Source organism: Streptomyces sp. WAC00040 (assembly GCF_056835925.1).
Window position 1 is genome coordinate 1 of sequence record NZ_JAKQZE010000006.1, and the last position, 56028, is coordinate 56028.

52 protein-coding genes and 3 pseudogenes (1 of these 55 only partly in view) are annotated in these 56028 nt (G+C 70.6%); 22 read left to right on the top strand and 33 right to left on the bottom strand.

What is annotated here, in order from left to right; all coding sequences use genetic code 11:
* Positions 1–77: 77 nt before the first annotated feature.
* A pseudogene (locus MDN94_RS37455) lies at positions 78–728 on the bottom strand (aldehyde dehydrogenase family protein); the annotation flags it as partial.
* A 130-nt stretch (positions 729–858) separates the two neighbouring features.
* Here MDN94_RS37455 and MDN94_RS37460 point away from each other — a divergent pair.
* The 7 genes from MDN94_RS37460 (at position 859) to MDN94_RS37490 (ending at position 7203) form a co-directional block, all read left to right on the top strand.
* Positions 859–1629: an IclR family transcriptional regulator gene (locus tag MDN94_RS37460; protein WP_264242663.1), complete on the top strand. Its 771-nt coding sequence runs from the start codon at positions 859–861 to the stop codon at positions 1627–1629.
* 2 nt (positions 1630–1631) lie between these two features.
* Positions 1632–2099 (top strand): GNAT family N-acetyltransferase, encoded by a 468-nt coding sequence (locus MDN94_RS37465; protein ID WP_482730247.1) that lies wholly within the window; start codon positions 1632–1634, stop codon positions 2097–2099.
* 118 nt (positions 2100–2217) lie between these two features.
* Positions 2218–3195 carry a hypothetical protein gene (locus MDN94_RS37470; RefSeq protein ID WP_482730248.1) on the top strand — a complete coding sequence of 326 codons (978 nt, stop codon included), beginning with the start codon at positions 2218–2220 and terminating at the stop codon, positions 3193–3195.
* Positions 3192–4457, top strand: a complete 1266-nt coding sequence (locus MDN94_RS37475; RefSeq protein WP_482730249.1) for a sensor histidine kinase — start codon at positions 3192–3194, stop codon at positions 4455–4457. The genes MDN94_RS37470 and MDN94_RS37475 overlap by 4 nt, the downstream gene beginning before the upstream one ends.
* Positions 4454–5110 (top strand): response regulator, encoded by a 657-nt coding sequence (locus MDN94_RS37480; RefSeq protein ID WP_482730250.1) that lies wholly within the window; start codon positions 4454–4456, stop codon positions 5108–5110. Before MDN94_RS37475 ends, MDN94_RS37480 begins: the two co-directional genes overlap by 4 nt.
* Positions 5111–5202: 92 nt before the next feature.
* On the top strand, positions 5203–6651 hold the full coding sequence (locus tag MDN94_RS37485) for a peptidoglycan D,D-transpeptidase FtsI family protein (RefSeq protein WP_482730481.1): 1449 nt from the start codon (positions 5203–5205) through the stop codon (positions 6649–6651).
* Between the two features lie 138 nt (positions 6652–6789).
* Entirely contained in the window at positions 6790–7203 is a 414-nt protein-coding gene (locus MDN94_RS37490) for a hypothetical protein (RefSeq protein ID WP_482730482.1), read from the top strand.
* Between the two features lie 21 nt (positions 7204–7224).
* Here MDN94_RS37490 and MDN94_RS37495 read toward each other — a convergent pair whose 3' ends face one another.
* Positions 7225–8361, bottom strand: coding sequence for a hypothetical protein (locus tag MDN94_RS37495; RefSeq protein WP_482730251.1), 1137 nt, complete (start codon positions 8359–8361; stop codon positions 7225–7227).
* Complete coding sequence (locus MDN94_RS37500) at positions 8358–9305, bottom strand: 5-dehydro-4-deoxyglucarate dehydratase (RefSeq protein WP_482730252.1); 948 nt, start codon at positions 9303–9305, stop codon at positions 8358–8360. The genes MDN94_RS37495 and MDN94_RS37500 overlap by 4 nt, the downstream gene beginning before the upstream one ends.
* A gap of 238 nt (positions 9306–9543) precedes the next feature.
* Between MDN94_RS37500 and MDN94_RS37505 the strand changes: the two genes are divergently transcribed.
* The 3 genes from MDN94_RS37505 to MDN94_RS37515 are packed head-to-tail and all read left to right on the top strand — an operon-like array spanning position 9544 to position 11888.
* On the top strand, positions 9544–10368 hold the full coding sequence (locus MDN94_RS37505; protein WP_482730253.1) for an NAD-dependent epimerase/dehydratase family protein: 825 nt from the start codon (positions 9544–9546) through the stop codon (positions 10366–10368).
* Between the two features lie 53 nt (positions 10369–10421).
* A complete protein-coding gene (locus MDN94_RS37510) occupies positions 10422–10640 on the top strand; it encodes a hypothetical protein (protein WP_482730254.1) in 219 nt (72 codons plus the stop codon).
* A 45-nt stretch (positions 10641–10685) separates the two neighbouring features.
* Entirely contained in the window at positions 10686–11888 is a 1203-nt protein-coding gene (locus MDN94_RS37515) for a TerD family protein (RefSeq protein WP_482730255.1), read from the top strand.
* A gap of 69 nt (positions 11889–11957) precedes the next feature.
* On the opposite strand, the gene MDN94_RS37520 is transcribed toward MDN94_RS37515, so the two are convergent.
* From MDN94_RS37520 to MDN94_RS37530, 3 genes and pseudogenes are all read right to left on the bottom strand, one after another.
* Positions 11958–12188 (bottom strand): hypothetical protein, encoded by a 231-nt coding sequence (locus MDN94_RS37520; RefSeq protein WP_037775011.1) that lies wholly within the window; start codon positions 12186–12188, stop codon positions 11958–11960.
* Positions 12189–12355: 167 nt separating this feature from the next.
* Positions 12356–12673 (bottom strand): annotated as a pseudogene (locus MDN94_RS37525) (alkaline phosphatase PhoX); the annotation flags it as partial.
* Between the two features lie 594 nt (positions 12674–13267).
* The gene (locus tag MDN94_RS37530) at positions 13268–14716 is read right to left on the bottom strand and encodes a hypothetical protein (RefSeq protein ID WP_482730483.1); all 1449 of its coding nucleotides are present in this window, start codon (positions 14714–14716) and stop codon (positions 13268–13270) included.
* A gap of 286 nt (positions 14717–15002) precedes the next feature.
* On the opposite strand from MDN94_RS37530, the gene MDN94_RS37535 reads away from it, so the two are divergent.
* Positions 15003–16853 carry an endonuclease/exonuclease/phosphatase family protein gene (locus tag MDN94_RS37535; protein ID WP_482730256.1) on the top strand — a complete coding sequence of 617 codons (1851 nt, stop codon included), beginning with the start codon at positions 15003–15005 and terminating at the stop codon, positions 16851–16853.
* A 27-nt stretch (positions 16854–16880) separates the two neighbouring features.
* On the opposite strand, the gene MDN94_RS37540 is transcribed toward MDN94_RS37535, so the two are convergent.
* Both MDN94_RS37540 and MDN94_RS37545 read right to left on the bottom strand, forming a co-directional pair.
* Positions 16881–17075 carry a DUF4232 domain-containing protein gene (locus tag MDN94_RS37540; protein WP_482730257.1) on the bottom strand — a complete coding sequence of 65 codons (195 nt, stop codon included), beginning with the start codon at positions 17073–17075 and terminating at the stop codon, positions 16881–16883.
* A 5-nt stretch (positions 17076–17080) separates the two neighbouring features.
* Positions 17081–17515 (bottom strand): DUF4232 domain-containing protein, encoded by a 435-nt coding sequence (locus MDN94_RS37545; RefSeq protein ID WP_482730258.1) that lies wholly within the window; start codon positions 17513–17515, stop codon positions 17081–17083.
* 131 nt (positions 17516–17646) lie between these two features.
* On the opposite strand from MDN94_RS37545, the gene dapA reads away from it, so the two are divergent.
* Positions 17647–18567 (top strand): 4-hydroxy-tetrahydrodipicolinate synthase, encoded by a 921-nt coding sequence (dapA, locus tag MDN94_RS37550; protein ID WP_482730259.1) that lies wholly within the window; start codon positions 17647–17649, stop codon positions 18565–18567.
* Here the strand turns inward: dapA and MDN94_RS37555 are convergent.
* Both MDN94_RS37555 and dapD read right to left on the bottom strand, forming a co-directional pair.
* Entirely contained in the window at positions 18552–18755 is a 204-nt protein-coding gene (locus MDN94_RS37555; protein WP_482730260.1) for a hypothetical protein, read from the bottom strand. The genes dapA and MDN94_RS37555 overlap by 16 nt on opposite strands.
* A gap of 976 nt (positions 18756–19731) precedes the next feature.
* On the bottom strand, positions 19732–20724 hold the full coding sequence (dapD, locus tag MDN94_RS37560) for a 2,3,4,5-tetrahydropyridine-2,6-dicarboxylate N-succinyltransferase (protein WP_482730261.1): 993 nt from the start codon (positions 20722–20724) through the stop codon (positions 19732–19734).
* 139 nt (positions 20725–20863) lie between these two features.
* On the opposite strand from dapD, the gene MDN94_RS37565 reads away from it, so the two are divergent.
* On the top strand, positions 20864–21946 hold the full coding sequence (locus MDN94_RS37565) for a DUF7847 domain-containing protein (protein WP_482730262.1): 1083 nt from the start codon (positions 20864–20866) through the stop codon (positions 21944–21946).
* On the opposite strand, the gene MDN94_RS37570 is transcribed toward MDN94_RS37565, so the two are convergent.
* From MDN94_RS37570 to MDN94_RS37610, 9 genes are all read right to left on the bottom strand, one after another.
* Positions 21943–22308, bottom strand: coding sequence for a VOC family protein (locus MDN94_RS37570; RefSeq protein WP_482730263.1), 366 nt, complete (start codon positions 22306–22308; stop codon positions 21943–21945). The genes MDN94_RS37565 and MDN94_RS37570 overlap by 4 nt on opposite strands.
* Before the next feature lie 52 nt (positions 22309–22360).
* Entirely contained in the window at positions 22361–22699 is a 339-nt protein-coding gene (locus MDN94_RS37575) for a metal-sulfur cluster assembly factor (RefSeq protein ID WP_441264439.1), read from the bottom strand.
* Positions 22696–23169, bottom strand: a complete 474-nt coding sequence (sufU, locus tag MDN94_RS37580) for a Fe-S cluster assembly sulfur transfer protein SufU (RefSeq protein WP_005319012.1) — start codon at positions 23167–23169, stop codon at positions 22696–22698. The genes MDN94_RS37575 and sufU overlap by 4 nt, the downstream gene beginning before the upstream one ends.
* A gap of 12 nt (positions 23170–23181) precedes the next feature.
* A complete protein-coding gene (locus MDN94_RS37585; RefSeq protein ID WP_482730264.1) occupies positions 23182–24438 on the bottom strand; it encodes a cysteine desulfurase in 1257 nt (418 codons plus the stop codon).
* The gene (gene sufC, locus MDN94_RS37590; RefSeq protein ID WP_482730265.1) at positions 24435–25202 is read right to left on the bottom strand and encodes a Fe-S cluster assembly ATPase SufC; all 768 of its coding nucleotides are present in this window, start codon (positions 25200–25202) and stop codon (positions 24435–24437) included. The genes MDN94_RS37585 and sufC overlap by 4 nt, the downstream gene beginning before the upstream one ends.
* A gap of 7 nt (positions 25203–25209) precedes the next feature.
* Positions 25210–25527 carry a non-heme iron oxygenase ferredoxin subunit gene (locus MDN94_RS37595; protein ID WP_005319006.1) on the bottom strand — a complete coding sequence of 106 codons (318 nt, stop codon included), beginning with the start codon at positions 25525–25527 and terminating at the stop codon, positions 25210–25212.
* Positions 25527–26723, bottom strand: coding sequence for a Fe-S cluster assembly protein SufD (sufD, locus tag MDN94_RS37600; protein ID WP_482730266.1), 1197 nt, complete (start codon positions 26721–26723; stop codon positions 25527–25529). Before sufD ends, MDN94_RS37595 begins: the two co-directional genes overlap by 1 nt.
* Before the next feature lie 62 nt (positions 26724–26785).
* Positions 26786–28207 carry a Fe-S cluster assembly protein SufB gene (sufB, locus tag MDN94_RS37605; RefSeq protein ID WP_005319002.1) on the bottom strand — a complete coding sequence of 474 codons (1422 nt, stop codon included), beginning with the start codon at positions 28205–28207 and terminating at the stop codon, positions 26786–26788.
* Positions 28204–28986: a helix-turn-helix transcriptional regulator gene (locus MDN94_RS37610; protein WP_482730267.1), complete on the bottom strand. Its 783-nt coding sequence runs from the start codon at positions 28984–28986 to the stop codon at positions 28204–28206. The genes sufB and MDN94_RS37610 overlap by 4 nt, the downstream gene beginning before the upstream one ends.
* A gap of 215 nt (positions 28987–29201) precedes the next feature.
* Here MDN94_RS37610 and MDN94_RS37615 point away from each other — a divergent pair, with 215 nt between their 5' ends.
* The 4 genes from MDN94_RS37615 to MDN94_RS37630 are packed head-to-tail and all read left to right on the top strand — an operon-like array spanning position 29202 to position 33144.
* A complete protein-coding gene (locus tag MDN94_RS37615; RefSeq protein WP_482730268.1) occupies positions 29202–30128 on the top strand; it encodes an ABC transporter ATP-binding protein in 927 nt (308 codons plus the stop codon).
* On the top strand, positions 30125–30910 hold the full coding sequence (locus tag MDN94_RS37620) for an ABC transporter permease (protein ID WP_482730269.1): 786 nt from the start codon (positions 30125–30127) through the stop codon (positions 30908–30910). The genes MDN94_RS37615 and MDN94_RS37620 overlap by 4 nt, the downstream gene beginning before the upstream one ends.
* 58 nt (positions 30911–30968) lie before the next feature.
* Positions 30969–32147, top strand: a complete 1179-nt coding sequence (locus tag MDN94_RS37625) for a hypothetical protein (protein WP_482730270.1) — start codon at positions 30969–30971, stop codon at positions 32145–32147.
* Positions 32148–32172: 25 nt separating this feature from the next.
* Positions 32173–33144 carry a COX15/CtaA family protein gene (locus tag MDN94_RS37630; RefSeq protein WP_482730484.1) on the top strand — a complete coding sequence of 324 codons (972 nt, stop codon included), beginning with the start codon at positions 32173–32175 and terminating at the stop codon, positions 33142–33144.
* Positions 33145–33439: 295 nt separating this feature from the next.
* Here MDN94_RS37630 and MDN94_RS37635 read toward each other — a convergent pair.
* From MDN94_RS37635 to MDN94_RS37645, 3 genes and pseudogenes are all read right to left on the bottom strand, one after another.
* Positions 33440–34289, bottom strand: a pseudogene (locus tag MDN94_RS37635) (amidohydrolase); the annotation flags it as partial.
* A 66-nt stretch (positions 34290–34355) separates the two neighbouring features.
* Entirely contained in the window at positions 34356–34712 is a 357-nt protein-coding gene (locus tag MDN94_RS37640; RefSeq protein WP_482730271.1) for a hypothetical protein, read from the bottom strand.
* A gap of 82 nt (positions 34713–34794) precedes the next feature.
* The gene (locus MDN94_RS37645; RefSeq protein WP_373465267.1) at positions 34795–35748 is read right to left on the bottom strand and encodes a heme o synthase; all 954 of its coding nucleotides are present in this window, start codon (positions 35746–35748) and stop codon (positions 34795–34797) included.
* A 340-nt stretch (positions 35749–36088) separates the two neighbouring features.
* Between MDN94_RS37645 and tkt the strand changes: the two genes are divergently transcribed.
* From tkt to pgl, 5 genes are read left to right on the top strand one after another with little or no spacing between them, the layout of a single operon-like run.
* Positions 36089–38176, top strand: a complete 2088-nt coding sequence (gene tkt, locus MDN94_RS37650; protein WP_482730272.1) for a transketolase — start codon at positions 36089–36091, stop codon at positions 38174–38176.
* Positions 38177–38210: 34 nt separating this feature from the next.
* A complete protein-coding gene (gene tal, locus MDN94_RS37655) occupies positions 38211–39329 on the top strand; it encodes a transaldolase (protein WP_482730273.1) in 1119 nt (372 codons plus the stop codon).
* A gap of 14 nt (positions 39330–39343) precedes the next feature.
* Positions 39344–40867, top strand: a complete 1524-nt coding sequence (gene zwf / locus MDN94_RS37660) for a glucose-6-phosphate dehydrogenase (protein WP_482730485.1) — start codon at positions 39344–39346, stop codon at positions 40865–40867.
* Positions 40864–41895, top strand: a complete 1032-nt coding sequence (opcA, locus tag MDN94_RS37665; protein ID WP_482730274.1) for a glucose-6-phosphate dehydrogenase assembly protein OpcA — start codon at positions 40864–40866, stop codon at positions 41893–41895. Before zwf ends, opcA begins: the two co-directional genes overlap by 4 nt.
* On the top strand, positions 41892–42677 hold the full coding sequence (gene pgl, locus MDN94_RS37670; RefSeq protein WP_482730275.1) for a 6-phosphogluconolactonase: 786 nt from the start codon (positions 41892–41894) through the stop codon (positions 42675–42677). The genes opcA and pgl overlap by 4 nt, the downstream gene beginning before the upstream one ends.
* Before the next feature lie 594 nt (positions 42678–43271).
* Here pgl and MDN94_RS37675 read toward each other — a convergent pair.
* The 11 genes from MDN94_RS37675 to MDN94_RS37725 all read right to left on the bottom strand — a co-directional run.
* Positions 43272–44795: a PH domain-containing protein gene (locus tag MDN94_RS37675; protein ID WP_482730276.1), complete on the bottom strand. Its 1524-nt coding sequence runs from the start codon at positions 44793–44795 to the stop codon at positions 43272–43274.
* Entirely contained in the window at positions 44792–45292 is a 501-nt protein-coding gene (locus MDN94_RS37680) for a PH domain-containing protein (protein WP_482730277.1), read from the bottom strand. The genes MDN94_RS37675 and MDN94_RS37680 overlap by 4 nt, the downstream gene beginning before the upstream one ends.
* A 4-nt stretch (positions 45293–45296) precedes the next feature.
* Positions 45297–46946 (bottom strand): glucose-6-phosphate isomerase, encoded by a 1650-nt coding sequence (pgi, locus tag MDN94_RS37685; RefSeq protein ID WP_482730486.1) that lies wholly within the window; start codon positions 46944–46946, stop codon positions 45297–45299.
* A gap of 168 nt (positions 46947–47114) precedes the next feature.
* The gene (locus MDN94_RS37690) at positions 47115–47450 is read right to left on the bottom strand and encodes an RNA polymerase-binding protein RbpA (RefSeq protein WP_003957010.1); all 336 of its coding nucleotides are present in this window, start codon (positions 47448–47450) and stop codon (positions 47115–47117) included.
* A gap of 135 nt (positions 47451–47585) precedes the next feature.
* Positions 47586–47816: a preprotein translocase subunit SecG gene (gene secG / locus MDN94_RS37695; protein WP_005318972.1), complete on the bottom strand. Its 231-nt coding sequence runs from the start codon at positions 47814–47816 to the stop codon at positions 47586–47588.
* A 123-nt stretch (positions 47817–47939) separates the two neighbouring features.
* On the bottom strand, positions 47940–48728 hold the full coding sequence (gene tpiA / locus MDN94_RS37700) for a triose-phosphate isomerase (protein WP_482730278.1): 789 nt from the start codon (positions 48726–48728) through the stop codon (positions 47940–47942).
* Positions 48729–48734: 6 nt separating this feature from the next.
* Positions 48735–49946, bottom strand: a complete 1212-nt coding sequence (locus tag MDN94_RS37705; protein ID WP_482730279.1) for a phosphoglycerate kinase — start codon at positions 49944–49946, stop codon at positions 48735–48737.
* Between the two features lie 133 nt (positions 49947–50079).
* Positions 50080–51090, bottom strand: a complete 1011-nt coding sequence (gene gap, locus MDN94_RS37710; RefSeq protein ID WP_482730280.1) for a type I glyceraldehyde-3-phosphate dehydrogenase — start codon at positions 51088–51090, stop codon at positions 50080–50082.
* 223 nt (positions 51091–51313) lie between these two features.
* Positions 51314–54262, bottom strand: a complete 2949-nt coding sequence (locus tag MDN94_RS37715; protein WP_482730281.1) for a M14 family metallopeptidase — start codon at positions 54260–54262, stop codon at positions 51314–51316.
* Between the two features lie 187 nt (positions 54263–54449).
* Positions 54450–55439 carry a DNA-binding protein WhiA gene (gene whiA / locus MDN94_RS37720; protein WP_005318962.1) on the bottom strand — a complete coding sequence of 330 codons (990 nt, stop codon included), beginning with the start codon at positions 55437–55439 and terminating at the stop codon, positions 54450–54452.
* Positions 55430–56028, bottom strand: partial view of a gluconeogenesis factor YvcK family protein gene (locus MDN94_RS37725; RefSeq protein ID WP_441264416.1) — the 3' portion only. Its footprint extends 436 nt past the window's final position; 599 of the gene's 1035 nt are visible here — the last part of the coding sequence; its start codon lies off the right edge, out of view — the gene reads right to left on this strand; it ends in the stop codon at positions 55430–55432. Before MDN94_RS37725 ends, whiA begins: the two co-directional genes overlap by 10 nt.

A 56028-nucleotide genomic window follows, 5' to 3' on the forward strand; every position in this document is an offset into this window, starting at 1 on the left:
CCCCCCCAGCCCCCCCCCCCCCCCCCCCCCCAACCCCCCCCCCCCCCCCCCGCCCCCCCCCCGGCCCCGCCCCCCCCCCCCCCCCGCCCCCCCCCCCACCCCCCCCCCCCCCCCCCCCCCCCAACCCCCCCCCCCACCCCCCCCCCCCCCCCCCGCAGACCCTCCCCCCCCCCCCCCCGCCGCAGCACCCCCGCCACCCGCTCCGACAACCCCGGATGATCCGGATGCGCCTTCACCACCACCGGACACCCCGCCGCCAGCGCACTGGCCGTGTCCCCTCCCGCCACCGAGAACGCGAACGGAAAGTTCGACGCCGCATACACCGCCACCACACCCAACGGCACCTTGAACCGCCGCAGATCCGGCACCGGCGGCGTCGCCCCCGCATCAGGATGATCAATGATCACCCCCAGGAACGACCCCTCCTCCACCACCTCCGCGAACGCCCGCAACTGATAACACGTCCGCGCCAGCTCACCACGCAACCGCACCCCACCCAGCGCCGTCTCCGCATCCGCCACCTCCACCAAGGAGTCCCCCGACCCCTCCAGCAGATCCGCAGCCCCCCGCAAGAACCCCACCCGCACACCACGATCCGCCAGCGAACCCCGCGCCTCCCACGCGGCCCGCACCACAACGTCCACCTCCCCCACCGACGCCTCCACCCCCACCCGCTCCCGCCGCTTCCCGCTACGGGGGTCGACACTCCAGACTGGTGCTGCTGCCACGGCGGCTTCCTTCCGGCCGGTCTCTGCCACGCACCGGGGTTGTTCGGTATTCTGAACAACGTTCCTGGTGGTGAATTTGCTGGGGACTCTATTTCCGGGCGTTCCGCACGGTCAAGAAGGGGCGTACAGCATGTCAGTTGCCGATTCCGGTGGGGCACAGGTCAAGTCCGCAGTGCGGACGGTGGAGTTGCTCGAGTACTTCGCCGGGCGGCCCGGCATGCACTCGCTCGCCGCGGTCCAGGAAGCCGTCGGCTATCCCAAGTCCAGCCTGTACATGCTGCTGCGCACCCTCGTGGAGCTCGGCTGGGTGGAGACGGACGCGACGGGCACCCGGTACGGCATCGGGGTGCGCGCCCTGCTGGTCGGGACGTCGTACATCGACGGCGACGAGGTCGTGGCCGCCGCCAGGCCGACCTTGGACCGGCTCTCCGACGACACCACGGAGACCATCCACCTCGCACGCCTCGACGGCACGAACGTGGTCTACCTGGCGACCCGGCAGTCCCAGCACTATCTGCGCCCCTTCACGCGCGTGGGGCGGCGGCTGCCCGCGCACTCCACCTCGCTAGGTAAGGCGCTGCTGGCCACCTACAGCGACGAGCAGGTGCGCAAGATGCTGCCGGAGACGCTCGCGCCGCTGACCGAGCACACCATCACCGACCGCGAGAAGCTCATCGAGGAGCTCCACCTCGTCCGCGAGCAGGGCTACGCAGTGGACCGCGAGGAGAACACACTCGGGCTGCGGTGCTTCGGCATCGCCATCCCGTACCGCACTCCGGCGCGCGACGCGATCAGCTGCTCGGTGCCGGTGGCGAGGCTCACGCCGGCGCACGAGCAGATGATCAAGGACGCGTTGTTCGACGCCCGCGACCGACTCACCCTGGCGACCCGGAGGCTCTGACCGTGGACGTGATCCTGCGTGAGGTCCAGGACAGTGATCTCCCGGTGTTCTTCCGGCACATGAGTGACCCTGAGTCCAACCGGATGGCCGCCTTCACCAGCGAGGACCCGACGGACCGGGCAGCGTTCGACGCCCATTGGGCGCGGATCCGGGCGTCGGACGCGGTGATACGGACGGTCGTCGCCGACGGCGAGGTGGTCGGCCACACCGCCGTGTACGGGCCGCCGGAGGAGCGGGAGGTCACCTACGTCATCGACCGCGCGCACTGGGGGCGCGGCATCGCCACGCTCGCGCTGCGCGCGCTGCTGGAGGTCGTACCGACCCGTCCGCTGCACGCGCGTGCGGCGGCGGACAACGCGGGTTCCGTCCGTGTGCTGCGCAAGTGCGGCTTCCAGGTCACCGGCCACGACCGGGGGTTCGCCAACGCGCGGGGCGAGGAAACGGACGAGCTGGTCCTGACACTGGTGTGACGCCCCGCCGCCGCGGCCGGGGCAAGCCTGCACGGCGGCGCCGCTCCCCCGCGCGGGGGAGGCGGATCGTCACGGAGCAGGAGGTGGAGGGGCCGGCGGCCACGGGAGCGTTGGGGGCATGACAACGACCTCGGCCGGGACCGGCCTCTCCCTGCGACACCGCCCCCTCACGGCCGCGCTGCGTGCCGTCGCGATCGTGGCCTGCCTGCCGTACCTCGGGCTCAAGATCGCCTGGATCGCGGGCAGCCGTGTCGGCATTCCCGAGGGCAGCGCCCTTCTGGACCACCGTCTGGTGATTGCCGTCGCCAACAGCGTGACCGTGCTGATGGACGCGTCCGTCGTGGTGCTGGCGCTGCTGCTCACCCGGCCGTGGGGACAGCGGGTGCCCGCGTGGTTGCTGGCGGTGCCGATGTGGGCCGCCACCGGCCTGCTTGCGCCGATCATGGTCGGGTTCCCGGTGCAGCTGGCCGGCACGGCCATCGGCGGCAGCGAGGCACCGGCCGCCGCGGAGGAGCCGTTCCTGCACGACTGGGTGTTCGGCGTCGTGTACGGCGGCTTCATCCTCCAAGGACTGGCCCTGGGCACGCTGTTCGTGCTCTACGCCGGCAAGCGCTGGGGTCACCTGTGGCGCGGCAGGGTGTGGGAGCTGCCGACCGGTGCGACGGGCACCTTCATGCGGGTGACCGCCGTCGCCGGCTCACTGCTCGCCCTGTTCCCCGCGGTCATGCACGCGCTGTGGGCCGTCGGCGGGACCCTCGCGCTCCCCGCCGACCGAGTGCTGCAACGCACGACGCCCTTCTACCTGTTGGAGGGTGTCCGCGTCTGCTTCACGGTGCTGGCGGTCGCCGGTGTGCTGCTGCTCGCCTTCCGGCTGCGTCCCGCCCTGTCGGTGCGCGGGCCGTTGGCCGCGGCCTGGGTCGGGGCGAGCGCACTGGGTGCCTGGGCGGGCTGGATGATCATCGGCGCGCTCATGCCGGAGTCGGACGAGGGAAAGCAGACCCCCGCGCTGCTGATGCTCACCTACGCTGGGGAGATGATCTCCGGTCTGCTGCTCACCTGCGCCGTCGCCTCCCTGCTGCGCAGGCGCGGCGCATGACCCGACCGGGCCCGGTGCTGCGGTCCGCCGCTCGGGCGCTGTTCGGCAGCCGGGCACGGCTGCGTTGGGTCCATCTGGTGCTCGGCGGTGCGTTGCTGATGCCGTTCTGGCTGGTCGGCACGGCGGTCGTGGGCCCTCTGACGGACGCGTCGAACTTCTTCGCGGGCTCCCTGGCCCTCCAGTTCGGCGCGTACGCCGTGGCGTTGCCGCTCGCCGCTGTCGCCGGGCTGTTCCCCATGGCCAGGCCTCTGTCGGTGGTCGTCGCCCGCACGCTGTGCGGCGTTCCCGGCGAGCGGCTCGCGGACGGGCAGGCACGCAGCCGGGCCGCCCGGGTTCGCACCGCGGGCTGGTTCACCCTGCACCTCGGGGTGGGGGCGCTGATCAGCGGGGCGTCGCTCGCGCTGCCGCCCTTCGCCGTCGGACTGATCGTCTCCCCGGTGTTCCCGGCCGTCCGGGACTACCTGCGCGTGCCGCACGGCGCCTGGTGGTCGCTGCTGCTGGTGATCGCCGGAACCGGGATGCTGCTGGCGCTCGCGGCCGTGTCCGCGGCCACCGGGGCGCTGCTGGCCCGCCAGGCGCCGGTGCTGCTCGGTCCGACCCCCGCCGACCGGCTGGCCGCGGCCGAGCGGCGGGCGACCGAGCTCGCGGAGCGCAACCGCCTCGCCCGTGAACTGCACGACTCCGTGGGCCACGCACTGTCCGCCGTCACCCTCCAGGCGGGAGCGGCCCGCAAGGTGCTGGACAGCGGCCGGGCCGCCGACGTGGAGTTCGTACGGGAGGCGCTGGCCGCGATCGAGGAGACCACCCGCCGCACGGTGGGCGAGCTGGACGCCGTGCTCGGCCTGCTGCGCCAGGACGGCGACGGCGGCGGCCGGCTCGGCGGACCGACGCTGGCGGCCCTGGAGGGGCTCCTGTCCCGCAGCGGTGTGGCCGTCACGCTCCACACGGGGGGCGCGCTCACGGCCGTGGCGGAGCCGGTCTCCCGCGAGGCGTACCGGATCGTCCAGGAGGGCCTGAGCAACGCACTTCGCCATGCCGGGGCTTCACCGGTGACGCTGTGGATCGCCGCAGGAGACGAGGAGTTGGAGATAAGGATGGAGAATGCCGTGCCCGAGCGGGCCCCGGTGCAGCGCCCCGGCGGTGGCCGCGGGCTGCGCGGAGTCGCCGAACGGGCCGCACTGCTCGGCGGGCAGGCGGCGGCCGGGCAGGACGACGGCGTGTGGCGGCTGTCGGCCCGGCTGCCTCTGGCGGGCCGCCGATGAGCACCGTACGGGTCGCCGTCGCCGACGACGAGCGGATGGTGCGCACCGCGCTGCGCGTGATCCTCGACGCGGAACCGGACCTGGAGGTCGTCGGAGAGGCTGCGACGGGTGCGGAGGCGGTGTCCGTGGTGCGACAGCTGCGCCCGGACGTGGTGCTGATGGACGTGCGGATGCCGGAGATCGACGGCATCCGCGCCACCGAGCAGATCCTGTCAACGATGGACGAGCCGCCGCGGATCGTCGTCGTGACGACCTTCGAGAACGATGCGTACGTGTACGACGCGCTGCGCGCCGGGGCGGCCGGGTTCCTGCTGAAGCGGGCGGCTGCCGAGGAGCTGGTCCAGGCGGTCCGGCTGGTCGCGCGCAGCGACTCGCTGCTGTTCCCCGCGGCCGTGCGCTCGCTCGCCGCCGAGTACGGCCGCCGGCCGGCCGCGACCGCTCCGCCATGGGCGGCTCGGCTGACCGGGCGGGAGGCGGAGGTGCTGCGGCTGATGGCCACCGGGCTGACGAACGCGGAGATCGCCGGCCGGATGGGTGTGGGCCCGGCGACGACGAAGACCCACGTCGCGGCGGTCCTGGGCAAGATCGGCGCCCGGGACCGTACACAGGCGGTGATCGCGGCGTACGAGTCGGGATTCATCTCGCCCCGCTGACCTGCGCCGGGCTCGCCGCCGCAGATGAGGAAGTCCTGAGAAAACGGATGGACGGGAACGAACCGCGCCACGCCGCTCGTCCCTCGTACGGCATGAACAAGACGATCAGGCGTGCCGCCGTCTTCAGTCTGCTGCTGGTCCTCGCCCTGCTGGGGCGGGCGACCTGGGTGCAGGCGTACGAGGCGACGGCCCTCACGGACGACGACCGGAACCGGCGGAAGATCATCGCGCAGTACGCGCAGCCGCTGGGCGACATCATCGTGGCCGGCTCCGCGGTCACGGGATCGCAGCGCACGGAAGGAGGCGATCTCGCGTACAAACGCTCCTACACCGACGGAGCGCTGTACTCGGCCGTCACCGGCTACAGCTCGCAGGCGTACGGGGCGACCCAGCTCGAGGGCATCTACTCCGGCATCCTCGACGGCACCGACCTGAAGCTGAAGAACCCGCTGGACACGCTCACGGACCAGCAGCAGGACCCCGGTGACGTGGTGACGACGATCGACCCCGCCGTTCAGAAGGCCGGCTTCGAGGCGCTCGGCGACACGAAGGGCGCCGCGGTCGCCATGGACCCGGAGACCGGGGAGATCCTCGGCATGGTCAGCACCCCGTCGTACGACCCGTCGACGATCAGCGGCACCCTGGACGGCGACGCCTGGCAGAAGCTGCTCGAGGACGAGGAGAAGCCGCTGGTCAACCGGGCGCTGCGGCAGCCGCTGCCGCCGGGGTCGACGTTCAAGCTGGTCGTCGCGGCGGCCGCGCTGGAGGAGGGCCTGTACTCGTCCGTCGACGAGCGGACCGACAGCCCGGATCCCTACCGCCTGCCCGGCACGGTCACGGACCTGGAGAACGAGAACCCGTCCGCGCCCTGTGAGAACGCCACGATCCGGATCGCGCTGCGGTATTCGTGCAACAACGTCTTCGGCAAGATGGCCGTCGACCTCGGGCAGGACGAGGTACGGGAGACGGCGGAGAGGTTCGGCTTCAACGACGAGAAGCAGGACGTGCCTGTACGGGCCTCTGCGAGCGTGTACCCGTCCGGGATGAACGCGTCGTCGACCGCGCTGACCGGCATCGGGCAGTTCGACGTGACGGCGACTCCGCTCCAGATGTCGCTGGTGTCGGCGGCCATCGCCAACGACGGGGTCATGGCGTCACCTCACATGGTCTCCAAGGTGGTGTCCGGGGACGGCGACACCCTCGAGTCCTTCGATGACGGCGCCTCGCAGCGGATCATGTCGTCCGGGACGGCGGAGCAGTTGCGCAGCGCGATGGTGACGGTGGTCGAGGAGGGCACGGGCTCCAACGCGCGGATCCCCGGCCTCGAGGTCGGCGGCAAGACCGGCACGGCACAGCACGGCGAGAACAACAGCAAGACGCCGTACGCCTGGTTCACCTCGTACGCCAAGGATCCGGGCACCGGTAAGTCGGTCGCGGTGGCCGTGCTCATCGAGGACTCGGGCGCGGAGCGCTCCGAGGTCAGCGGCAACGGCCTGGCGGCCCCGGTGGCGCAGCGGATGATGGAGGCGGCGCTGAAGTGAGGAAGCGGCGCCGGACCGGCCCGTGAAGAACTCTGGGCGGCGGAGCGGGACACGCGGTATGCAGGGGCTTTCACCATCCGTTCGGTGCCCCTGGAGAATCCTGTGCGCTTCCTGCCCCGCTCCCCTTCCGGCTGGACCATGGCGGTCTTCGGCGTCTTCGCGGCCGTGCTCGGTGTCCTCGGACTCATCGCCCCTGATGTCCTGCTCGCCACCATGGGTTTCGAGCCCGCACGCGGCTCCCGCCGTGCGGACGGCGACCACACGCCGGTCTTCGTCACCGCCTCCTCGATGGCCGCGGTCAATATGGGCGTCTACTACGTTCTGGCCTCCCTCGCCGACTGGAAGCCCTTCTTCCGCTGGACCGTTCCGTTCCGGCTGCTGACGTGCGCCGTCTTCACCCTCGCGGTGGTCGGCGACCGCGCCCCTTCGGGCTTCCTCGGTGTGGGCTTGTGGGAAGGGCTCGGCGCAGTGGCCACCGGTCTGGCCCTGCGTCTCGAACGCGGCCGCGGGGCCCGGCGGCAGGACCCGCTCCCGCTCGGCGCCCCGCAGTGAACCACCGCCGGCGCAGGCCCTCTACGCCAGCGCCGAGCGGACCGCCGCCAGGTCCGCGTCGGACGCCAGGCCCACGTGGTAGAGGCGGAGTTCGGTCGCGCCGAGGTCCGCCGCCCGCTTCGCGTCCGCGGCCAGCGTGGTGGGCGCGCCACCCATACCCGTCACCACGGTGAAGTTCGCGGCGAGCACGGTACGTTCCGTCGCGTGCTCCGCGAACGGGCCCAGCAGCCCCTGCCCGCCGGTGCACGGCACGACCACGCCGTCGGCGACCGACAGGATGTGCGCCGGGTCCACTCCGGCGTCGGCGCCGCAGTGGTACGCCACCGGGTCGGCGTGCAGCAGGACCTGGAAGCCCGCCGGGGCCGCGGCCCGGACCGCCACGACGGCGGCATCCTGGAGCGTTCGGGCCGTGCGGGTACGGAACTCCATTACGGCCCCGGCCACTTCCGCGTCCAGCGGTCGTGCAGGGCCACCCCGCCACAGTGGCTCCAGCGCGTCGCGCACCGACTCCGCGAGTCGCCCGGGGTCCACGCCCAGACCCTGGTACCCGTCCCGGCAGGCCGGGCAGAAGCAGAGGGACATCAGGTACTGCGCCGGATCGTCCAGGGCAACGCCCGCGATCTTGTCGTGGGCGTGCAGGTGGGACACCCCGTACCAGCCGCAGGATTCCAGCTCCGTGCCGCCGGCGCCCGGGCGGACGGCCGCCTCCGACGCGAGGGACACGAGATACTCCCGCACCTCGGGCTGCGCGATGCACGGCGCCCAGGCGTAGCGGTCACCGTAGGCGTTGACGACGGAGGTCCGCGGATGCTCGCCTCCCAGGCGGGAGTTGTGGGCGAGGACGACCCAGGTGTGGACGTCGAGGCCGGCGTCCGCCAGCGCGGCGGCCGCCTCGCCGTAGGCGTCGCCCGGCGCCCACTCCCCCGCCGCGTACGGCCCGAGCCCGCGTCCCGCCCAGCGGCCCTCGTCGGGCGGGTAGAACACGGCGGCGTGTTCGGCGGTGACGATCCGGTGGGCGGGGTGACGCGGTGTCAGGGCCCTTGTGGAGTGGTAGGCGGAGGCGAGGGTGACCTGCCGGACGCCGAGGTCCGCGATGCGGGCGCCGGCGTCCGGGTCTCCCACGACGTCCCACGGGTACAGGAACGCCGAGGCCTTCATTCGCCGTCCTCCAGCAGCGCCCTGCCCTGTTCGATCAGCGCCGCGAGCGCCTCGACGTGCCGGTCGGCCGGCTCCGTCAGCGGCGGCCGCACCCCGCCGACGTCCAGACCTTCGAGCCGCACGCCCGCCTTGACGAGCGACACGGCGTATCCCCGGCCTTCGTTGCGCAGTTCGACGAGCGGTACGAAGAAGCCGTCGAGCAGCCGGTCGACCGTCTTGTCGTCGCCGCGGTCGAGGGCCCGGTGGAAGGCGAGTGCGATGTCGGGAGCGAAGGCGAAGACGGCGGAGGAGTACAGGGTGATGCCGATGCCGCGGTAGGCCGGTCCGGTGAGCTCGGCGGTGGGCAGCCCGTTGAAATAGAGGAAGTCTCGATCCGGCAGTTCGCGACGCACGGCGCTGACGATGCGCTGCATGAGGTCGAGGTCGCCGTGGCCGTCCTTGAGCCCGATGATCTTCTCGACGCGGGCCAGTTCGACCACGGTGCGGGGCGAGAAGATCGCGTTGTCACGCTGGTAGACGATGACGTCGAGCGAGGTCGCGGCGGCCAGCCTGGTGTAGTGGTTCAGGAGCCCGGCCTGGTCGGCGACGACGAGGTACGGCGGCATGGCGAGCAGTCCGTCCGCGCCCGCCTCCTCGGCGATCTGCGCGTACCGCTCGGCGAGCGCGGTGCCATAGCCGGCTGCCGCGAGGACGGGCACCCGTCCCGCGGTCTCCTCGACGGCCGCCACGACGCAGTCGCGGAACTCCTCCGGTGTGAGGGCATGGAACTCCCCCGTCCCGCAGCAGGCGAAGACGGCGGCCGCGCCGACGCCGACGCCTTTTCTCACATGCGCTCGGAATGCTTCGAGGTCGAGGTCGTCGCCGTCCGGTCCGTACGCGGTGACGGGGAAGAACAGCGGTCCCTTGACCCGGGTGAGCCGTGCTGCGAGCGGATCTGAGGTCACGGGCGCTCCCTGGGCCGTGCTCCGGGCTCCGAACCCGTGCACAATTCTGATCGACGTCCATATTTCTGAACGCCATCCACGCTATGGCAGCCTCCTCTCGCCGGTCAAGACGGAAACCTGCATTCCAGGCACGGAATCGCCCGCCCCGCGCGGCACTTGACGCCATCGGGGCCACTCCCTAGCGTGTCCATACATGTGAATATCATCCATTCACTTGAGCGCACTCAAGGAGACGGCCATGCCCGCTTCCCGTACCGTCCTGCTTACCGGCGCAGCCGGTGGACTCGGCACCCTGATGCGCGGCCTGCTGCCCGCCTACGGCTACGAGCTCCGCCTGTTCGACGTCACGCCCATCGAGGGCGAGCCGGACGCGATCACCGCCGACCTCGCCGACAAGGCGGCCCTGCGCGAGGCGGTGCGTGGTGTCGACGCGATCATCCACCTCGCGGGCATCTCCCTCGAGGCGTCGTTCGACAAGATCCTCAAGGCCAACATCGAGGGGACGTACAACCTCTACGAGGCCGCACGGGACGAAGGGGTGAAGCGGATCGTCTTCGCCTCCAGCAACCACGCGGTGGGCTTCGTCCCGCGCCCCGAGGGCGACGCCCCCCACCCTCCCGAGGCGCTGATCCCGGTCGGGACCCGCCACCGGCCCGACACCTTCTACGGCCTGTCCAAGTGCTTCGGGGAGGACCTGGCCCAGCTCTACTGGGACCGGCACGGCCTGGAGACCGTGTCCGTGCGCATCGGCTCCTGCTTCAAGGAACCGACGTCCGTACGGATGCTCTCCGTCTGGATGAGCCCCGGTGACGGCGCCCGCCTCTTCCACGCGGCCCTCACCGCCGAGAACGTCGGTCACACCATCGTCCACGGCTCCTCCGCCAACACCCGCCTGTGGTGGGACCTGACCAGCGCCCGAGCCCTCGGCTACGAACCGCAGGACGACTCGGAGCAGTACGCCAAGAAGCTCATCGCCGAGTACGGGGAACTGGACCCGGACAACTTGGACCACGCGTACCTGGGCGGCCACTTCACCACCCACCCGCCGCAGTGGCCGTACTGAGCCCCGGAGAAAACCGCATGCCGCGCGCGCCGGACTGCGCCACGATGGCGTCCATGGCGAGACCCTTCGGATTCACGTACACCCGGCTCGGCGACGGCACGGTGACCATCAGCCATCGCGGCCGCGCGGCGGGGACCCTGCGCGGCACGCGCGCGGAGAAGTTCCTGGCGGAGGTGGGCTCGGGGGACGCGCAGCTGGTCATGGCACGGTGGACCGGCGCCTACAAGTTCGGCAACGAGCGGGTGGCGAGAAATCATCCCCGTAACAGGTGACAAGGGTAAGGGAACGGTAAAGCGGACTCGCTCGTTACCCCAGTCATGACAGCTATGACCCCCGGCTCGAACATCCCCCTGACCGCCGCGCGCGTGGCGGTGGACGTCGCCGCTCCGGTGCGGCTCGACGTATCGGGCCTGCTGCTCACCGCCGACGGCAAGGTGCGCTCCGACGACGACTTCATCTTCTACAACCAGCCGCAGGGCCCCGGCGTGAGCTACCGCTCCGGCGGCGGCACAGCGCCCGACGCGATCGTGGTCGATACCACGGCCGTACCGCCCGGCATCGAGAAGATCGTCGTCACGGCGAGCCCGGACGCGGCGGGCCAGACCTTCCAGGGCATCGAGCCCACAGCGACCATCCGCAACGCCGACGACGGCAGCGCCCTCGCCACCTTCACCCCGCCGCAGCTCGGCGCGGAGACCGCGCTGGTGGTCGTCGAGATCTATCTGCGCGGCGGCGTCTGGAAGGCCCGCGCGGTCGGCCAGGGCTACGCGAACGGCCTGGCGGGCATCGCCACGGACTTCGGCGTCTCGGTCGACGAGGAGCCCGCAGCCGCCCCGGCCGCCCCTCGGACGACCGCCCCGCCCGTCACCGCGGCGCCGCCCGCCGACCCGCGGGTCGCCGCGACCCCGCCGCCGCCCGCCGCCCCGCCGGCCGCGCCCGCCGGGAAGATCAACCTGGACAAGGGCCGGGTCAGCCTGCAGAAGAACCAGACGGTGTCCCTGGTCAAGGGCGGCCGTCCGCTGCTCTCCCAGGTCAAGATGGGCCTCGGCTGGGAGCCGGCGTTCCGCGGCAAGGACATCGACCTCGACGCCTCCGTCATCGCCTACGGCCCTAACCGCAACCATCTGGACAGCTGCTACTTCGGCAAGCTCTCCATCCTCGGCGGCTCGATCAAGCACTCCGGCGACAATCTGACCGGTGAGGGGGCGGGCGACGACGAGGTCATCGTCGTGGACCTCGGCCGGCTGCCCGCCGACGCGACGGGCCTCGTCTTCACGGTCAACTCCTTCTCCGGCCAGAAGTTCACCGAGGTCGCCAAGGCCTACTGCCGGCTGATGGACGCCACGACCGGCGAGGAGCTCGTCCGCTTCGACCTGACCACCGCGGAGCCGCAGACGGGCGTGATGATGGCCAAGCTGATCAAGCAGTTCTCCGGCGAGTGGGAGATGACCGCCATGGGCGACTTCGTCAAGTCGCGCACCGTGCGGGGCATGGTCAAGCCCGCCGCGCAGGCGCTCTGAAAAGTCCGCCGGGGGTGCCCGTCGCTGTGCGGCGGACACCCCCGGCGGGGAAAAAGCTGAAAAGCGTGCTCAGAGTTTGGCCAGTTTGGAGAACGGACTGAGGATGCGGCCCTGCCTACCGGAGAAGTCGACGAGCACAGCGGCGTTGTCGCCTTCCACGGCGAGGACTCTTCCGAGACCGAACTGATCGTGGGACACCCTGTCGCCCGCTTCAAAGCATTCGATCGGCGGCTCTTCCAGGGACGGACGGTTGAAGGGGCTGGACGGCAGGTGGCGCCGGGAACCGGCTGACTTTGTCATTACGTTCAGTATGCGCCCCCGGCACCCCGCCACGCCACGCCCGAGCGCTGTCACTTCCGGGACGAACCGCCCGCCGGGCCCCGCTCGAGCGGCGAAACACAGCGGAAAGCGCCGTCTGCGGGGCCGCGGAAAGTGGGCCGATTCACCGCCCACGATCCGCGGAAGCCTCAGTGGCGGCCGCCCTCACGCTTCCAGGGGCCGGTGATCGCGAACATGATGTCCGGCGTCTGGATGCCGACGTACAGCGTCCGGCCGTCGGGCGAGAAGACGACACCGGCGAACTCGCCCAAGTCCGGGTCGTCCTCGGTTCCGACGTTGAACTCGTTACGGGCGATCGGATACGTACGGCCACTGTCCGTGGCACCGGTCAGGTGCCGCACGCCCTCGCCGTCCTCGGCGATGATCAGCCCGCCGTACGGGGAGACTGTGATGTTGTCCGGGCCGTCGTAGGCGCCGTCCTTCGACGGGTCGGGGTTCACCGACGATTGAACGTTGCACGACATCCCTCGCGACGCGAAACGATTCCCACCGGCGCGGCCCTTGCCGCTGCGCGGGGCGCTTCCCCCGCCCCACCCCTTCCCGGAACCGGGCAAGCCCCGACCCCCAAGGGGCTGACGCCCCCCTTACTCCCCTCCCCGGGGGATGACGGAGGTTCGGTGAGGGCTGACGCCCCCGCACCCCCGGACGGCAGCTTCGCGCCGCCAGACGCCCGGCCGGCGCCCGGCACCAGAAACTCGGACGCCCACCGTTCCCGGGCCGGGACTGCCCGCACGGAACCAGACGACCACCGGCCGGTTCGGGCGGCACCGGGTGTCAAGGGCGGGGTCGGCGGATGGGGGTGTCCAGAATAAGAGCGTCGCAACTCGCGCGAAGCGCGGTGAAGACAGTCAATTTCGATACCCCCTCAGGAGGCCCCGACACCCGCACCGCCACCGGCGCAGCCCGCCCGCACGGGGCGCACCCCACCCGCACCGGGCCACGCCCGCCGGGGCGCAGGCAATCAGACCGGGCCATGCCCCGCACGGGGCGCAATGCAGCCGGGCCACGAATCGGACCGGCCGCGCCCCGATCCGCGAACGTCAGTGAGCCGAACGGGACTTGAAGGCCGCCTTCCGCGCCTCCTTCGCCGTCGCCTTGTCCCGGTGCAGCCTTCCCATCGCCTCCAGCACATCCGCCGTCGCCGGATGCTCCACCCGCCAGGCCGCGTCGAAGAACCCGGTGTGCCGTCCGACCAGCCCTTCGACCAGGTCCTGGAGTTCCGCGGCCTCACCGCCCGCCGCGAGCTGCGCGGCGATCGTGTCGATCGCCAGCCAGAAGATCATGGACTCCGGCGGCGCGGGCACGTCCGACGCCCCGTGTTCGGCGAGCCATACGCGGGCGAGGCCGCCGAGTCGGGGGTCGTCGAGCACGTCGCGCACCGCGGGCTCTGCCTGCCGCCCGACCAGAGTGAGCGCCTGCTGGCAGTGGAGGCGCCGCAGCGGCGCGCCCCGGTCGTCGCCGCGCGCGGCTGTGAGGAGTTCGCAGGCCGCGTCGGCGGCGTCGCGCCGGGCGAGCCACTGCTCGGTCTCGGCGCGGGCGGCGAGCTCGGGGTAGCGGGCGAGCCCGTCGAGCAGCACGTCCGCGCCCTTGTCGGCGAGGTCGCCGACCGCGGGTGCCTGGACTCCGGCCTCCAGCAGCCGGGCCCTGATGCCGTACAGGCCGAGCGGGGTGAGCCGGACCATGCCGTAGCGGGTGACGTCCTCGTCGTCGTCGAGGGGCCCGGTTCCTTCGGCGGCGCTCTCCTCGGCCATCAACGCCTCGTCCACGGGCCGGTACTGGACGAGTCCGACGGGCTCCAGTACGCGGAACTGGTCGTCGAGGCGCATCATCGCCTCCGAGACCTGTTCCAGGACGTCGTCGGTCGGTTCTCCCATGTCGTCGGGGACGATCATCGACGCGGCGAGCACGGGCAGCGGGACGGATTCCTCTTCCGCGGCCCTGTCGGAGACGGTGAGCAGGTAGAGGTTGCCGAGGACGCCTTCGAGGAACGCGGCTTCTCTTTCGGGGTCCCAGTCGAGCGCATCGAGGTCGATCTCGCCGTCGTCGCCGACGACCGCGGAGATGTCGTCGAGGACGGGGGCGACGGCGTCGGCGAAGACGACGTCGAGGGCGTCGAGCCACAGTCCGAGGACGTCCTGCGGTGAACCGCCGGTGACGAGTGCGAGGTTGGCGCCGGCGACGGCGCCCGCGGTGTCGGAGTCGTCGGCGGGGTCCTCGGCGTCGACGAGGCCCGTGTCGACGGCGACGCGCCACGCCTCGCTGGCGCAGGCCGGGCCGTCCTCGTCCCCGGCGTCGAGTCCCAGCGCCTCGGCCGCCGCGGGGAGTTGCTCGTCGACGAGTTCGCCGCCGACGCCGACCCGGGTCTGCGGGCCGGCCCAGCGTGCGAGCCTGACGGCCCTCGAGAGCAGCGGGGTGGCAAGTGCGTCCCGCGCCAGCTGCGCGTCCGAGTTCAGCCGTACCGGCGGCAGGATGGGACGGTCTTGGGGCATCTGCTGGGTCTCCTCCGCGGCGTACCGGATCCGGGCGGCCTTGTGGGTGACTGGACGGCCCCCAGCGTAGACGTATTTCGTGCGGTTTCGCCGCGCCCGCCGGATCCGGCCGACCGGTCCGACGACCGCGCCCGGGTCGGGGCGCGCGTTCATGTGGACTTAGGTCTCAGTACACCGGCCGACCCTTGACAAGTGGCCTGTTCAGCCAAGAGATTGACGCGCGTAGAACCTGCCCGGACCCTCATGGGTCCCGTGCACCCTCATCCCTCACCTCCGGAGAACCTTGATGCCTTCCTCCGCCGTACCGAGAACTACCGCCGTGGCGACCGTCGTGGCCGCCGCACTGGCCGCCGGTCTGCTCGCCGGGTCCGCGAACGCCGCCGACGCCACGGCCGCTGCCGCTGTCGCGCAGGTGCGTATCCACGACATTCAGGGCAGCACCCGCATTTCCCCGCTGGAGGGGAAGCAGGTCGCCGATGTGCCGGGCATCGTCACGGGTGTTCGGACCTACGGCTCCCGGGGTTTCTGGTTCCAGGACCCTGAGGCCGACGGTGACGCGGCGACCAGCGAGGGCGTCTTCGTCTTCACCGGCTCGGCGCCGAAGGTCGCGGTGGGCGACCGGGTCACCGTCTCCGGCACGGTCACGGAGTACGTCCCCGGGGGCGCGTCGTCCGGCAACCAGTCGCTGACCGAGATAACGAAGCCGACCGTCACCGTGGTGTCCTCCGGCAACGAGGTGCCCGCTCCCGTGACGGTGTCCGCCTGGTCGGTTCCTTCCGAGTACGCCCCGCAGGGCGACCCGGCGGCGGGCGGAAGCATCAACGGCCTGTCCCTGGCCCCGCGTACGTACGCCCTCGACTACTACGAGTCCCTGGAGGGCACGAACGTCCGCGTCGGCACCTCGCGCGTGGTGGGCGCGACCGATCCGCATGCCGAGCTGTGGGTGACGGTGAAGCCGTGGGAGAACGACAACCGGCGCGGCGGCACGGTCTACGGCTCCTACGAGTCGCAGAACACCGGCCGCCTTCAAATCCAGTCGCTGATCCCGCTGGCGCAGCAGCCCTTCCCGAAGGCGAACGTGGGTGACGTGCTCGCGGGCACCACGGAGGGCCCGCTGGACTTCAACCAGTACGGCGGCTACACACTGACGGCCCGCACGCTCGGCACGGTCGAGGACCGCGGTCTGACGCGTGAGCGGACCCGTCCGCAGCGCAACGGTGAACTGGCCGTGGCCACGTACAACGTGGAGAACCTGGACCCGTCCGACCCGCAGGAGAAGTTCGACGCGCTCGCGAAGGCCGTCGTGCAGAACCTGGCCTCGCCCGACATCCTCGCCCTGGAGGAGATCCAGGACGACACGGGCGCCACGAACGACGGCACGGTGTCGGCCGCTCAGACGGTCAAGAAGTTCACGGACGCGATCGTCGCGGCCGGCGGTCCCGCGTACGAGTGGCGTTCCGTCGACCCGGTGAACAACGAGGACGGCGGCCAGCCGGGCGGCAACATCCGCCAGGTGTTCCTCTTCAACCCGGAGCGGGTCTCCTTCACCGACCGCGCGGGCGGCGACGCGACGACGGCGACCGGGGTCGTACGGGAGCACGGCCGTGCCGCGCTCACCCTGTCCCCGGGCCGCATCGACCCGGCGAACGACGCCTGGGACGACAGCCGCAAGCCGCTGGCCGGCGAGTTCACCTTCCGGGGCCGTACGGTCCTCGTGGTCGCCAACCACTTCGGTTCGAAGGGCGGCGACGAGTCGCTGGTCTCGCACCACCAGCCGCCGAACCGTTCCTCCGAGGCGCGGCGGCTGAAGCAGGCTCAGGCCGTGAACGCCTTCGTCAAGGACGTGCTCGACGCCGACCACAAGGCGGACGTCGTCGTGCTGGGCGACATCAACGACTTCGAGTTCTCGGAGACCACCAAGGCCCTGACGGACGGCGGCGCCCTCTACCCGGCGATCAAGTCCCTTCCCCGGTCGGAGCGTTACTCGTACGTGTATCAGGGCAACAGCCAGGTGCTGGACCAGATCCTCACGAGCCCGTCGATCCGCGACTTCAGCTACGACAGCGTGCACATCAACGCGGAGTTCTCGGACCAGAACAGCGACCACGACCCGCAGGTGCTGCGCTTCCGCCCGTAGGCGTGTGCGACGCGCGGGGCCTGCGGCTCAGCCCAGCAGGTCCCGCGCCCACGCGGTGACGTCGAGTTCCCCGGAGGTACCGATGTCCAGGCGGAACAGCAGGGTCTGCGGCGTCTCCCCTTCCCTCGGGGTGACCACCAGGTAGGCGCCTTCGGTGACCGGGTCGAAGGAGGTCACCCGGTTGTTCCAGCTGCGGACCGACTTCACGCTCTGCCCCGGCATGAGCGTCAGCGGCTTCGGCCCCGGTCCCGCCCGGCGTCGGTGTACGGGTGGTCGTGGGTGATGGTCAGCTCCAGCGCCTCACGGTTCTTGTCGAGAGCGCCGATCCGGGGACAGCCGTTGACGTCGTAAGGCCGCGTGCCGCAGTTCTTCAGCTCGAGGACGGTGGCCCGCCGTCCCATGGCCGTGTCGACGACGCCCGTGGTCACGACCGCCCCCGAGCCGGGGCACGTGGCCGGGGTGGGCGGCGTCGACGGGGTCACCGCCGGAGAAGGGGCGCCGTACCGCGGGAACGTGGAGGGATCCAGCCGGTCCGCCTTCACTCTGTGGTCGCGGTCACCGGACGCTCCGGCGTCGCCCGTGCCCCCGCAGCCGGCCAGCACTCCGGCGGCCGGCAAAGCGGCCACCACGCCCGCCGCCGCCCGCCCGATCGTCCTCGGCATCCGTCCCCTCCCGTGGGCCGCCCCGTCCCCCGCCGATCATGTCAGGCACTCCGAGCCTGTAGCGCTGCTTCACGGTTACCGGAAGCAGATTTCGCTGGAGCCCGACCCCCGGGCCGCCGCAGACTGCTGGCATGACCTCCTCTCCTCCCTTCGGCCGCGCCCTGTGCGCCATGGTCACGCCTTTCACCGCCGACGGTGCCCTCGATCTCGACGGGGCGCAGAGGCTGGCCGTCCGCCTCGTCGATGCCGGCTGCGACGGCCTGGTGCTGTCCGGCACGACCGGTGAATCACCGACGACCTCCGACGACGAGAAGACAGCGCTCGTGCGGGCAGTCGTCCGGGCGGTCGGCGACCGGGCCGTCGTCGTCGCGGGCGTCGGCACCCCCGACACCCGGCACACCGTCGAACTGGCGCGGGCCGCGGAGGCGGCGGGCGCGGCAGGACTGCTCGTGGTGACTCCGTACTACAGCCGCCCCCCGCAGGCCGCCGTGGCTGCGCACTTCCGGCACGTGGCGGACTCCGTGGGCATCCCGCTGATGCTGTACGACATCCCCGGCCGCACGGGCACCCGCGTCGAGCCGGACACGATGCTGCGGCTCGCGGAGCATCCGCGGATCGTGGCCGTCAAGGACTGCGCCTACGACCTGCTCGGCAGCTCCAAGGTCATCGCGGGCGGCGGCCTGGCGTACTACTCGGGGTGCGAGGAGCTGAACCTGCCGCTGTACGCGGTGGGCGGGGCGGGTTTCGTGTCCACGGTGGCCAATGTGGCGGCCCCGCAGTTGCGGGGCGTCCTCGCCGCCTACGACACCGGTGACAACACGGCCGCCACGGCGCTGCACCAGGCCACGCTGCCACTCACCGAGTTGATGATGGCGTCCGGCCTGCCCGGCACGGTGACCGCGAAGGCGCTGCTCGGGGCGCTCGGCCTGCCCGGCGGGCCGGTGCGCGCACCACTGCAGCCCGCCGCACGCGAGGCGGTCGACGGGCTGCTGGCGGCATACGAGGAGCTGACCGGCCGCCGGCTCGACGGGGTTCCTCAGTCGCGGACGTAGGTGCCGCCGAGAATCGCGGCGTGCTCCAGCACGTCCTCGAGCGGGTCGTCGATCTGCCCTGTCGAGACGAGGGAGACCCGGTGGCCGTTGTGCGCGTCGGTGTGCGTCTCGTCGGCGTGTGCGGCCCCGTGCGCGGACAGTGCCGCGAACAGAGCGCACAGGCCGAGAGCGGTCAGCTTGGTCTTCATGTCGGTTCCTCGCCTTGCCCGTTTCGGGTGACTCCGCGTGTGCGGCCTGCTTATCGGCCTGCCGGGGACCGAAGTTACGCAGAGTCACACGATCGAGAGCGAGGTACCGCTTATCAGTAGCACCGAGGCGTAGAAGTGGCGGAGGTCGTGCAGCCGTTCTCTCGTCCGAGGGAACGCCGGCGGCCGTGAGGGCCGGTCGCTACACATACCGGTTGAAGCGGCCGCCGACCTCACGTCGACCTGGTGGTCATTCGGGCATCGAAAGGCCCCGGGGTCAACCGGGGCCGTGTAGCGCCGTGTGCTTGGCGATGTCAGGCACGACTCACGCGCCTTACCGGCCGCTCACACCCCCAGGGCTCTGGCAAGAGGTCGGGCGTTCGGAAGCAGGTCCCGTGCACTGGCCGCTCTGCCCTGCACCGTTGCCACCATTGGTAGGAGGCTGCGCATCGGCGAAGGCCTGGGCCGAGGCACCGAATATGCCAGCCGCAGCGAGCACCGCAGCCGCCACGACTCGTCCCATGTGCTTCATCATGACGTAATGCCCCTTTCTTCACTTTGGCCTATATTTCCACGCTACGCGTTCACTTGAGGAGCACAAGGGGACCGATTTGGTCCACTTCAGCGAGGCCCCTCCGCGCCCATTGGAGCGCTTCGCAGGGCACTCAGCCAGTGACCTGGTCTTGAGCCCCACAGGGCCATCGGAGGTCGGGCCGCCACTGGGCCGTGCGAGGTCACCCAACATCGACCGACAACGACAGAAGCCCACGACGTCCTGCCCTGTTCAGTGCCGTGAGCTTCTTACGTCCCGCTGGTCAGCGAGACGGCTGTTGAGTAGACCGGCTGTGAGCGCCCTCCCGGGCCGTCCTCGGGCCGCGGAAGGGCGCTCAACGATGACCAACGTCGACAACTGCCGACAGCCCAGCAGCAGGTCAGGACCTTGATCGATGAGGCGGCCGCAGGTCACGGCCGCCTGTGATCAGTTGTGGCTGTGCAGCACGTCGTTGAGGCCGCCCCAGACCGCGTTGTTCGGGCGGGCCTCCACAGTGCCGGTGACCGAGTTGCGGCGGAAGAGGATGTTGCTCGCGCCGGACAGCTCACGGGCCTTGACGATCTGCCCGTCCGGCATCGTGACCCGGGTGCCGGCCGTGACGTACAGGCCGGCCTCGACGACGCACTCGTCGCCGAGCGCGATGCCGACGCCCGCCTCCGCACCGATGAGGCAGCGCTCGCCGATGGCGATGATCACGTTGCCTCCGCCGGACAGGGTGCCCATGGTGGAGGCGCCGCCGCCGATGTCGGAGCCGTCGCCGACGACGACGCCGGCGGAGATGCGGCCCTCGACCATCGACGTGCCGAGGGTGCCCGCGTTGAAGTTGACGAAGCCCTCGTGCATCACGGTCGTGCCCTCGGCGAGGTGCGCGCCGAGACGGACCCGGTCGGCGTCGGCGATGCGCACACCCTTGGGCGCGACGTAGTCCGTCATCCGCGGGAACTTGTCGATCGAGGTGACCTGGAGGTGCAGGCCCTCCGCGCGGGCGTTCAGCCGCACGGTCTCGACCTGGTCGACGGCGACGGGTCCGAGGCTGGTCCACGCGACATTGGCGAGGAGACCGAAGAGGCCGTCCAGGCTCTGCCCGTGCGGCTTCACGAGCCGGTGGGAGAGAAGGTGCAGACGCAGGTAGGCGTCGTGGGCGTCCAGCGGCTTGTCGTCGAGCGAGGCGATGACGGTGCGTACGGCGACGACCTCGACCCCGCGTCGCGCGTCGGGGCCGACGGCCTTCGCGGCGGCGGCGCCGAGGAGCTCCACGGCCCGCTCTGTGGTCAGCCGCTCGGTACCGGCCGGACCGGGCTCGGCGACGAGCTCGGGTGCGGGGAACCAGGTGTCGAGAACAACGCCGTCGTCGGTGACGGTGGCGAGGCCGGCGGCGACGGCGCCGGTGGTACGGGGTGCGGAAGACGTGTCGGTCATGACAGAAAACCTAACCGCCCTGGTGGCACCCGGGCTAACCGGTCTCAGTTGCCGGGCGCTACGGTGTGCCGACCGGGCCGCCGCGACGGCCCGCCAGCAGGCACTCGCAGAGATACGCAGAACATTCGGGGGACGACCGATGTCATACGGAAACACGCCGCCGTACCCGGGACCGGCCGGCCCTCCCGGCTGGGGCGGCTGGATGCCGCCGCCTCAGAAACCAGGCGTCGTACCGCTCGCCCCGCTCCGTCTCGGCGACATCCTGAGCGGGGCGTTCGCGACGATCGGCCGGCACTGGAAGCAGCTGCTCGGCATGGCGTTCGTCGCGTACGGCGTGGCGCTCGTGGCCATCGCCGCAGCGATCGGCATCGCCTACGCGGCGCACGCCGACCGCCTCGAGCGGGTGCTGGACGCCGATGTCGCGCCCGGCTGGAACGACGTCGCGCCCGTCGTCCTCACCTTCGGAGCGGTCTACGTCTTCGGTGTACTCGCGGTGCTCGTCGCCAACGCGCTGGTCTACGCGAGCTGCCCCGCCGTTCTCCAGGACGCGGTGCTGGGCCACCCGTCGACGTTCGGCCGGGTGTGGCGCCGCAGCATGCGACGGGTCTGGTCGGTGCTCGGCGCCGTCCTGCTCACCTCGCTGATCGTGGCGGTCCCCATGGTGCTGATCGGGACGGCCTTCGTGGCCGCCGTCATCACCCTCATCACGCTGTCCTCGGACGCCGGCGGTTTCGGCTGGCTCATCCTCGTCGGTTTTCTCGGGGCGCTGGTCACCGGCCCGCTCGCGGTCTGGCTCTGGGTGAAGTTCTCCCTCGCGCCGGCCGCCGCCGTCTTCGAGGGGCAGGGAGCCGTCGCGGCGATGACCCGCTCGTCCCGGCTGGTCCGCGGCGACTGGTGGCGGATCTTCGGCATATCGCTGCTGGCCTACGGCATGGCGGCAGTGGCGAGCTACGTGATCCAGCTGCCGTTCTCGTTCCTCAACATCCTCGGCCCGAGCCTCACGGAGGACGCGTCGACGAGCGGCGCCGCGCTGACCGTCGTCATCACCTCGATGGTCTTCTTCCTCGTCACCCTGCTGATCGGACAGGCCCTCACGGCCGCGTTCCCGCAGCTGGTGGTGAGCCTCCTCTACGTCGACCGGCGCATCCGCACCGAGAACCTGGCCCCGTCGCTCGCCGAGGCGGCCGCCGGGCCGCCTGCCGTGCAGCAGGGCTCGGACTAGTCGAGCAGCGTCTTCTTCGGCCTCAGCACACAGAATTCGTTGCCCTCGGGATCGGCGAGGACGACCCAGGTGGCGTCGTCCCCCTGCCCGACGTCGGCCTTGCGGGCGCCCAGACCGATGATCCGCTCCACCTCGGCGTCCCGGTCGTCGGGGCTCAGGTCGATGTGGAGCCGGTTCTTGACGGCCTTGCGCTCCGGCACGGTGAGGAACACCATGCCGGGCAGCGCGCTCGGCCCGGCACCGATGACGATCTCTTCCGGGTCCTCGTAGAGGATGTGCCAGTCGAGCACCTCCGCCCAGAACCGGGCGAGTTTCGGAGCGTCCTGGCAGTCGATCGCGATCTGGTACAGAGAAACGGCCATGCCCGCCAGTGTGCCTGGCGGGCATGGCCGTCGCAGTCCGTTGCCGAAAGAGTCAGACGTTGAACCCGAGCGCTCGGAGCTGCTCCCGGCCGTCGTCCGTGATCTTGTCGGGGCCCCACGGCGGCATCCAGACCCAGTTGATCTTCAGCTCATTGACGATGCCGTCGGTCGCGGCCTTCGCCTGGTCCTCGATCACGTCGGTCAGCGGACAGGCCGCCGACGTCAGCGTCATGTCCAGGGTCGCGATGTTGGAGTCGTCGATGTGGATGCCGTAGATGAGGCCCAGGTTGACGACGTCGATGCCCAGCTCGGGGTCGACGACGTCGTACAGCGCCTCGCGGACCTCCTCCTCGGACGCCGGCTTCGTGAGGGTCGTCTCGTTGTCGCTCATGCGGTCTTCCTCGCAGCCTTGTCGCGGTCTTCGCCCATCGCCTGGGCCGTCGCGTCCTTCCACGCCATCCAGCTCAGCAGCGCGCACTTCACACGGGCGGGGTACTTGGAGACGCCGGCGAACGCGACCGCGTCCTCCAGCACCTCCTCCATCGCGTCGTCCGGCTCGATCTGCCCCTTGGACTGCATCAGCTCCAGGAAGGTGCCCTGGATCTTCTGCGCCTCAGCGAGCTCCTTGCCGACCAGAAGTTCGTTCAGGACGGAGGCGCTGGCCTGGCTGATGGAACAGCCCTGGCCCTCGTAGGACACGTCCTCGATACGCGATCCGTCGTACTTCACACGGAGGGTGATCTCGTCGCCGCACGTCGGGTTGACGTGGTGCACCTCGGCGTCCCCGTCCCGCAAGCCCCGCCCGTGGGGGTGCTTGTAGTGGTCCAGGATGACGTCCTGGTACATCGAATCCAGCTTCACAAGTCGCCGCCTCTACCCGAAGAAGTTACGGACGTGCTCCAGGCCGTCGACCAGAGCATCGACCTCTGCCGGCGTGGAGTACAGATAGAACGACGCCCGCGTGGTCGCAGGAATTCCGTACCGCAGGCAGACGGGACGCGCGCAGTGGTGACCCACGCGCACCGCGATGCCCTGCTCGTCGAGGACCTGGCCCACGTCGTGCGGGTGGATGTCACCGAGCGTGAAGGAGATCGCCGCGCCGCGGTCCTCGGCCGTGGAGGGGCCGATGATCCGCAGGTCGGGGACCTCCAGAAGCCGCTTCACCGCGTACTCGGTGAGCGCGTGCTCGTGCTGGGCGATCTTGTCCATGCCGATCGAGCTCAGGTAGTCCACGGCCGCGCCGAGGCCGACGGCCTGGGCGATCGGGGGCGTACCCGCCTCGAACTTGTGCGGCGCCGGGGCGTAGGTGGACGAGTGCATCGAGACGGTCTCGATCATCTCGCCACCGCCCAGGAACGGCGGCAGGTCCTCCAAGAGCTCCTGCCGGCCCCACAGCACACCGATACCGGTCGGGCCGCACATCTTGTGGCCGGTGAACGCCACGAAGTCGGCCTGAAGCGCCTGTACGTCAAGCACCATGTGCGGCGCGGCCTGCGAGGCGTCGATCAGCACCAGCGCGCCGACGTCCTGCGCCCGGCGGACGATCGCCTCGACCGGGTTGACCGTGCCCATGATGTTGGAGACCAGCGTGAAGGAGACGATCTTCGTCTTCTCGGTGATGACCTCTTCGATGTTCGACAGGTCGAGCCTGCCGTCGTCGGTGAGGCCGAACCACTTCAGCTTCGCGCCGGTGCGCTGCGACAGCAGCTGCCACGGGACGATGTTGGAGTGGTGCTCCATCTCCGTGATGACGACCTCGGTGTTGCTGTCCACGCGGTAGGGCTCGTCGGCCCAGCCCAGCATGTTCGCGACGAGGTTGAGCGACTCCGAGGCGTTCTTGGTGAAGATCACCTCGTCACGGCTCGGCGCGTTGATGAAGGCGGCGACCTTGTCGCGGGCGCCCTCGTACAGCGCCGTGGCCTCCTCGGCGAGCACGTGCACGCCGCGGTGGACGTTGGCGTTGTGCTGCTCGTAGTACTCGCTGAGTACGTCGATCACCTGGCGCGGCGTCTGGGAGGTCGCCGCGTTGTCCAGGTAGACGAGCTTCTTGCCGTCGTGGAGCACCCGATCGAGGATCGGGAAGTCCTTACGGATCGCCTCTGTGTCCAGGAGGCCCGGCAGTGTGATCACGCGGTGACGCCTCCCTTGGCGGTGTATGCCTCGTAGCCCTCGTTCTCCAGCTTGTCGGCGAGCTCGGGGCCGCCCGACTCGACGATCCGGCCGTTCGCGAAGACGTGCACGTGGTCGGGCTTGATGTAGCGCAGGATGCGCGTGTAGTGCGTGATCAGCAGGGTGCCGACCTCGCCGCTCTCGCGCACGCGGTTGACGCCCTCGGAGACGATCCGCAGCGCGTCGACGTCCAGGCCGGAGTCGGTCTCGTCGAGGACCGCGATCTTCGGCTTGAGCAGCTCGAGCTGGAGGATCTCGTGGCGCTTCTTCTCACCGCCGGAGAAGCCCTCGTTGACGTTGCGCTCGGCGAAGGCGGGGTCCATGTTGAGACGCTCCATGGCCTCCTTGACCTCCTTCACCCAGGTACGCAGCTTGGGGGCCTCGCCGCGGATTGCGGTGGCGGAGGTGCGCAGGAAGTTGGAGACCGAGACGCCGGGGATCTCGACCGGGTACTGCATGGCGAGGAAGACGCCGGCGCGGGCGCGCTCGTCGACGGTCATCTCCAGGACGTCCTCGCCGTCCAGGGTGACGGTGCCGCTGGTGATCGTGTACTTGGGGTGACCGGCCAGCGAGTAGGCGAGGGTCGACTTGCCGGAGCCGTTGGGGCCCATGATGGCGTGGGTCTCGCCCTGCTTCACGGTCAGGTCGACGCCCTTGAGGATCTCCTTCGTGGCGTTGTCGGCCTCGACGGAAACGTGCAGGTCGCGGATTTCAAGCGTTGCCATGGGTGACTCAGGACTCCTGGGTGACGGAGACGAGCACATCGTCCCCTTCGATCTTGACGGGGTATACGGGGACGGGGCGCGTCGCGGGAAGGCCCGACGGCTTGCCGGTACGGAGGTCGAAGGCGCTGCCGTGCAGCCAGCACTCGATCTGGCAGTCCTCCACCTCGCCCTCCGAGAGGGAGACGTTGGCGTGCGAGCAGATGTCGTGGATGGCGAACACCTCGCCCTCCGTGCGCACCACGGACACCGGCGTGCCGTCGAGTTCCACCCGCTTCGGGGTGTCCTCCTCCAGCTCGCTCAGCGCACAGGCTTTGACGAAGGCCATCAGGCGGACGCCTCCAGTACCGACGCCTCCAGCTCGGCATCGATCTTGGCGAGCAGGCGCTCCTCGACGTCCGGCAGACCGATCTGCTGGACCAGCTCGGCGAAGAAGCCACGGACGACGAGGCGCCGGGCCTCGGCCTCCGGGATGCCGCGGGCCATCAGGTAGAACAGCTGCTCGTCGTCGAAGCGGCCGGTGGCCGACGCGTGACCGGCGCCGGCGATCTCGCCGGTCTCGATCTCGAGGTTCGGCACCGAGTCGACCCGCGCGCCGTCAGTGAGGACGAGGTTGCGGTTCATCTCGTAGGTGTCGGTGCCCTCGGCCACGGCGCGGATGAGTACGTCGCCGATCCACACCGCGTGCGCGTCGTCGCCCTGCAGCGCGCCCTTGTAGACGGCGTTGGACTTGCAGTGCGGCATGTTGTGGTCGACGAGGAGGCGGTGCTCCTGGTGCTGGCCCTTGTCGGTGAAGTACAGGCCGAAGAGCTCGGCCTCACCGCCGGTGCCGGAGTAGGAGACCCGCGGGTGGAGCCGCACGACGTCGCCGCCGAAGGTGACCACGACCGACTTGAAGGAGGCGTCCCGGCCGACCAGCGCGTTGTGCTGGGCGATGTGGACTGCCTTGTCGTCCCAGTCCTGGACCAGGACGACGGTCAGCTTGGCACCGTCGCCCAGGATGTAGTCGACATTCGCCGCGAGCACCGCGTCGCCGGTGTGGTCGATGACCACGACCGCCTCCGCGAAGGCGCCGAGCTCGACGACCTGGTGGCCGAAGGCCGTGCCGCCCTCTCCGTGCACCGCGATGCGGATCGGCTCGGCGAGCCGCGCCTCCTTCGGCACGGTCACGACCGTGGCCTGCTCGAAGGAGGAGTACGCCTGGGCGGCGACCCGGTCCACCGGGGTGCCGGCCTTGCCGAGCCGCGCGTCGTCGCGGCCGACGGTCTCGACGGTGACGCCCTCGGGGGCTTCGATGTCGACCTTGATCCCGGTGCCGGTCGCGGCGGCGGTGCCGTCGTGCAGACCGGCGAGGCGCTCCAGCGGCGTGAACCGCCACTCCTCCTCACGGCCGTGCGGGACCGGGAAGTCCGCCACGTCGAAGGACGGGGGCGCACTCATACGGGTGGCGACGGTCGACTCGGCGGCCACCGCGATCGAGCCGGCGGTGGTGGAGCCCACCGGGATGTTCTGAGCCTCAGCCATGGCTGTCGTCTTGCTCTCTTCCTACGTCAGAAGTCAGTCGCTGCTTGCGGTCCCGGAGGGCGTCAGCCCACCGAGCCCTCCATCTGCAGCTCGATCAGCCGGTTGAGCTCCAGCGCGTACTCCATGGGGAGTTCCTTGGCGATCGGCTCGACGAAGCCGCGCACGATCATCGCCATCGCCTCGAACTCCGTCATACCGCGGCTCATCAGGTAGAAGAGCTGGTCCTCCGAGACCTTGGAGACGGTCGCCTCGTGCCCCATGGAGACGTCGTCCTCGCGGACGTCGACGTAGGGGTAGGTGTCAGAGCGGGAGATCGTGTCGACCAGCAAAGCGTCGCAGAGCACGTTGGACTTCGCGCCCGGCGCGCCCTCGCCGATCTCGATCAGACCGCGGTAGGACGTACGGCCGCCGCCTCGCGCCACCGACTTGGAGACGATGTTGGACGAGGTGTTCGGGGCCATGTGGACCATCTTGGCGCCGGCGTCCTGGTGCTGGCCCTCGCCCGCGAAGGCGATGGACAGGGTCTCGCCCTTGGCGTGCTCGCCCATCAGGTAGACGGCCGGGTACTTCATGGTCACCTTGGAGCCGATGTTGCCGTCGACCCACTCCATGGTCGCGCCCTCGTACGCCACGGCGCGCTTGGTGACCAGGTTGTAGACGTTGTTCGACCAGTTCTGGATGGTCGTGTAGCGGCAGCGGCCGCCCTTCTTGACGATGATCTCGACCACGGCACTGTGCAGCGAGTCCGAGGAGTAGATCGGCGCGGTGCAGCCCTCGACGTAGTGGACGTACGCGTCCTCGTCGACGATGATCAGCGTCCGCTCGAACTGACCCATGTTCTCCGTGTTGATACGGAAGTAGGCCTGCAGCGGGATGTCCACGTGGACGCCCTTGGGGACGTAGATGAACGACCCGCCGGACCACACGGCCGTGTTCAGGGACGCGAACTTGTTGTCGCCGACCGGGATGACGGTGCCGAAGTACTCCTGGAAGAGCTCCGGGTGCTCCTTCAGCGCGGTGTCCGTGTCGAGGAAGATGACGCCCTGCTCCTCCAGGTCCTCACGGATCTGGTGGTAGACGACCTCGGACTCGTACTGCGCGGCGACACCGGCGACCAGGCGCTGCTTCTCCGCCTCCGGGATGCCGAGCTTGTCGTAGGTGTTCTTGATGTCCTCGGGCAGCTCCTCCCACGAGGCGGCCTGGGCCTCGGTGGAGCGCACGAAGTACTTGATGTTGTCGAAGTCGATGCCGGAGAGGTCGGAGCCCCAGCTGGGCATCGGCTTCTTGTCGAAGAGGCGCAGACCCTTCAGCCGCAGCTTCAGCATCCACTCCGGCTCGTTCTTCTTCGCGGAGATGTCGCGGACGACGTCCTCGGAGAGACCGCGCTTGGCCGCGGCACCCGCCGCGTCGGAGTCGGCCCAGCCGAATTCGTACTTACCCAGACCCTCGAGTTCGGGGTGGGCAGTCTCCGTGGGGAGAGTCATGCGGGGTTCCTCCCGGCCGTGCTTGCAGAAGCTGATGGTGTGGTGCGGGTCTGTGTGGTGCTGTCGCCAGGCGGGTCGCCCGGTGGCGGCGAGGTGCCGCCCTGGGGCGCACCGCGCGGGATGAACGTGGTGCAGACGCCGTCGCCGTGGGCGATGGTGGCGAGCCGCTGCACGTGTGTCCCGAGTAGTCGCGAGAAGACCTCGGTCTCCGCCTCGCACAGCTGCGGGTACTTCTCGGCCGCGTGGGCGACCGGGCAGTGGTGCTGGCAGAGCTGCTCTCCGACCGGCGCGCTGCGGGCCGTAGCAGCGTACCCGTCGGCGCTCAGGGCTTTCGCGAGCGCTTCCGTACGCTCCTCGGGCGCCGCGGCCTCGACGGCCGCCCGGTAGGCCACGGCCTGCGCCTCGATCCGGTCCCGGGCGAAGGCGGCGACGGCCGCCTCTCCTCCGGCGTTCTCCTCGATCCACCTCAGGGCGTCCACTGCCAGCGTGTCGTACGACTGGTCGAAGGCGTCCCGGCCGCAGTCGGTCAGGGCGAACGCCTTGGCGGGCCTGCCGCGGGTGCGGGCGCCGTAGACGCGCTGCTCGCGCGCCTCCACGACGTTCTCGGAGACGAGGGAGTCGAGGTGCCTGCGGACGGCCGCCTGGGTCAGCCCCAGACGCCGTGCGAGATCAGCCACGGTGGACGGTCCGTGGTCCAGGATGGAGCGCGCGACACGGTTGCGCGTGGAGCGCTCACCGGTCGCGAGTTCCTCCTGAGGAGCGTCGCCGAGGTTTTTCACAACGCCATTGTTGCGTAATTCTTCAGAGAGTGACAAGCGGCGTCCCGATCATCGTCCGGTGCCGTACATCACTTAGGCATACCTAAGCTGACCTGCGGAAATGATCAACCGGAGGGCTGAAGCCCTGGTGAGACCCCCTGGGCCGCGCGCCCGCCCGGACCGCCCCCGGGAACCCGCGGGCCGGTCGCCCCGGAGGCCCGCCTAGACTTCCCGGCATGCTGAGCGAGCCTGCCGTCCGGATCCGGGGCCTGGTCAAGCGGTACGGACCCAAGGCCGCCGTGGACGGCCTGGACCTCGATGTCGCACCCGGCTCCGTGACCGCCGTCCTCGGGCCCAACGGGGCCGGCAAGACCACCACGATCGAGACCTGCGAGGGCTACCGCCGCGCCGACGCCGGCACCGTGCGGGTCCTCGGCCTCGACCCGGTCGCCGACGCGGCGCGACTGCGGCCCCGCATCGGTGTGATGCTCCAGTCGGGCGGTGTCTACTCCGGCGCCCGCGCCGGCGAGATGCTCCGCCACATGGCCTCCCTGCACGCCCGCCCGTTGGACGTGGACGCCCTGATCGAACGCCTCGGCCTCGGCAGCTGCGGGCGCACGACCTACCGGCGGCTCTCCGGCGGCCAGCAGCAGCGCCTCGCGCTGGCCATGGCCGTTGTCGGCCGCCCCGAGCTGGTCTTCCTCGACGAGCCCACCGCCGGTCTCGACCCCCAGGCCCGGCGCGCCACCTGGGAGCTCGTACGCGAACTGCGCGCGGACGGTGTCACCGCAGTGCTGACCACGCACTTCATGGACGAGGCCGAGGAACTCGCCGACCACATCGCGATCATCGACGCCGGCCGGGTGGTCGCCCAGGGCAGCGCGGAGGAGCTGTGCCGCGGCGGCGCGGAGAACACCCTGCGCTTCACCGGACGCCCGGGCCTTGATGTCGGCTCCCTGCTGAAGGCGCTCCCCGACGGCTCGGCGGCCGCGGAGCTCACACCGGGCGAGTACCGGATCACCGGCGAGGTCGATCCGCAGCTCCTGGCGACGGTCACCTCCTGGTGCGCACAGCACGGCGTACTGCCGCACGGCATCTCGGTGGAGCGGCACACCCTCGAGGACGTCTTCCTCGAACTGACGGGCAAGGAGCTGCGCGGATGAGCGCCGGCACGTACACACCGGCGCCGGGCGCCGCACCACTGGGCCGCATGATTGTCTCGCAGGCCGCCTTCGAGACGAAGATGCTGCTGCGCAACGGTGAGCAGCTGCTGCTCACCGTCGTCATCCCTTCGCTGCTGCTCGTGCTGTTCTCCACCGTCGACATCGTCGCCGTGCCGACGGAGACGAGTGGCGGAAAGGGACAGGCGGTCGACTTCCTCGCCCCTGGTGTCCTCGCGCTGGCCGTGATGTCCACCGCCTTCACCGGCCAGGCCATCGCCACCGGGTTCGAGCGCCGCTACGGGGTGCTCAAGCGGCTCGGCGCCTCACCGATCCCCCGCTGGGCCCTGATGACCGCCAAGACGCTCTCCGTGCTCGTCACGGAGATCCTTCAGGTGGTCCTGCTGACCGTCATCGCGTTCGCGCTCGGCTGGTCGCCGCAGGGCAGTCCGCTCGCCGTGCTGCTGCTGCTCGTCCTCGGCACCGCGGCCTTCTCGGGACTCGGCCTGCTCATGGCCGGCACGCTCAAGGCCGAGGTCACCCTCGCTGCCGCCAACCTCGTCTTCCTGCTGCTGCTCGTCGGCGGCGGTGTGATCGTGCCGCTGGACAGGTTCCCCGACGGCGTCGCGTCCGTGCTGGGACTACTGCCCATCTCCGCGCTCTCCGACGGACTTCGTGACGTCCTCGGGCACGGAGCCGGCATGCCGTGGGGCAATCTGGGCATCCTCGCCCTCTGGGCGGTGCTCGGACTGGGCGCGGCCGCCCGGACCTTCCGCTGGGAGTGACACGCGCGCCGGGACGACCCTGCCGAGACCCGCACGGAGCGCACGGTGGGAGGCCTGGATGGAGCGAGCTGCCGCGCTGCGGCTGGACGCAGAGTGGGCGAAGGTCAGGACCGGCAGGCCCACGTCCTCGTCCGGGACGCGGATGCGGATGCTCACCGATCTGATCTCCGCCCTCGCCCCTCACGCGGAGGGCGACCTGGCCATCTCCGCCCGGCTGAGCCTGCGGTACGGGGACCTGGCCCGGCACCACTTCGACACCGGCCGGCGCGCCGACGCGCTGAGCGCCGTCGAGAAGGCCGTCCGGCACTGCGCGGAGCCCGCCCGGCACGACGACGAGCACGCCCGCTGGTACGCGCGGGCGCTGATCAGCCGGTCGGTGTACCTCGCCGAGCCGCTCAGCGACGAAATGGGCCTGCCCCGGTACGCCTTCCGGCCGCACGGCGAACAGCCGTGCGCCGAGGACCGCCTGGCCGGACTCGCCGCGGTGGAGTCCACGCACAGGGCGATCGCCGTGTGGGAGCGGCTCGACCTCTCCGACCCGGTCAACCGGGAAGGTCTCGCCCAGGCACACGTCTTCCTCGGCGACCGGCTGGAGGAGCTCGGCAGGCCGGTGGACGCGGCCGAATGGGCCGTACGGGCAGAACGGGAGTTCCAGGCGCTCTGGCAGCCGCCCGACCCTGCGGAGCGCGCCCACGCCGCGATGCTCGAGCACCTCGGCGACCAGCTCGAACGCCGCCTGCGCCGCTGCCCCTTCGAAGGCGGCCTCACCCAGCTGCAGAAACGCGAACTGCTGCCGCGGCGTCTGCTGCCCCTCGCGGTCCTGTCCGCGCGGATCGACGGCGTGGCGCCGGAAGCGGTCGCGCAGGGCCTCGGACTGGAGCGCGCCGAAGTGGACCGGATCCTGCGCGCCAACTCGTGGCGGGCCGTTTGGCGGTTCGACGTGCGCCGGGCCGACGGCTCCTGGGAGCCGCTGGCGCACCCCTGGCGCGGCATGGACGCCGTGACCGACTGCACGGCCGAGGCGGTGGCCGCCGAACTGACGGACGCCTTCCTCCACTCGCCCGACGTGCCGCCGGAGCCCACTTCGTGGCGTTTCGCACTGTGGTGGGACGAGGAGGACCACCTCGACGGCTCCCGCTTCCGCACGGCCTCCGCGCCGGCGCCCGGGGAGCCGTCGAGGAGTGCGTCGACGGCCCCGCCGTCACCCTCCCGCGTGTCCTCCGCGGACCCCTCGTGAAACCGTGCACAAGGGCCCGCTTACGATAGGGGCCGTGCAGACCCCCCTCGCCCATATCGCCCAGCGCTGGACACCGTCGCCCAAAATCCTGCGGCGCGCCGCGCTCTCAGCCATCGTGATGACCGTCGTCATCATCGTCACCGGCGGCGCCGTAAGGCTCACCGGCTCCGGCCTCGGCTGCGACACCTGGCCCAAGTGCACGGACGACAGCCTCTTCGCCACACCCGAGCAGGGCCTCCACGGCGCGATCGAGTTCGGCAACCGGATGCTGACGTACGTCCTGTCGGCGGCCGTCGGCTGGGCGATCGTCGCGGTGCGCGCCGTGAAGCCCCGGCGGCGCGGTCTGACCAGGCTGGCCTGGGCGCAGTTCTGGATCGTCATGGGGAACGCCGTCATCGGCGGCGTCACGGTGTGGGCGGGCCTCAATCCGTGGTCCGTGGCCGGCCACTTCCTGCTGGCCAACGCGCTGCTCACGGTCGCGACCGTGACCTGGGTGCGCACCCATGAAGGCGACGGCGCACCTCGTCCGCGGGTCCCGCGGCCGGTCCGCAAGCTGTCCTGGGCGATCGTGGCGGTCTCAGCGGTGCTGATCACCCTCGGCACCACGGTGACCGGCTCCGGCAAGCACGCGGGCGACAGCAGCGACGTCCCGCGGATGCCGTGGGACTGGGCCGCCGCCGCGCACGTCCACGCGATCGCCGCGTGGGTGGTGTGTGCGCTGGCCGTCGCGATGTGGCTCGTCCTGCGCGTGGTCGATGCCCCCGACGACACCCGCGCCCGGGCGCGTGACCTGCTGCTGGTGGTGCTGCTTCAGGGCGTGCTCGGCTACGTCCAGTACTTCACCGGCGTGCCGGAGCTGCTGGTCGGCGCGCACATGCTCGGCTCCTCGCTGATGTGGATCGCGGTGCTCAGGCTGGCGCTGAGCCTGCGGGAGCGGGAGGCGCTGCCGCTGCCGACCACGACGCCTCGGGACACGGACGCTCTGACCTCCGCCTGACGCGCCTTCGCCGGCGCGGGCTTGTCCCCCACACCACCTCCGAAACCCGGGGCAAGCCCCAGGACCCCCGTACCGCCCTGCGGGCGGCGTACCGCGCTTCGCGCGGTGCCCTCAGGCGCCGGCGGGCTAAGAATGCCGCTGCGCGGCACTCCGGCCCCGTGCCCTGCCGGCGGAGCTTCCGCTGTCGCGAAATCAGCCCCGCAGGCGATTGAGGCGCGGTGGCCGGGTCCGGGTGGAGCCCGGTTCGGGAAGGGCGGGGATGGGACAGGCACGGTGTCAGGCGGGCAGCCCGTACACCCGCCGCCGGCATCGTCGCCGCCTGCTCCGCGTCGCCCCGCGACCACGCACCGTCGCGACCCAGCCGCCGAGCACCCGGCCGAGCGCATCACGGAAGGACCGCGCGCCGACGACAGGAAGCTACGGCAGGCCCCGTACGCCGCTGGAGAACAGGAGCTTGCCGAAGGGGGCTAGTTCGAGGATCTCCGCCAGGCCGCCGCCCTTGCGGGCGGCCCCCAGCAGGTGCTCAGCAGGACCGGATCGGTGAGCGGGTCGCCCACTCGGCGGCCCGCGAGCCGGCGGCCGGCCGCTCCGCGCACCTCGGCCGGGTCCCGGTGGCTCCGGCCGGTCCGCCACCCGCTCGACGGCGGCGGTGGTGAAGGCGACGGCCGAGCCGGCCGCCCCGTGGACGGCCTCCGCGAGGTTCGCGAGGAAGGACTCGCGGTTCCTGAGGTGTCCACGACCTGCTCGACGAGCAGTTCGAGGCGGACGATCTCGCGTGCCTGGGCCGCCCCGGCCGCGGCGAGCTCCGCGGGGCCGGCGAAGTCCCCGGGCGGGCCGGTGTCCACGAGGTAGGTGGCGATGCCGGTGTCCCGCACAGAAGACGTCTGCCCGCCTCGACCACTCCGAGCTCGCGGCGGCGGGCCAGGTAGTGGGCGGGCGGGCAGTGCGGTTCGAGCCCCAGGAGCGGCGGGTACCGGCGCCGGACCGCGAAACCGGTCCGGTTGTCGAGAAAGGTGGTGCCGGAGGCCGGCGGGGCCCCGCCGTCGGGGCGCCGGTACCTCTCGAAGGTGCCGAGGCCCGGTTCCGTGCGGAGCACCCCGTGGCAACTGGTCGACCAGACGCACGGAGGACGCGGTGTCGATCATCGGGAGCTCCCTGTCCAGGACCGTGCTTTCACAGCCCTGACGGGTGAGCACCGCGTGAGGTGTTGGTCAGGCGTTGGAAGGGCCGCCGACCTGGATGCCGGCCATGCGGCTCCACTCGTACGGGCCGGTGCGGACCTTCGCGGCGAAGTCGCCGTCGAAGGACTCGTGGAGCGTGATCCCGGACTTCTCCGCGGCGGTGACGGCGACGGTGTGGTCCGGTGCCACGAGGTCGCCCCAGGCGCCGTCCTCGCCGACGAGCACGATCCGGGTGCCCATCTGGCCGATGTAGGCAAGCTGGCCCTCGGCACCGCCGTGTGCGCCGGCGAAGGCCTTGATCTGCTTGGCGAGCTTCGCGGCCTTGCGCTCGGCGCGGGCGTCGGCGGCCGGCGAGGAAGCGGTCTCTTCAACCTTGGTTTCTGCCATGAACCGCATGCTACTCGTGGGTAGATCGACTGGCGACGGCAGAACCGAGTGGCCTCGGCCACCTTGCGGGCGGCCGCTGCGGTCAGCGCAGGAAGGGGTCCACCGCGACGGCCACGAACAGCAGCGACACATAGGTGATGGACCAGTGGAAGAGGCGCATCTCCTTGAGCTTGCCGCCCGTCTCGCCCGCCTTGGCCCTGCTCTGCAGCGCGTGCGCCTCCCACAGCCACCAGCCGCCGGAGACCAGCGCGACCGCCGTGTAGAACCAGCCGGTGTAGCCGAGGGGAGTCAGCAGCAGCGAGACGGCGACCATGACCCAGCTGTAGAGGACGATCTGCCGGGCGACGACCCTGTTGCCCGCGACGACCGGGAGCATCGGCACGCCGACCCTCGCGTAGTCGTCCTTCACCTTCATCGACAGCGGCCAGTAGTGCGGCGGCGTCCAGAAGAAGATGACGAGGAACAGGATGACGGCGGCCCAGGACATCGAGTTGGTGACGGAGGACCAGCCGATCAGGACCGGCATGCAGCCGGCGATGCCGCCCCAGACGATGTTCTGCGCGGTGCGGCGCTTCAGGATCATCGTGTAGACGACGACGTAGAAGAGCAGTGCGCCGAGCGACAGCGCGGCCGACAGCCAGTTGACCAGCAGCCCGAACCAGAGCGTGGAGACCACGGCGAGCGTCAGACCGAAGACGAGGCCCTCGCGCGGCGACACCATGCCGGTGACGAGCGGCCGCTGCGAGGTGCGGTCCATCAAGGCGTCGATGTCGCGGTCGATGTACATGTTGAGCGCGTTGGCGCCGCCGGCGGAGAGGTACCCGCCCAGGCACGTGGCGAGCACGAGCCACAGGTCGGGAACGCCCTGCTCGGCGAGGAACATCACCGGAACGGTGGTGATCAGCAGCAGCTCGATGATCCGCGGCTTGGTCAGTGCCACGAACGCCTTGGCGCGGGCCCCGAACGGCCGATGGCCCCCCGGGCCGGTAGCCAGGACGACCCCCGCGGGTCGGGACTCGACGGCCGTCACGCACACCCCTGACAGAGAAATCCCAGCAAGTCTCTGGGAACGCCTCCCAGGCCCGAAGGGCCGTGGGTGCAGTGAAGACCCGGTAAGACTTGCGCGTACCACGCCACTCTAGACGCTGCCCGTACGCCGATCTTCGCGGGGGTCGACTCGTGTTGAGCGCCGGCCCGACGCCGGGCGTATACATCGCCGACAGGCGGGGAACACCCGACGCCCGCACCCTGGCAGTGTCCAATTGGAAAGACGCGTGGCCGAAAAGGAGCGCGTTGCTGCGAGGGTAGGCTCGACAGCGCCCGGTACACGCCTCTGTCACCGGGATTCGACATGTGGAGAGGAGCCCTGACTCAGGGTGAGCACCAAGCCGACCACCACAGACCTCGAGTGGACCGCGTTGGACCAGCGGGCAGTCGACACCGTCCGCGTCCTGGCCATGGATTCCGTACAGAAGGTCGGCAACGGCCATCCGGGTACGGCCATGAGCCTGGCCCCCGCCGCGTACGTGCTCTTCCAGAAGCTGATGCGGCACGACCCCGCGGACGCCGACTGGACCGGCCGTGACCGGTTCGTCCTGTCCGCCGGACACTCGTCGCTGACGCTCTACATCCAGCTCTACCTGGCGGGCTACGGCCTGGAGCTGGACGATCTGAAGGCGTTCCGCACCTGGGGCTCGAAGACCCCCGGCCACCCGGAGTACGGGCACACCACGGGCGTCGAGACGACGACGGGGCCGCTGGGCCAGGGTGTCGCCAACGCCGTGGGCATGGCCATGGCCGCCCGCTACGAGCGCGGCCTGTTCGACCCGGACGCAGAGCCGGGCACGTCCCCCTTCGACCACACGGTCTGGTGCATCGCCGGTGACGGCTGCCTCCAGGAGGGCATCTCGGCCGAGGCCTCCTCGCTGGCCGGGCACCAGAAGCTCGGCAATCTGGTCCTGCTGTGGGACGACAACCACATCTCGATCGAGGGCGACACGGAGACGGCCGTCTCCGAGGACACCCTCCAGCGCTACGAGGCGTACGGCTGGCACGTCCAGCGCGTCCAGCAGCTGGAGAACGGCGACCTCGACCCGGTCGGCCTCTACAACGCCCTGAAGGCCGCGCAGGCCGAGACCGAGCGCCCGTCGTTCATCGCGGCCCGCTCGATCATCGCCTGGCCCGCCCCGCACGCCCAGAACACCGAGGCCGCGCACGGCTCGGCACTGGGCGACGAAGAGGTCGCGGCCACCAAGCGCGTCCTGGGCTTCGACCCGGAGCAGAGCTTCGAGGTCTCCGACGAGGTCCTCGGGCACACCCGTGGCGCTCTCGACCGCGGCCGTGAGGCCCGTGGCGAGTGGGAGAAGACGTTCGCCGCGTGGCGTACGGCCAACCCGGAGCGCGCCGCCGAGTTCGACCGGATCCGGTCGGGCGAGCTTCCGGAGGGCTGGGAGGACGCGCTGCCGGAGTTCGAGACCGGCAAGGGTATCGCCACCCGCGCCGCGTCCGGCAAGGTCCTCCAGGCGCTCGGCGCCGTCGTGCCCGAGCTCTGGGGCGGCTCCGCCGACCTGGCCGGCTCGAACAACACCACGATCGACAAGACGTCGTCGTTCCTCCCTGCGGGCAACCCGCTGCCGGAGGCCGACCCGTACGGCCGGACGATCCACTTCGGCATCCGCGAGCACGCGATGGCCGCGGTCATGAACGGCATCGCGCTGCACGGCAACACCCGCGTCTACGGCGGCACCTTCCTGGTGTTCTCCGACTACATGCGCAACGCCGTGCGGCTCTCCGCCCTGATGCACCTGCCGGTCACCTACGTGTGGACGCACGACTCGATCGGTCTCGGCGAGGACGGCCCGACCCACCAGCCGGTGGAGCACCTGGCCTCGCTGCGCGCCATCCCGGGCCTGAACATCGTTCGCCCGGCCGACGCCAACGAGACCGCGATCGCCTGGCGCGAGATCCTCAAGCGGTACACCAAGGAGTTCGGCAAGGGCGCCCCGCACGGCCTCGCGCTGACCCGCCAGGGTGTTCCGACCTACGAGTGGAACGAGGACGCGGCCAAGGGCGGCTATGTGCTCTTCGAGGCCGAGGGCGGCGACGCCCAGGTGGTGCTGATCGGCACCGGCTCCGAGGTCCAGCTGGCCGTCGGCGCCCGCGAGCAGCTCCAGGCGGCCGGCATCCCGGCCCGCGTGGTCTCCATGCCCTCGGTCGAGTGGTTCGAGGAGCAGGACCAGGGGTACCGGGACTCGGTGCTTCCCCCGTCGCTCAAGGCACGAGTCGCGGTCGAGGCCGGCATCGGTCTCACGTGGCACCGTTACGTCGGTGACGCCGGACGCATCGTCTCGCTGGAGCACTTCGGCGCTTCCGCGGACGGCAAGGTCCTCTTCCGTGAGTTCGGTTTCACCGCCGAGGCCGTGGCCGCCGCAGCGCGGGAATCGATCGAAGCCGCCGCGCGCTGACGCCGGTACACGACAAGTAGGAGATGCAATTCTCATGACAGACGCACTCAAGCGCCTCTCCGACGAAGGCGTCGCGATCTGGCTGGACGACCTGTCCCGCACCCGGATCACCTCCGGCAACCTCGCCGAGCTGATCGACCAGCAGCACGTCGTGGGTGTCACGACCAACCCGTCGATCTTCCAGAAGGCGATCTCGGACGGCCACGGCTACGACCAGCAGCTGGAGGACCTCGCGGCCCGCAAGGTGACCGTCGAGGAAGCCATCCGCATGATCACGACGGCGGACGTCCGTGACGCCGCCGACGTGCTGCGCCCGGTGTTCGACTCGACGGGCGGCCAGGACGGCCGGGTCTCCATCGAGGTCGACCCGCGTCTCGCGCACAGCACCAAGGCGACCATCGCGGAGGCCAAGCAGCTCGCCTGGCTGGTGGACCGTCCGAACACCTTCATCAAGATCCCGGCGACCAAGGCCGGCCTGCCGGCGATCACCGAGGTCATCGGCCTCGGCATCAGCGTCAACGTCACGCTGATCTTCTCGCTGGAGCGCTACCGCGAGGTCATGGACGCCTACCTGGCCGGTCTGGAGAAGGCGAAGGCCGCGGGCCTGGACCTGTCCAAGATCCGCTCGGTGGCCTCGTTCTTCGTGTCCCGCGTGGACACCGAGATCGACAAGCGGCTGGACGCGCTGGGCACCCCCGAGGCCAAGGAGGCCCGCGGCAAGGCGGCCCTGGCCAACGCCCGGCTGGCCTACGAGGCGTACGAGCAGGTCTTCTCCTCCGACCGCTGGGCCGCGCTCGACAAGGCGCAGGCCAACAAGCAGCGCCCGCTGTGGGCCTCGACCGGCGTCAAGGACAAGGCGTACAAGGACACCCTGTACGTGGACGAGCTGGTCGCCCCCGGCACCGTGAACACCATGCCGGAAGCCACGCTGATCGCCACCGGTGACCACGGGCAGATCACCGGCGACACCGTCCGTGGCACCTACGAGCAGGCCCGCGCGGAGCTCGAGGCCGTGGAGAAGCTCGGGATCTCCTACGACGAGGTCGTCCAGCAACTCGAGGACGAGGGCGTCGAGAAGTTCGAGGCGTCCTGGACCGATCTGCTCAAGTCGACCGAGGCCGAGCTCAAGCGCCTCGCACCCTCGGAGGGCTGAGCGACTTGTCCGGTATTGGCGGAGCCAACCCGCTCCGTGATGCTGCAGACCGACGGCTCCCGCGTATCGCGGGGCCGTCGGGCCTGGTCATCTTCGGCGTCACGGGCGACCTTTCGCGCAAGAAGCTGATGCCAGCCGTCTACGACCTCGCGAACCGGGGGCTGCTGCCGCCGGGCTTCTCGCTCATCGGCTTCGCCCGGCGCGAGTGGGCCCACGAGGACTTCGCGCAGGAGGTCCACGACGCGGTCGAGGAGCACGCGCGCACGCCGTTCCGTGAGGAGGTCTGGCAGCAGCTCATCCAGGGGATGCGGTTCGTCCAGGGCACCTTCGACGACGACGACGCGTTCGAGCAGCTCAAGTCCACCATCGAGGATCTCGACAAGGTGCAGGGCACCGGTGGCAACTTCGCGTTCTACCTCTCCGTGCCGCCGAAGTTCTTCCCCAAGGTCGTCCAGCAGCTGAAGAAGCACGGGCTGGCGGACCAGAAGGAGGGTTCCTGGCGGCGCGCGGTCATCGAGAAGCCGTTCGGTCACGACCTGGTCTCCGCCAAGGAGCTCAACCAGGTGGTGCACGAGGTCTTCCCGCCGAACGAGGTCTTCCGCATCGACCACTACCTGGGCAAGGAGACCGTTCAGAACATCCTGGCGCTGCGGTTCGCCAACACGCTCTTCGAGCCGATCTGGAACCGGTCGTACGTCGACCATGTGCAGATCACGATGGCCGAGGACATCGGCATCGGCGGCCGGGCCGGCTACTACGACGGCATCGGCGCCGCCCGTGACGTGATCCAGAACCACCTCCTCCAGCTGCTGGCGCTGACCGCTATGGAGGAGCCCGCATCCTTCGACGCGGACGCCCTCGCGGCGGAGAAGACCAAGGTCCTCGGCGCGGTGAAGCTTCCCAAGGACCTGGCGCAGAACACGGTCCGCGCGCAGTACACCGCAGGCTGGCAGGGCGGCGAGAAGGCCGTCGGTTACCTCCAGGAAGACGGCATCGACCCCAGGTCGAAGACCGACACCTACGCCGCGATCAAGCTGGAGATCGACAACCGCAGGTGGGCGGGCGTCCCCTTCTACCTGCGCACCGGCAAGCGGCTCGGCCGGCGCGTCACCGAGATCGCGGTCGTCTTCCAGCGGGCCCCGCACTCCCCCTTCGACTCCACGGCGACCGAGGAGCTCGGGCACAACGCCCTGGTCATCCGCGTCCAGCCGGACGAGGGCGTGACCATGCGGTTCGGCTCCAAGGTGCCGGGCACCTCGATGGAGGTCCGTGACGTCTCGATGGACTTCGCGTACGGCGAGTCGTTCACCGAGTCCAGCCCCGAGGCCTACGAGCGCCTCATCCTCGACGTGCTGCTCGGCGACTCCAACCTCTTCCCGCGGGTGGAGGAGGTCGAGCTGTCCTGGAAGATCCTCGACCCGATCGAGCAGTTCTGGGACGCGAACGGCAAGCCGGCCCAGTACACGGCCGGCACCTGGGGCCCGGACGAGGCGGACGAAATGCTCGCACGAGACGGACGGAGCTGGCGTCGGCCATGAAGATCGACCTTACGGACACCACGGCCAGCAAGATCAACAAGGCGCTGGTGCAGGGCCGCCGAGCGATCGGCACCCCGGCCGTCGGCATGGTCCTCACCCTGGTCATCGTGACTGATGAGGAGAACGCCTACGACGCGCTGAAGGCCGCCAACGAGGCGTCCCGCGAGCACCCTTCGCGCACCCTCGTGGTCATCAAGCGGGTCTCACGCTCCCCGCGTGACCGTGCGAAGGCCAGGCTCGACGCAGAGGTGCGGGTGGGCGCGGACGCGGGCACCGGCGAGACGGTCGTGCTGCGCCTGTACGGCGAGGTCGTCGACCACGCCCAGTCCGTGGTGCTGCCGCTGCTGCTGCCGGACGCCCCCGTCGTCGTCTGGTGGCCGGTCAACGCGCCGACCGACCCGGCCAAGGACCCGCTGGGCTCGCTCGCCCAGCGCCGGGTGACCGACACCTACGCCGCCGAGCAGCCGGTGCGTGAGCTCGCGGCCCGCGCGGAGGCCTACACCCCCGGCGACACCGACCTGTCCTGGACCCGGATCACGCCGTGGCGCTCGATGCTCGCGGCGGCGCTGGACCAGGTCACCTGCAAGGTCACCTCCGTCGAGGTGGAGGGCGAGGAGTTCAACCCGAGCTGCGAGCTCCTCGCGATGTGGCTCGCGGACCGGCTCGACGTCCCGGTGAAGCGGTCCTCGTCGGCCGGGCCCGGCCTCACCTCCGTACGACTGGAGTCCGACTGCGGACCGATCGTGCTGGACCGGCCGGACGGGTCGCTCGCCACGCTGTCCATCGAGGGCCAGCCGGACCGTGCGGTCGCGCTGAAGCGGCGGGAGACGGCCGAGCTGATCGCGGAGGAACTGCGCCGGCTCGACCCGGACGACACCTACTCGTCGGCGCTCCGGTACGGGGTGGAGCGCCTGGGCGCGGCCACGTCGGCCGCGGCGGAGTCCGCTCCGGACCCGGCCCCGGCCGGGAAGAAGGCGGCGCCGGCGGCAAAGAAGGCCGCCTCCGCGAAGAAGGCGGCAGCCCAATGACCGCCGCTCCGCAGCTCGTCGTGCACCGCGACAAGGAGCTCATGGCACAGGCGGCCGCGGCCCGGCTGATCACGAAGATCGTGGACGCACAGGCCGCGCGCGGCTCGGCGTCCGTGGTCCTCACCGGCGGCCGCAACGGCAACGGGCTGCTGACCGCGCTCAGTTCGTCCCCGGCCAGGGACGCCATCGACTGGTCGCGGCTCGATCTGTGGTGGGGCGACGAGCGGTTCGTGCCGTCGAACGACCCGGAGCGCAATGTCACGCAGGCGCGTGAGGCGCTGCTCGACGCCGTGCCGCTGGACCCGTCGCGGGTGCACGCCATGCCCGCGTCGGACGGCCCCTACGGCTCCGACGTGGACTCGGCGGCCGCCGCCTACGCGGCGGAACTCGCCGCGGCGGCGCGCCCCGAGGACCACGGCCCGGTGCCGACGTTCGACGTCCTGATGCTGGGCGTCGGACCGGACACGCATGTGGCGTCGCTGTTCCCCGAACTCCCGGCGGTCCGCGAGACGGAACGCACGGTCGTAGGGGTCCACGGTGCGCCCAAGCCGCCGCCCACCCGCATCTCGCTCACGCTGCCGGCGATCCGCGCGGCACGTGAGGTGTGGCTGCTCGCGGCGGGTGAGGACAAGGCGAAGGCGGCGGAGATCGCACTGTCCGGAGCGGGCGAGATCCAGGCGCCGGCGGCGGGAGCGTACGGCCGGGCGCGGACGCTGTGGCTGCTGGACGCGGCGGCGGCGTCCGAGCTGCCGCGCGAGCTGTACCGCCCGGCTTCCGCCTGATCGATGCCGCCGCGGCCCGGCCCGCCCACGCTTCCCTCACCGCGACCACGTGTCGCGGCGACCCCGGAAGCGCCGCGCGGCGGCCCGGGCCGCTCGCTCCGGCGGCGGACCGGGCGGGCGGCTGCGGGCGGTCCCGCTCCTTCCCGCCACGGGCCGCTCGGACGTCGCGGCGATGCATGACGGCCACCGTGACGATCGCCGCGAGGAGCGACCATGCGCCGAACACGATCCACGCCTCGATGACCGACACCGGGTACTTGCTCCTGGAGCAGTCGCGTGCCGGGTTCCGCACAAGGGCCTGCCACGCCGAGAGCGGCATCGGGGCGGCTGTTCACCAAGCCGGCGGCCCGTGACCGGGTCCAACTGGTGGTCCTCGCCCACGAGCTGGGCCCGGTGTCGCCGTCGCGCTGAGCGGGCGCGCATGCCGCGAGCCGCACCGCTGCCCGCCGCCGGGGTGAGCGCGCGTCGGGCGGTTCATGGGAGCCCGATCTGTCGGAAGCGGACGGCTGAGGCCGGTGGATGCAAGGCGTCGTACGGACCGGCTCGGGCGAGACGTCCCGGTGCGGCCCGCCCGTCCAGCCAGGTACCACCGCGTCAGGGAGCCGGATCCGAGTCGCGCTCCAGGAACGGCTCCAGCAGCCCCGGCACCGCCTCCGACGCGAACGTCAGGCCCTCCCCCTCCGCGGCGTCGTAGACGCCGTACGCGCCCGCGCCCGCCGCCGTCGTCGTCGCCATCAGCGTGATCAGGCCCGCGCGGCGCTGAAAAACGGAGCGGCGGGCCGTCCATCCGATCACGCCCGTCCGCTGCAGTGCGACCGTGCTGCGGCGGACGGTTCCGGAGCGGGTGACGAGGTAGTCGCCTGCGATCCCGTGGCCGAGCGCCCGGTACGCGTCGAACGCGAGGAGCACCGCGACGGGAACGCCGATCGCCGCCCAAGCGGCGGCGATCCACAGGAGCACGGGCGTGAGCAGCGCGCCGAGGAGCGCGAGGACCGCCGCGGGCAGCAGCGCCGCGCTCAGTGCCCGGCGCAGCCGTCTGCCGCGGGCGGCCCGCGGGTGGGGCGTCAGAAGGGCCTGCCGCATCGGGGAGGCGGACTCGCGGAGCACCTGGGCTGCGACCTCGTCGGCCATCGCCCGCGGCACCGCGGGCAGCAGGACGTTGATGTCGGCGTGCTTGTCCTTCTCGTCCTTGACGAGCCCGGTGGCGACGGCGTCCAGCCTCGCGGCGCCGAAGAGTCTGATGCCCAGAGGTTCGACCAGGTCGACGCCGCGCAGCCGGCGTTCCTCGATGGATATCGAGCGTGACGTGAACAGGCCTCGCCGCACCCTCAGTGTGCCGCCGGGCTCCCGTTCGAGCCGGTAGTTCCACCACATCTCGATCCAGAGCCCGAGCGCGCCGACGACACCGGCGACAAGCGCGGCGGCGGCGAGGGTGACGATCACCCATACGAGGGGGGTGTCCCGGAAGCGGTCCCCCACCCAGTCGATGACCTCGGCCTGTGCCCCGAACCACTGGCTGACCTGCATCACCGCACCCACCGCCGCGCCGCCGAGCAGTGGGGCGACGAAGGAGACCGGCGCGTAGCGGATCCAGGCCGGATCGAGGACGGCGAGCGCGCCGTCGGGGTGGGTGGCCGCCTCCCCCGGGGTGGTCCTGGCGAGCAGCTCGAGCCGCAGCCGTTCGCCCTCCGCCCGGCTGACGGCGTCCAGTTCGAGGGTGGACTCACCGCCGACCACGTGTTCGCCCGTGCCGATGCGGACCTTGACCAGTCCGAGGGCGCGCAGCAGCACGTTGGCGGTGAGGTCGACGCTCCGGATGCGTTCGCGGGCCAGCGACCGGCGCTTGACCAGGACCAGCCCGGTGTGGAGTTCGACCCGCTCCGGTCCTGTGCGGTAGCGGGTGCGCTGCCGGCGGACCAGGTCGGCACCGGTGCCGGCGCCGATGACCAGGGCCGCACCCGTCAGCACCCAGCCGAGGGCCTTCCACAGCGGCATGCCACCCGCGAGCCCGAGGAGAGCGGGGAGCCCGGCGCCGGCCGCGAAGCCGGCCGTGACCAGGGCGGTCACCAGGACCGTGCGCCTGTCGAGCCGCCGCCACTCCCCTTCCTGTGCGCTCATGTCGCGTCCCCGGGCGTGGCCCGGGTGATCAGGGTGAGGCTCTCCGCCAGTTCGGCGGCGACCTCGTGGTCGAGTCCCTCGATCCTTACGGCGCCCTTGGCGGAGGCAGTGGTCACAGTGACGGTGGCGAGCCTGAACGCCTGCTCGAGCGGCCCTCTGACCGTGTCCACGGTCTGGATGCGGGACATGGGCGCGATCCGCCACTCCTGCCACAGCGCCCCGGTGCGTACGTACACCGCCTCGTCGGTGACCTCCCAGCGGTGTACGCGGTACCACCAGAGGGGGAAGAACGCGGTGCAGGCGAGACCGACGACGGCGATCACACCTGCCGGGACCAGCAGCCAGGTGCGGGCGGGCTCGATGAACGCGCCCAGCACGGACAGCACAAGAGCCGGTACCGCGGCGGTCAGCATGACCTGCGCGCGCCACCAGTTGACGGCCCGTGCGTTCAGCCGGTTGTTCGGCGGCCGCAGCCGCACCGTGTTCTCCCCCGCCATCAGGTCACCGGCCGCGCAGTGTCCGGTACTTGCCGGCCAGCGTCGCGGTGGAGCTGTCGAGCTGCTCGCCGCCCCTGCCCTCGGTCAGCACCGGCTCGATCTTCTTCGCGAGGACCTTGCCGAGCTCGACTCCCCACTGGTCGAAGGAGTCGATGTTCCAGATCGCGCCCTGCACGAACACCTTGTGCTCGTAGAGGGCGATCAACTGTCCCAGTACGGAGGGCGTGAGGTCCTCCGCGAGGATCGTCGTCGTCGGGTGGTTCCCCTGGAACGTCTTGTGCGGCACCAGTTCCTCGGCGACGCCTTCCGCCCTGACCTCCTCGGGCGTCTTGCCGAAGGCGAGGGCCTGCGTCTGCGCGAAGAAGTTCGCCATCAGCAGGTCGTGCTGCGGAACGAGTCCGGCGAGCAGCCCGGGGACCGGCTTGGCGAAGCCGATGAAGTCCGCGGGGATGACCTTCGTGCCCTGGTGGATCAGCTGGTAGTACGCGTGCTGGCCGTTGGTGCCGGGGGTGCCCCACACGACGGGGCCGGTCTGCCAGTCGACCGGATTGCCGTCACGGTCGACCGACTTGCCGTTGGACTCCATGTCGAGCTGCTGGAGGTACGCGGTGAACTTGGACAGGTAGTGCGAGTAGGGCAGCACCGCGTGCGACTGGGCTTCGAAGAAGGCCCCGTACCAGACGCCCAGAAGACCCAGCAGGAGCGGGGCGTTGGCCTCGGGGGGCGCGGTGCGGAAGTGCTCGTCGACGAGGTGGAAGCCGTCGAGCATCTCGCGGAACCGCTCGGGGCCGATCGCGATCATCAGGGAGAGGCCGATCGCGGAGTCGTACGAGTAGCGGCCGCCGACCCAGTCCCAGAACTCGAACATGTTGGCCGTGTCGATGCCGAAGTCGGAGACCTTCTCGGCATTGGTGGACAGGGCGACGAAATGCTTGGCGACCGCGTCGGGGCCGACCCGGAGGTTCGTGAGCAGCCACTCGCGGGCGGAGGTGGCGTTGGTGATCGTCTCGATGGTGGTGAAGGTCTTCGAGGCGATGATGAAGAGCGTCTCCGCCGGGTCGAGATCCCTTACGGCCTCGTGGAGATCGGCCCCGTCGACGTTCGAGACGAAACGGAGGGTCAGGTCCCGTTCGGTGTAGGACCGGAGCACCTCGTACGCCATCGCGGGCCCGAGGTCGGAGCCACCGATACCGATGTTGACGATGTTCCTGATGCGCCTGCCGGTGTGGCCGGTCCACTCGCCGGAGCGGATCCGCTCCGAGAAGGCGGCCATCTTGTCCAGCACCGCGTGGACGTCCGGCACCACGTTCTCGCCGTCGACCTCGATGACGGCGTCCCGCGGGGCGCGCAGAGCCGTGTGCAGGACCGCGCGGTCCTCGGTGGTGTTGATCTTCTCGCCGCGGAACATGGCGTCGCGCAGACCGGCGACGTCGGTCGCGGCGGCCAATTCGCGCAGCAGGACCAGCGTCTCGTCGGTGATCAGGTGCTTGGAGTAGTCCAGGTACAGATCACCCACCTGGAGGGTGTACTCGCTGCCGCGCTCCGCGTCCGCCGCGAACAGCTCCCGCAGATGCGTTCCGCCCAGCTGCTCGCGGTGCTTGCCGAGAGCGGTCCACTCGGGCATCCGGTTGAGCCTGGTCTTGCCTGCGTTCATCTCGGACATCAGCCCACTTCTTCTCGTACCTGCCTGCATGCCCCGCTGCGGTTCCAACCTAATTGATCAGGCCGGTCGGTGAGGCGTCGGCGGGGCGGCGCACGAGAAGCGGCCCGGTAAAGACAAGTCCGGCCGTCACCCATTTCGGGTGGCGGCCGGACTCAAGAACTAGATCTCGCCCCGCAGTTTGGCGAGCGCTTCCGCGAGAATCGCCTCGCCGTCCGCGTCGCTGCGCCGCTCGCGAACGTACGCGAGGTGCGTCTTGTACGGCTCTGTGCGCGGCGGGTCCGGCGGATTGTCCCGGTCCTGGCCGGCCGGGAACCCGCACCGCGGGCAGTCCCACGTGTCGGGGACCTGTGCGTCACTGGCGAAGCTCGGCTGCGTCTCGTGCCCGTTCGAGCACCAGAAGGAGATGCGGAGGCGCGGCGCGGACTCGCCTCGCTCTGCCTCGCCCATCGGCCCCGCTCCGACCCGGCTTCCCCGGATCGCGTTGCCACTTGCCACGGTCGTAACTCCCTGCGTGATGGTGCTGCACAGCGTCTCACAGCGGCTGCGCCGCGAGTGCCCCAGTCTACGTAAGGCCCAACGCTCGTCCAGTGATTGGAGTTACACCCCAGCTCGGGACGCGGAATCGGTGGGTCAGCTGTCCAGCTTCATCAGCAGACCAAGTACGACAATGCACGCGAACCACAGCAGACCGACCACGACGGTGATGCGGTCGAGGTTCCGCTCGGCCACGGAGGAGCCGCCGACAGAGGACTGCATTCCGCCACCGAACATGTCGGAAAGACCGCCGCCCTTCCCCTTGTGCATCAGCACGAGCAACATCAGCAGCCCGCTGAAAATGATCAGGGCGATCGAGAATCCCATAACCACGGCTGGACCCTACTTCCTGGCAATTCTCTTGGACTCAATACGGACGACGGGGGCCCGGGCTCGATGTGTGAGCCGCAGGCCCCCGCAAGGGTACGCCGGATCGGCGCTACCGCATACTCACTGGTCGCGGAACCGGACGATCTTGACGAACTCGTCCGCGTCCAGCGCCGCCCCGCCGACCAGGGCGCCGTCCACGTCAGGCTGGGCCATGATCGCGGCGACGTTGCCCGCCTTCACCGAGCCGCCGTACTGGATCCGGACCTTGTCGGCCAGCTCCTGGGAGTACAGCTCAGCGAGACGGCCGCGGATCGCACCGCAGACCTCCTGCGCGTCCTCGGGGGTGGCGACCTCGCCGGTGCCGATGGCCCATACCGGCTCGTAGGCGATCACGATGGTCTCGGCCTGCTCGGCCGGGACATCCTTCAGACCGCCGTCGAGCTGGGCGAGCGTGTACTCGACCTGGTTGCCGGCCTTGCGGATGTCGAGGCCCTCGCCGACGCACAGGATCGGGGTCAGGCCGTGCTTGAAGGCCGCCTTCACCTTGGCGTTGCAGATCTCGTCGGTCTCCGCGTGGTACTGGCGGCGCTCGGAGTGGCCCACGGCGACGAAGGCGCACTTCAGCTTGGCCAGCATCGGGCCGGAGATCTCGCCGGTGTAGGCGCCGGAGTCGTGCGCCGAAATGTCCTGGGCGCCGTACTTGATCTTCAGCTTGTCGCCGTCGACCAGGGTCTGGACGGACCGAAGGTCGGTGAAGGGCGGCAGGACGGCGACCTCTACGGCGTCGTAGTCCTTGTCGGCCAGCGCGAAGGCGAGCTTCTGGACGTGAGCGATGGCCTCGAGGTGGTTGAGGTTCATCTTCCAGTTGCCCGCCATCAGCGGGATGCGGCCCTGGTCAGTAGCAGTCATGCGGGGTCAGTCCTCCAGTGCGGCAAGGCCGGGAAGCGTCTTGCCTTCGAGATATTCGAGGCTCGCGCCGCCGCCGGTCGAGATGTGGCCGAACGCCTTCTCGTCGAAGCCCAGGATTCGGACGGCAGCGGCGGAGTCGCCGCCGCCGACCACGGAGAAGGCCGGGGAGTCGACGAGCGCCTGGGCAACGGCCTTGGTGCCCTCGGCGTAGTCGGGGTGCTCGAAGACGCCCATGGGGCCGTTCCAGAAGACGGTGGCCGCGTCGGCGAGCTTCGAGGCGTACAGCTGGCGGGTCTTCGGACCGATGTCCAGACCCTCCTGGTCGGCGGGGATGGCGTCCGCGGCGACGACGGTCGGGTTGGCCGGCGCCTTGGTCTTCAGGTCCGGGAACTCGTGCGAGACCAGCACGTCGACGGGGAGCACGAACTCCACGCCCTTGGCCTTGGCGCGCTCCAGGTACTCGAGCACGGCCGGGACCTGGTCCTCCTGGAGCAGCGAGATGCCGACCTCGTGGCCCTGGGCCTTGAGGAAGGTGTACGCCATGCCGCCGCCGATGAGGATGCGGTCGGCCTTCTCCAGCAGGTGGTCGATGACCCCGAGCTTGTCGGAGACCTTGGCGCCGCCGAGCACGACGACGTAGGGCCGGCTGACGTCCTCCGTGAGCTTCTTCAGGACGCCGACCTCGGTGTCGATCAGGAAGCCTGCGGCGTGCGGCAGCCGGGCCGGGAGATCGAACACGGACGCGTGCTTGCGGTGCACGGCGCCGAAGCCGTCGCCGACGTAGACGTCGGCGAGGGAGGCGAGCCGGTCCGCGAAGGCCCCACGCTCGGCGTCGTCCTTGGAGGTCTCGCCGGGGTTGAAGCGGAGGTTCTCCAGGACGGCGACCTGGCCGTCCTGGAGGTCGGCGACAGCGGCCGTGGCGGACTCACCGACGGTGTCGGTCGCGAACTCCACGTGCGTGCCGAGCAGCTCCCCGAGCCGGGCGGCGGCCGGGGCCAGCGAGAAGGCGGGGTCCGGGGCGCCCTTGGGGCGGCCCAGGTGCGAGGCGACGACGACCCGGGCCCCGGCCTCCGCCAGCCTGGCGATGGTCGGCTGCACGGCCCGGATGCGGCCGTCGTCGGTGATGGTCGTGCCGTCGAGCGGCACGTTGAGGTCGGCGCGGACGAATACCCGCTTGCCCGCGACCCCGTCGGCCAGCAACTGGTCGATGGTCTTCATGTTTTACGGCTCCTCGGAGGGCTGCACGCGCGACAGGGCTCGAACGGCGCCACTTTGCGCTGCCCGAGCCCTGTTGCTCACATCTTTGTGCTCTCGTTGCAGATCAGGTGCAGATCAGATCAGGCGCTGCTGATCAGAGCTGGTTGCCCACGAAGACCGTAAGGTCCACGAGGCGGTTGGAGTAGCCCCACTCGTTGTCGTACCAGCCGAGGATCTTCACCGACTTGCCCTCCTGGACCATGGTCAGCGAGGAGTCGAAGGTGCAGGACGCGGCGTCGCCGACGATGTCCGAGGACACGATCGGGTCCTCCGTGTAGAAGAGGACACCCTTCAGGTCGCCGTCGTCGGCGGCCTTCTTGAACGCGGCGTTGACCTCGTCCTTGGTGACCTCACGCTCGAGCTCGACGACCAGGTCGGTGGCCGAACCGGTCGGGACCGGGACGCGCATCGCGATGCCGTCCAGCTTGCCCTTCAGCTTCGGCAGGACCAGGGCGGTGGCCTTGGCGGCACCGGTGGTCGTGGGGATGATGTTCTCCGCGGCGGCGCGGGCGCGACGCAGGTCGGAGTGGGGGAAGTCCAGGATCCGCTGGTCGTTGGTGTACGCGTGGACCGTGGTCATCAGACCCTTGACGATGCCGAAGTTCTCGTCCAGAACCTTGGCCATCGGCGCCACACAGTTGGTGGTGCAGGAGGCGTTGGAGATGACGTGGTGGTTGGCGGCGTCGTACTTGTCCTGGTTGACGCCCATCACGATGGTGATGTCCTCGTCCTTGGCCGGAGCCGAGATGAGGACCTTCTTGGCGCCGCCGGCGATGTGCTTCTCGGCGTCGGCCTTCTTGGTGAAGATGCCCGTCGACTCGATGACGATGTCGACACCCAGCTCGCCCCACGGAATGTCGGCGGGGTTGCGCTCGGAGAGCACCTTGATGGTGTGGCCGTCGACCGTGATGGTGTCGGCGGTGTTGCTCACCTCGGCCTTGAGACGGCCGAGGATGGTGTCGTACTTCAGCAGGTGGGCCGTGGTCGCAGTGTCACCCAGGTCGTTGACAGCCACGATCTCGATGTCTGCACCCTGCTCCAGCAGCGCGCGGAAGTAGTTACGACCGATGCGGCCAAAGCCGTTGATGCCTACGCGGATCGTCACGAACCGATCTCCTCGTTGGTACGCCGGTTTTCGACGCCGGCGAGTTGTATGGGATGTCCCCGACCGCCTACGACCCTACCCCCCTGAAGGCCCCGTAGTGACATCGAGATGCCGTGTGTGCAACACGGTGGCCCGTACCCGCCAGTAGGAATTCCGGCCACCGTGTCCCGCACCGGATCGCGGGGCGTTCACGGCGCCGCCCCGCGCCCGGTCACGGCTCTTCTCAGCGCCGCAGCGCCCTGAGAGCCGCGGCGACGATCCGCTCACGGTCGGACGCCGTTCGCACGTGCTCGAGGCCGAAACCGATCAGCACACTGTCGCGCGTGCTCACCGCCGACGCGGACGGATACAGGTCCTGACTGCGCTCCCAGTTCCCCCGCAGAGCGGGGCTGCCCTCAGGTGGGCCGGCGGCCGCCCACGGCTCCAGCGAGGTCTCGAAGCCCTCGACGGGCTGCTCCACGCCGCCGGTGACGAGCCGGGTGTCGTCGACGAAGACACCGCGGCCGCCGTCGCTCGGGTCGGTGACATAGGAGACGGAGACCTCGATCCGCTTGCCCGCGTAGGCGCTCAGGTCGAAGGAGGCCGCCCGCCAGCCGTCGGACGCCCCGGTGAAGGCGTTCCACGCGCCGGTGGTGCCGCTCGCCGTGCACGCGCCCTCGCCGAGGGTGAGGTAGTGCCGCAGGAACGGGTGCTGATCGATGTAGAAGCCGCCGTCGCACTGCGCCGGGACCTCGGTGGAGGTGCCGCCGCCGGCGTCGGGGAGCGTCGTCCAGTCGTCCTGGCCCACGGTGTGGACCTCGACGACGGCGTTGTCGTAGCCGGGCTCCGTGTCGAAGCTCAGCCGCATGTCGAGGGCGGGCCGGTCAGCGGCCGCCGTGCCGGTCAGGTCGATCGTGCGGGACAGCCGCGCCCACGAGGAGTTGCGGTGGGTGACCGCCGCGTACCACTCACCGCCGTACGGTGAGAACGGCATCCTGGCGCCCGGGTAGTCACCGGCGGCGGCGCTGTCGAACTGCGGGAACTCGTCCGGCGGCAGGGTGTCCGAGGTGATCGTGTAGGCGCCGGCCGCGTCCAGCGGGTTGCCCGGGACGCCCCCGAGGGCGCCGGAGGCGCCGGTGAGGCGTCCCGTGCCGAGGAAGCCGGTGACTCCGGCGAGCGAGGCCCGTCCAGAGGCCCCGAGGTAGTACTGCGAGAAGTCGTCACTCAGCGCCCCGCCGAGGTTGGCGTCACCGCCGGCGCGCTCGCCCATGGAGACGAGCTTTCCGCCCTCGTTGAGGTAGGCCCGCACCGCCTGCGTGGTCGCCCAGGACGGCTCGGCCGCGCCCGAGTACCAAAGGACGGTCCGGAAGTGGCCGAGGACCGCGAGTGGGTGCGGGGCACCCTGCGTGGCGACGTCCCAGACGGCACTGCGGTGGCCGCCGGCGGCCAGGGCGCGGGTGTAGGCGGCGCTGTGCGCGGCGGCGGCCGTGCCGCCCTCCTCCGCGATCACCAGCGTGTCACCGCGCGGGCGTTCCGCGACCGTGTACGTGAAGTGCTCGCTTTCGGTGCGCCCGCCGCTCCTGGTCCTGCCGGTGAACCACACCTCGACCCGGTCGCCCGGCTCTGCGCCCTCGACCTCGGCGCGGTACTCGTCGAAGTGGAGGTTGTCCTCGCCGCCGAACCGCTCGCCGCCCTTCCACGGGTGCAGCTCCGCGTCGTGCGTGCGGCCGCCGTTGATCCGGTAGTTGAGCTCCTTGTCACGCAGCGACCTGCGGGCGGTGACAGAGACCTCCTGGTCCTCGCCCCGTGCGTAGGACGTGGCGAAGGTGTCGGGGGTGAAGTCCGCCGCCGTGAGGTCCAGCGAGGAGGACGGCTGGTCGGGATGGGCCGCGGTCTCGGCCACGGAGAGCGCGAAGGGGATGTTCTTGGCGAACTCCTGCTGGATGAGTTCCTCGTCGTCGGGGAAGGTGAAGATGGACGCGCAGTCCGCGGCGTTCCACTCGTCGTCGGGGTCGACGCGCGAGGCGGTGGCGCAGGTCGACATCTCGGGGGTGTACATCATCATCCCGTTGACATTGGCCGCGTGGCCGTCGGCCTCGCCGTTGGTGGTGTAGAGCTCGGAGGAGAGCTGGGGCCGGTAGCCGGGGATCGCGGAGTTGCCCGGCGTGCCCGCGAGGGCCCGGTAGAGGACGTCGTCGGGGGTCGGTGTGGCGACCTGCCAGCCGACTCCGTACAGCAGCAGCTGGGCGGCGGAGTGGTAGTTGATGCCGTACTGGAAGCCGATGCGCTTCTGGAAGCGGTCGATGGCCTTGGTCTCCGGCTCGGATCCGGGGCCGGTGCCGCGGTAGGTCTCGTCGAACGGGTCGGGCGAGGACCCCTCGTTGTCGTAGCCCCACTTGTAGGCGAAGTTGCGGTTGAGGTCGACGCCGTCGCCCGCGGTGATCCGCCCGTCGCCGTTGTTGTCGCGGAGGTTCTTGCGCCACTGGCGCTCTTCGGCGCCGGTGAACGTGTGGTCGTAGCCGTCGGGGTTGGCCGACAGCACGAACCACAGCTCCGTGGAGTCGACGATCTTCGTGATCCGCGGGTCCTTGCCGTAGCCGTCGAGGTAGTGGTGCATCAGCCGCCGGGTCATCTCCGGGGTGATCCACTCCCTGGCGTGCTGGTTGGACATGTAGAGGGTGGCGGGCCTGGAGCCGTCGCGGTACCTGTCCGCGCCCTTGGAGACCTTGAGAGCGAGGATGTCCTGGCCCTTGACGGTACGGCCGATGCTCACGACCTTGGTGAGGGCCGGATGGGCCCTGGCGGTGGCGAGGATCTCGTCCTTGAGGCCGCCTTCACCGCTGTACGGGCGGAAGACACCGTCGCCTGCGGCGGCGAGGCGCTTCTCCGTCCTGGCGGAGAGGGTGTGCTCGGTGATGTCGAGGCCCTGCTCACGCAGTTCGCCGGCCTGCCGCTCGGTGAGGTGGAGCTCGACGGTGGCGGTGCCCTTGTCCGGGATCTGCTCGCCCAGCTCATGGCCGTCGCTGCCCGCCGCGAGGATCAACGGGACCTGTTCCTTGCTCACTTCCGCATGCCATACGGCGAGTTCTTCGCCGTTCCCGCCCCCGGAGTCGGCCTGCGCGATCGGCGCTGCCGACACTCCCGCGACCAGGAGTGCGGCAGCGGCGAGGATCGATCTCGCTCTGCGTCTCATAAGCCCCCCTTGCTGTTGTCTGCCAGGAAAGTGCTCGTGTCCGCCGTGATGACGGGCATGCGACAGGCTCATGACTCTCCATGATCATGTCAATAGGGCCGGATCGGCCCACGCGGGCTGGGAAACGACACTGCCGACGCCTCAAGAGGCGTCGGCAGTAAAGCTGTTGAGCTACATGCCAGGAGGGTCAGCCGACCAGACCGTCGGCCATCTCCTCCGTCAGATTCGACTCCGTACCCGGGATACCCAGGTCCTGGGCGCGCTTGTCCGCCATCGCCAGCAGACGGCGGATCCGGCCCGCGACCGCGTCCTTGGTCAGCGGCGGGTCCGCGAGGGCCCCCAACTCCTCCAGCGAGGCCTGCTTGTGCTCCATGCGCAGCCGGCCCGCGGCCGCGAGATGCTCGGGCACCTCCTCGCCGAGGATCTCCAGAGCACGCTGCACCCGGGCGCCCGCCGCCACGGCGGCACGCGCCGAGCGGCGCAGATTGGCGTCGTCGAAATTGGCCAGTCGGTTGGCGGTGGCGCGCACCTCGCGCCGCATCCGCCGCTCCTCCCACGCCAGCACCGACTCGTGGGCCCCGAGCCGCGTCAACAGCGCGCCGATCGCATCACCGTCACGGACCACCACCCGGTCCACGCCCCGCACCTCGCGCGCCTTCGCGGCGATCGAGAGCCGACGGGCGGCGCCCACCAGCGCGAGGGCCGCCTCCGGTCCCGGGCAGGTGACCTCCAGGGAGGACGACCGGCCGGGCTCGGTCAGCGAACCGTGCGCCAGGAACGCGCCCCGCCAGGCGGCTTCCGCGTCGCACGTCGCACCCGAGACCACCTGGGGCGGCAGGCCCCTGATCGGGCGCCCACGGCCGTCGACCAGACCCGTCTGACGGGCGAGCTGGTCACCGCCCGCCACCACCCGCACGACGAACCGGGAGCCGCGGCGCAGACCGCCGGGCGCCATGACCATCAGCTCCGAGCTGTGGCCGAAGATTTCCAGGATGTCCCGTTTGAGCCGACGTGCGGCGATGCCGGTGTCCAGCTCCGCCTCGATCACGATGCGGCCGCTCACCAGGTGCAGACCGCCCGCGAACCGCAGGATGGCCGAGACCTCCGCTTTTCTGCAGCAGGTCCGGGTGACGGGGAGCCGGGAGATCTCATCCTTCACCGCTGCCGTCATCGCCATGGGCCGATCCTTCCATGCATCCGAAAAATACGGTCGTACGCGGCGGCCAACAGTTCCGGGTCGTGCTTCGGAAGTCCGTCGGGAGAGGCCACCGGAGCCAGCTCGACCGCGGCGCCCAGCCGCTTGGCGGCGTCGGCGAGGGACTCGCGGTCGGGCACTGCGGCCTCGTCGGCCAGCACCACGTCCAGGGCGAGTTTAGGCGCGTGTCGTCCCAAAACCTCCAAATGACGCTGCGGGGAGAAGCCCTCAGTTTCTCCGGGCTGGGGCGCGAGATTGAGCGAGAGCACCCGGCGCGCCTTGGTCTGCACCAGCGCGTCGAGCAGCTCGGGCACGAGGAGGTGCGGGATCACCGAGGAGAACCAGGAGCCGGGACCGAGGACCACCCAGTCGGCGTCCAGCACGGCCTCCACGGCCTCAGGGACGGCCGGCGGGTCGTTCGGCACGAGATGCACGGACTGCACCTCACCCGGCGTGAGCGCCACGGTCGCCTGGCCGCGCACGGTGTCCACCTCGTCCGGGCGGCTCGGGTCGTGCCCGCGCACCAGCGCCTGGAGCTCGAGCGGCACGGCCGACATGGGCAGCACCCGCC

Excerpts from the sequence above, each read along its gene's own strand:
- MDN94_RS37460 (WP_264242663.1), top strand. The coding sequence starts at position 859 with ATGTCAGTTGCCGATTCCGGTGGGGCACAGGTCAAGTCCGCAGTGCGG.
- MDN94_RS37470 (WP_482730248.1), top strand. The coding sequence starts at position 2,218 with ATGACAACGACCTCGGCCGGGACCGGCCTCTCCCTGCGACACCGCCCC.
- MDN94_RS37475 (WP_482730249.1), top strand. The coding sequence starts at position 3,192 with ATGACCCGACCGGGCCCGGTGCTGCGGTCCGCCGCTCGGGCGCTGTTC.
- MDN94_RS37480 (WP_482730250.1), top strand. The coding sequence starts at position 4,454 with ATGAGCACCGTACGGGTCGCCGTCGCCGACGACGAGCGGATGGTGCGC.
- MDN94_RS37485 (WP_482730481.1), top strand. The coding sequence starts at position 5,203 with ATGAACAAGACGATCAGGCGTGCCGCCGTCTTCAGTCTGCTGCTGGTC.
- MDN94_RS37490 (WP_482730482.1), top strand. The coding sequence starts at position 6,790 with ATGGCGGTCTTCGGCGTCTTCGCGGCCGTGCTCGGTGTCCTCGGACTC.
- MDN94_RS37495 (WP_482730251.1), bottom strand. The coding sequence starts at position 8,361 with ATGAAGGCCTCGGCGTTCCTGTACCCGTGGGACGTCGTGGGAGACCCG.
- MDN94_RS37505 (WP_482730253.1), top strand. The coding sequence starts at position 9,544 with ATGCCCGCTTCCCGTACCGTCCTGCTTACCGGCGCAGCCGGTGGACTC.
- MDN94_RS37510 (WP_482730254.1), top strand. The coding sequence starts at position 10,422 with ATGGCGAGACCCTTCGGATTCACGTACACCCGGCTCGGCGACGGCACG.
- MDN94_RS37515 (WP_482730255.1), top strand. The coding sequence starts at position 10,686 with ATGACAGCTATGACCCCCGGCTCGAACATCCCCCTGACCGCCGCGCGC.
- MDN94_RS37520 (WP_037775011.1), bottom strand. The coding sequence starts at position 12,188 with ATGACAAAGTCAGCCGGTTCCCGGCGCCACCTGCCGTCCAGCCCCTTC.
- MDN94_RS37530 (WP_482730483.1), bottom strand. The coding sequence starts at position 14,716 with ATGCCCCAAGACCGTCCCATCCTGCCGCCGGTACGGCTGAACTCGGAC.
- MDN94_RS37535 (WP_482730256.1), top strand. The coding sequence starts at position 15,003 with ATGCCTTCCTCCGCCGTACCGAGAACTACCGCCGTGGCGACCGTCGTG.
- MDN94_RS37540 (WP_482730257.1), bottom strand. The coding sequence starts at position 17,075 with ATGCCGGGGCAGAGCGTGAAGTCGGTCCGCAGCTGGAACAACCGGGTG.
- MDN94_RS37545 (WP_482730258.1), bottom strand. The coding sequence starts at position 17,515 with ATGCCGAGGACGATCGGGCGGGCGGCGGCGGGCGTGGTGGCCGCTTTG.
- dapA (WP_482730259.1), top strand. The coding sequence starts at position 17,647 with ATGACCTCCTCTCCTCCCTTCGGCCGCGCCCTGTGCGCCATGGTCACG.
- MDN94_RS37555 (WP_482730260.1), bottom strand. The coding sequence starts at position 18,755 with ATGAAGACCAAGCTGACCGCTCTCGGCCTGTGCGCTCTGTTCGCGGCA.
- dapD (WP_482730261.1), bottom strand. The coding sequence starts at position 20,724 with ATGACCGACACGTCTTCCGCACCCCGTACCACCGGCGCCGTCGCCGCC.
- MDN94_RS37565 (WP_482730262.1), top strand. The coding sequence starts at position 20,864 with ATGTCATACGGAAACACGCCGCCGTACCCGGGACCGGCCGGCCCTCCC.
- MDN94_RS37570 (WP_482730263.1), bottom strand. The coding sequence starts at position 22,308 with ATGGCCGTTTCTCTGTACCAGATCGCGATCGACTGCCAGGACGCTCCG.
- MDN94_RS37575 (WP_441264439.1), bottom strand. The coding sequence starts at position 22,699 with ATGAGCGACAACGAGACGACCCTCACGAAGCCGGCGTCCGAGGAGGAG.
- sufC (WP_482730265.1), bottom strand. The coding sequence starts at position 25,202 with ATGGCAACGCTTGAAATCCGCGACCTGCACGTTTCCGTCGAGGCCGAC.
- MDN94_RS37595 (WP_005319006.1), bottom strand. The coding sequence starts at position 25,527 with ATGGCCTTCGTCAAAGCCTGTGCGCTGAGCGAGCTGGAGGAGGACACC.
- sufD (WP_482730266.1), bottom strand. The coding sequence starts at position 26,723 with ATGGCTGAGGCTCAGAACATCCCGGTGGGCTCCACCACCGCCGGCTCG.
- sufB (WP_005319002.1), bottom strand. The coding sequence starts at position 28,207 with ATGACTCTCCCCACGGAGACTGCCCACCCCGAACTCGAGGGTCTGGGT.
- MDN94_RS37615 (WP_482730268.1), top strand. The coding sequence starts at position 29,202 with ATGCTGAGCGAGCCTGCCGTCCGGATCCGGGGCCTGGTCAAGCGGTAC.
- MDN94_RS37620 (WP_482730269.1), top strand. The coding sequence starts at position 30,125 with ATGAGCGCCGGCACGTACACACCGGCGCCGGGCGCCGCACCACTGGGC.
- MDN94_RS37625 (WP_482730270.1), top strand. The coding sequence starts at position 30,969 with ATGGAGCGAGCTGCCGCGCTGCGGCTGGACGCAGAGTGGGCGAAGGTC.
- MDN94_RS37640 (WP_482730271.1), bottom strand. The coding sequence starts at position 34,712 with ATGGCAGAAACCAAGGTTGAAGAGACCGCTTCCTCGCCGGCCGCCGAC.
- tal (WP_482730273.1), top strand. The coding sequence starts at position 38,211 with ATGACAGACGCACTCAAGCGCCTCTCCGACGAAGGCGTCGCGATCTGG.
- opcA (WP_482730274.1), top strand. The coding sequence starts at position 40,864 with ATGAAGATCGACCTTACGGACACCACGGCCAGCAAGATCAACAAGGCG.
- pgl (WP_482730275.1), top strand. The coding sequence starts at position 41,892 with ATGACCGCCGCTCCGCAGCTCGTCGTGCACCGCGACAAGGAGCTCATG.
- MDN94_RS37675 (WP_482730276.1), bottom strand. The coding sequence starts at position 44,795 with ATGAGCGCACAGGAAGGGGAGTGGCGGCGGCTCGACAGGCGCACGGTC.
- MDN94_RS37680 (WP_482730277.1), bottom strand. The coding sequence starts at position 45,292 with ATGGCGGGGGAGAACACGGTGCGGCTGCGGCCGCCGAACAACCGGCTG.
- pgi (WP_482730486.1), bottom strand. The coding sequence starts at position 46,946 with ATGAACGCAGGCAAGACCAGGCTCAACCGGATGCCCGAGTGGACCGCT.
- secG (WP_005318972.1), bottom strand. The coding sequence starts at position 47,816 with ATGGGATTCTCGATCGCCCTGATCATTTTCAGCGGGCTGCTGATGTTG.
- tpiA (WP_482730278.1), bottom strand. The coding sequence starts at position 48,728 with ATGACTGCTACTGACCAGGGCCGCATCCCGCTGATGGCGGGCAACTGG.
- MDN94_RS37705 (WP_482730279.1), bottom strand. The coding sequence starts at position 49,946 with ATGAAGACCATCGACCAGTTGCTGGCCGACGGGGTCGCGGGCAAGCGG.
- MDN94_RS37715 (WP_482730281.1), bottom strand. The coding sequence starts at position 54,262 with ATGAGACGCAGAGCGAGATCGATCCTCGCCGCTGCCGCACTCCTGGTC.
- whiA (WP_005318962.1), bottom strand. The coding sequence starts at position 55,439 with ATGGCGATGACGGCAGCGGTGAAGGATGAGATCTCCCGGCTCCCCGTC.